Origin of the sequence: Pseudoalteromonas sp. SR41-4, from assembly GCF_014163985.1 — a bacterium.
Lineage (GTDB): Bacteria > Pseudomonadota > Gammaproteobacteria > Enterobacterales > Alteromonadaceae > Pseudoalteromonas > Pseudoalteromonas rhizosphaerae.
In genome coordinates this window covers 1-57671 of the sequence record NZ_JACJEI010000027.1, presented here as the reverse complement: position 1 = coordinate 57671, position 57671 = coordinate 1, and the positions used below count along the sequence as shown (strand labels likewise).

Annotated in this window: 61 protein-coding genes, 2 rRNA genes, 2 pseudogenes and 1 riboswitch (1 of these 66 running past the window's edge); of the genes and pseudogenes, 21 read left to right on the top strand and 44 right to left on the bottom strand. The window is 40.0% G+C overall.

Going from position 1 to position 57671, the window contains the following annotated elements; translation table 11 throughout:
• Together H5180_RS18245 and rpoE are read right to left on the bottom strand one after the other, a co-directional pair.
• Window positions 1-95: the start of a sigma-E factor negative regulatory protein gene (locus H5180_RS18245; protein WP_145237606.1), read on the bottom strand. The gene continues 517 nt to the left of window position 1, outside the view; the window shows 95 of its 612 coding nt (coding positions 1-95); the start codon lies at window positions 93-95; its stop codon lies beyond the left edge, outside the window.
• A 1-nt stretch (window position 96) separates the two neighbouring features.
• Complete coding sequence (gene rpoE, locus H5180_RS18240; protein ID WP_145237609.1) at window positions 97-678, bottom strand: RNA polymerase sigma factor RpoE; 582 nt, start codon at window positions 676-678, stop codon at window positions 97-99.
• Window positions 679-941: 263 nt separating this feature from the next.
• Between rpoE and nadB the strand changes: the two genes are divergently transcribed.
• Window positions 942-2567 (top strand): L-aspartate oxidase, encoded by a 1626-nt coding sequence (nadB, locus tag H5180_RS18235; RefSeq protein ID WP_145237612.1) that lies wholly within the window; start codon window positions 942-944, stop codon window positions 2565-2567.
• On the opposite strand, the gene H5180_RS18230 is transcribed toward nadB, so the two are convergent.
• Window positions 2527-2898: a hypothetical protein gene (locus H5180_RS18230; protein WP_246175499.1), complete on the bottom strand. Its 372-nt coding sequence runs from the start codon at window positions 2896-2898 to the stop codon at window positions 2527-2529. The two genes, nadB and H5180_RS18230, sit on opposite strands and share 41 nt — an antisense overlap.
• Window positions 2899-2938: 40 nt before the next feature.
• On the bottom strand, window positions 2939-3190 hold the full coding sequence (locus H5180_RS18225; protein ID WP_054205400.1) for a succinate dehydrogenase assembly factor 2: 252 nt from the start codon (window positions 3188-3190) through the stop codon (window positions 2939-2941).
• A gap of 130 nt (window positions 3191-3320) precedes the next feature.
• On the opposite strand from H5180_RS18225, the gene ygfZ reads away from it, so the two are divergent.
• Both ygfZ and H5180_RS18215 read left to right on the top strand, forming a co-directional pair.
• The gene (gene ygfZ, locus H5180_RS18220) at window positions 3321-4232 is read left to right on the top strand and encodes a tRNA-modifying protein YgfZ (protein WP_145237616.1); all 912 of its coding nucleotides are present in this window, start codon (window positions 3321-3323) and stop codon (window positions 4230-4232) included.
• 12 nt (window positions 4233-4244) lie between these two features.
• The gene (locus H5180_RS18215; protein WP_145237619.1) at window positions 4245-4730 is read left to right on the top strand and encodes a peptidylprolyl isomerase; all 486 of its coding nucleotides are present in this window, start codon (window positions 4245-4247) and stop codon (window positions 4728-4730) included.
• A 61-nt stretch (window positions 4731-4791) separates the two neighbouring features.
• On the opposite strand, the gene H5180_RS18210 is transcribed toward H5180_RS18215, so the two are convergent.
• The 5 genes from H5180_RS18210 to H5180_RS18190 all read right to left on the bottom strand — a co-directional run bounded on the left by H5180_RS18210 (window position 4792) and on the right by H5180_RS18190 (window position 10860).
• Complete coding sequence (locus tag H5180_RS18210; protein ID WP_145237622.1) at window positions 4792-5244, bottom strand: hypothetical protein; 453 nt, start codon at window positions 5242-5244, stop codon at window positions 4792-4794.
• 16 nt (window positions 5245-5260) lie between these two features.
• Window positions 5261-6076, bottom strand: coding sequence for a DUF481 domain-containing protein (locus H5180_RS18205; protein WP_145237626.1), 816 nt, complete (start codon window positions 6074-6076; stop codon window positions 5261-5263).
• 61 nt (window positions 6077-6137) lie between these two features.
• Window positions 6138-6458 (bottom strand): HI1450 family dsDNA-mimic protein, encoded by a 321-nt coding sequence (locus tag H5180_RS18200; RefSeq protein ID WP_145237630.1) that lies wholly within the window; start codon window positions 6456-6458, stop codon window positions 6138-6140.
• A gap of 113 nt (window positions 6459-6571) precedes the next feature.
• On the bottom strand, window positions 6572-9682 hold the full coding sequence (locus H5180_RS18195; RefSeq protein WP_182758782.1) for an efflux RND transporter permease subunit: 3111 nt from the start codon (window positions 9680-9682) through the stop codon (window positions 6572-6574).
• 11 nt (window positions 9683-9693) lie between these two features.
• Complete coding sequence (locus tag H5180_RS18190; protein ID WP_182731872.1) at window positions 9694-10860, bottom strand: efflux RND transporter periplasmic adaptor subunit; 1167 nt, start codon at window positions 10858-10860, stop codon at window positions 9694-9696.
• A 297-nt stretch (window positions 10861-11157) separates the two neighbouring features.
• Here H5180_RS18190 and H5180_RS18185 point away from each other — a divergent pair, with 297 nt between their 5' ends.
• The 6 genes from H5180_RS18185 (at window position 11158) to H5180_RS18160 (ending at window position 17405) form a co-directional block, all read left to right on the top strand.
• Window positions 11158-11949: a crotonase/enoyl-CoA hydratase family protein gene (locus H5180_RS18185; protein WP_182716997.1), complete on the top strand. Its 792-nt coding sequence runs from the start codon at window positions 11158-11160 to the stop codon at window positions 11947-11949.
• 97 nt (window positions 11950-12046) lie between these two features.
• Complete coding sequence (locus tag H5180_RS18180; protein WP_145237642.1) at window positions 12047-12433, top strand: CidA/LrgA family protein; 387 nt, start codon at window positions 12047-12049, stop codon at window positions 12431-12433.
• A complete protein-coding gene (locus H5180_RS18175; RefSeq protein ID WP_182758781.1) occupies window positions 12426-13133 on the top strand; it encodes an LrgB family protein in 708 nt (235 codons plus the stop codon). The genes H5180_RS18180 and H5180_RS18175 overlap by 8 nt, the downstream gene beginning before the upstream one ends.
• A gap of 35 nt (window positions 13134-13168) precedes the next feature.
• Window positions 13169-14005, top strand: a complete 837-nt coding sequence (locus tag H5180_RS18170) for a mechanosensitive ion channel family protein (RefSeq protein ID WP_182734488.1) — start codon at window positions 13169-13171, stop codon at window positions 14003-14005.
• Window positions 14006-14021: 16 nt separating this feature from the next.
• On the top strand, window positions 14022-15188 hold the full coding sequence (locus H5180_RS18165; RefSeq protein WP_145237652.1) for a hypothetical protein: 1167 nt from the start codon (window positions 14022-14024) through the stop codon (window positions 15186-15188).
• A 240-nt stretch (window positions 15189-15428) separates the two neighbouring features.
• Entirely contained in the window at window positions 15429-17405 is a 1977-nt protein-coding gene (locus tag H5180_RS18160; protein WP_182758780.1) for a phytase, read from the top strand.
• 29 nt (window positions 17406-17434) lie between these two features.
• On the opposite strand, the gene H5180_RS18155 is transcribed toward H5180_RS18160, so the two are convergent.
• From H5180_RS18155 to H5180_RS18140, 4 genes are all read right to left on the bottom strand, one after another.
• A complete protein-coding gene (locus H5180_RS18155) occupies window positions 17435-18019 on the bottom strand; it encodes a YqaA family protein (RefSeq protein WP_145237660.1) in 585 nt (194 codons plus the stop codon).
• A gap of 199 nt (window positions 18020-18218) precedes the next feature.
• Window positions 18219-19112 carry a GGDEF domain-containing protein gene (locus H5180_RS23650; RefSeq protein ID WP_259398275.1) on the bottom strand — a complete coding sequence of 298 codons (894 nt, stop codon included), beginning with the start codon at window positions 19110-19112 and terminating at the stop codon, window positions 18219-18221.
• Between the two features lie 161 nt (window positions 19113-19273).
• The gene (locus H5180_RS18145; protein WP_145237663.1) at window positions 19274-19606 is read right to left on the bottom strand and encodes a PBPRA1643 family SWIM/SEC-C metal-binding motif protein; all 333 of its coding nucleotides are present in this window, start codon (window positions 19604-19606) and stop codon (window positions 19274-19276) included.
• Window positions 19607-19724: 118 nt separating this feature from the next.
• The gene (locus H5180_RS18140) at window positions 19725-20588 is read right to left on the bottom strand and encodes a PA4780 family RIO1-like protein kinase (protein WP_145237666.1); all 864 of its coding nucleotides are present in this window, start codon (window positions 20586-20588) and stop codon (window positions 19725-19727) included.
• Between the two features lie 211 nt (window positions 20589-20799).
• On the opposite strand from H5180_RS18140, the gene H5180_RS18135 reads away from it, so the two are divergent.
• The 6 genes from H5180_RS18135 (at window position 20800) to H5180_RS18110 (ending at window position 25330) form a co-directional block, all read left to right on the top strand.
• Window positions 20800-21018, top strand: a complete 219-nt coding sequence (locus H5180_RS18135) for a hypothetical protein (protein ID WP_182758779.1) — start codon at window positions 20800-20802, stop codon at window positions 21016-21018.
• 84 nt (window positions 21019-21102) lie between these two features.
• A complete protein-coding gene (locus tag H5180_RS18130) occupies window positions 21103-21993 on the top strand; it encodes a dienelactone hydrolase family protein (protein ID WP_182758778.1) in 891 nt (296 codons plus the stop codon).
• Between the two features lie 101 nt (window positions 21994-22094).
• Window positions 22095-22463, top strand: coding sequence for a hypothetical protein (locus H5180_RS18125; protein ID WP_182758777.1), 369 nt, complete (start codon window positions 22095-22097; stop codon window positions 22461-22463).
• A complete protein-coding gene (locus H5180_RS18120) occupies window positions 22460-22840 on the top strand; it encodes a hypothetical protein (protein WP_182758776.1) in 381 nt (126 codons plus the stop codon). Before H5180_RS18125 ends, H5180_RS18120 begins: the two co-directional genes overlap by 4 nt.
• 128 nt (window positions 22841-22968) lie before the next feature.
• Window positions 22969-24603: a hypothetical protein gene (locus tag H5180_RS18115; protein WP_182758775.1), complete on the top strand. Its 1635-nt coding sequence runs from the start codon at window positions 22969-22971 to the stop codon at window positions 24601-24603.
• A gap of 160 nt (window positions 24604-24763) precedes the next feature.
• Complete coding sequence (locus H5180_RS18110; RefSeq protein WP_145237681.1) at window positions 24764-25330, top strand: DUF2799 domain-containing protein; 567 nt, start codon at window positions 24764-24766, stop codon at window positions 25328-25330.
• Between the two features lie 263 nt (window positions 25331-25593).
• Here the strand turns inward: H5180_RS18110 and H5180_RS18105 are convergent.
• Window positions 25594-26349, bottom strand: a pseudogene (locus tag H5180_RS18105) (SDR family NAD(P)-dependent oxidoreductase).
• A 148-nt stretch (window positions 26350-26497) separates the two neighbouring features.
• On the opposite strand from H5180_RS18105, the gene H5180_RS18100 reads away from it, so the two are divergent.
• Window positions 26498-27391 (top strand): LysR family transcriptional regulator, encoded by an 894-nt coding sequence (locus H5180_RS18100; protein WP_145237687.1) that lies wholly within the window; start codon window positions 26498-26500, stop codon window positions 27389-27391.
• 698 nt (window positions 27392-28089) lie between these two features.
• Here H5180_RS18100 and H5180_RS18095 read toward each other — a convergent pair.
• The 8 genes from H5180_RS18095 to H5180_RS18060 all read right to left on the bottom strand — a co-directional run bounded on the left by H5180_RS18095 (window position 28090) and on the right by H5180_RS18060 (window position 34365).
• Window positions 28090-28338, bottom strand: a complete 249-nt coding sequence (locus tag H5180_RS18095) for a hypothetical protein (protein WP_145237690.1) — start codon at window positions 28336-28338, stop codon at window positions 28090-28092.
• Window positions 28339-28348: 10 nt separating this feature from the next.
• Window positions 28349-29176: a CPBP family intramembrane glutamic endopeptidase gene (locus H5180_RS18090; RefSeq protein WP_182758774.1), complete on the bottom strand. Its 828-nt coding sequence runs from the start codon at window positions 29174-29176 to the stop codon at window positions 28349-28351.
• 120 nt (window positions 29177-29296) lie between these two features.
• Window positions 29297-30145, bottom strand: coding sequence for a LytTR family DNA-binding domain-containing protein (locus H5180_RS18085; protein WP_145237698.1), 849 nt, complete (start codon window positions 30143-30145; stop codon window positions 29297-29299).
• Between the two features lie 131 nt (window positions 30146-30276).
• Entirely contained in the window at window positions 30277-31251 is a 975-nt protein-coding gene (locus tag H5180_RS18080; protein WP_182758773.1) for a transposase, read from the bottom strand.
• 318 nt (window positions 31252-31569) lie between these two features.
• On the bottom strand, window positions 31570-32151 hold the full coding sequence (locus H5180_RS18075; RefSeq protein WP_182758772.1) for a hypothetical protein: 582 nt from the start codon (window positions 32149-32151) through the stop codon (window positions 31570-31572).
• 104 nt (window positions 32152-32255) lie between these two features.
• On the bottom strand, window positions 32256-32774 hold the full coding sequence (locus H5180_RS18070) for a hypothetical protein (RefSeq protein WP_182758771.1): 519 nt from the start codon (window positions 32772-32774) through the stop codon (window positions 32256-32258).
• Between the two features lie 128 nt (window positions 32775-32902).
• Window positions 32903-33592 carry a hypothetical protein gene (locus H5180_RS18065; protein ID WP_182758770.1) on the bottom strand — a complete coding sequence of 230 codons (690 nt, stop codon included), beginning with the start codon at window positions 33590-33592 and terminating at the stop codon, window positions 32903-32905.
• 299 nt (window positions 33593-33891) lie between these two features.
• Window positions 33892-34365, bottom strand: a complete 474-nt coding sequence (locus H5180_RS18060) for a VOC family protein (RefSeq protein ID WP_310736508.1) — start codon at window positions 34363-34365, stop codon at window positions 33892-33894.
• Between the two features lie 190 nt (window positions 34366-34555).
• On the opposite strand from H5180_RS18060, the gene H5180_RS18055 reads away from it, so the two are divergent.
• Entirely contained in the window at window positions 34556-35167 is a 612-nt protein-coding gene (locus tag H5180_RS18055; RefSeq protein WP_145237715.1) for an SDR family oxidoreductase, read from the top strand.
• 192 nt (window positions 35168-35359) lie between these two features.
• On the opposite strand, the gene H5180_RS18050 is transcribed toward H5180_RS18055, so the two are convergent.
• Both H5180_RS18050 and H5180_RS18045 read right to left on the bottom strand, forming a co-directional pair.
• Complete coding sequence (locus H5180_RS18050; RefSeq protein WP_145237718.1) at window positions 35360-37096, bottom strand: DUF4153 domain-containing protein; 1737 nt, start codon at window positions 37094-37096, stop codon at window positions 35360-35362.
• A 58-nt stretch (window positions 37097-37154) separates the two neighbouring features.
• The gene (locus tag H5180_RS18045) at window positions 37155-37853 is read right to left on the bottom strand and encodes a tRNA1(Val) (adenine(37)-N6)-methyltransferase (protein ID WP_145237721.1); all 699 of its coding nucleotides are present in this window, start codon (window positions 37851-37853) and stop codon (window positions 37155-37157) included.
• 76 nt (window positions 37854-37929) lie between these two features.
• Between H5180_RS18045 and srmB the strand changes: the two genes are divergently transcribed.
• Both srmB and H5180_RS18035 read left to right on the top strand, forming a co-directional pair.
• Complete coding sequence (gene srmB, locus H5180_RS18040; RefSeq protein WP_145237725.1) at window positions 37930-39162, top strand: ATP-dependent RNA helicase SrmB; 1233 nt, start codon at window positions 37930-37932, stop codon at window positions 39160-39162.
• Window positions 39163-39571: 409 nt separating this feature from the next.
• Window positions 39572-39901 carry a BON domain-containing protein gene (locus H5180_RS18035; protein WP_145237728.1) on the top strand — a complete coding sequence of 110 codons (330 nt, stop codon included), beginning with the start codon at window positions 39572-39574 and terminating at the stop codon, window positions 39899-39901.
• A gap of 241 nt (window positions 39902-40142) precedes the next feature.
• On the opposite strand, the gene H5180_RS18030 is transcribed toward H5180_RS18035, so the two are convergent.
• From H5180_RS18030 to yaaA, 7 genes and pseudogenes are all read right to left on the bottom strand, one after another.
• Window positions 40143-40334 carry a hypothetical protein gene (locus tag H5180_RS18030; protein WP_145237732.1) on the bottom strand — a complete coding sequence of 64 codons (192 nt, stop codon included), beginning with the start codon at window positions 40332-40334 and terminating at the stop codon, window positions 40143-40145.
• A 101-nt stretch (window positions 40335-40435) separates the two neighbouring features.
• A complete protein-coding gene (locus tag H5180_RS18025; RefSeq protein WP_182731847.1) occupies window positions 40436-40828 on the bottom strand; it encodes a hypothetical protein in 393 nt (130 codons plus the stop codon).
• A 423-nt stretch (window positions 40829-41251) separates the two neighbouring features.
• A pseudogene (locus tag H5180_RS18020) lies at window positions 41252-43261 on the bottom strand (alpha-amylase family protein).
• 303 nt (window positions 43262-43564) lie between these two features.
• Window positions 43565-43759: a DUF1289 domain-containing protein gene (locus H5180_RS18015; protein WP_145242920.1), complete on the bottom strand. Its 195-nt coding sequence runs from the start codon at window positions 43757-43759 to the stop codon at window positions 43565-43567.
• 109 nt (window positions 43760-43868) lie between these two features.
• A complete protein-coding gene (locus H5180_RS18010; protein ID WP_182758768.1) occupies window positions 43869-44348 on the bottom strand; it encodes a DUF2059 domain-containing protein in 480 nt (159 codons plus the stop codon).
• Between the two features lie 189 nt (window positions 44349-44537).
• Window positions 44538-45452, bottom strand: a complete 915-nt coding sequence (locus H5180_RS18005) for a mechanosensitive ion channel family protein (RefSeq protein ID WP_145242916.1) — start codon at window positions 45450-45452, stop codon at window positions 44538-44540.
• Window positions 45453-45552: 100 nt separating this feature from the next.
• A complete protein-coding gene (gene yaaA, locus H5180_RS18000) occupies window positions 45553-46332 on the bottom strand; it encodes a peroxide stress protein YaaA (RefSeq protein ID WP_145242914.1) in 780 nt (259 codons plus the stop codon).
• Window positions 46333-46582: 250 nt separating this feature from the next.
• Here yaaA and tal point away from each other — a divergent pair, with 250 nt between their 5' ends.
• Together tal and H5180_RS17990 are read left to right on the top strand one after the other, a co-directional pair.
• A complete protein-coding gene (gene tal, locus H5180_RS17995) occupies window positions 46583-47533 on the top strand; it encodes a transaldolase (RefSeq protein ID WP_145242912.1) in 951 nt (316 codons plus the stop codon).
• 177 nt (window positions 47534-47710) lie between these two features.
• Window positions 47711-47899, top strand: a complete 189-nt coding sequence (locus H5180_RS17990; protein WP_145242910.1) for a DUF3545 family protein — start codon at window positions 47711-47713, stop codon at window positions 47897-47899.
• A 109-nt stretch (window positions 47900-48008) separates the two neighbouring features.
• On the opposite strand, the gene ung is transcribed toward H5180_RS17990, so the two are convergent.
• From ung to rrf (H5180_RS17925), 13 genes are all read right to left on the bottom strand, one after another.
• Window positions 48009-48671: a uracil-DNA glycosylase gene (gene ung, locus H5180_RS17985; RefSeq protein ID WP_145242908.1), complete on the bottom strand. Its 663-nt coding sequence runs from the start codon at window positions 48669-48671 to the stop codon at window positions 48009-48011.
• Entirely contained in the window at window positions 48668-49525 is an 858-nt protein-coding gene (locus H5180_RS17980; protein ID WP_145242907.1) for a cobalamin-binding protein, read from the bottom strand. The genes ung and H5180_RS17980 overlap by 4 nt, the downstream gene beginning before the upstream one ends.
• Entirely contained in the window at window positions 49525-50124 is a 600-nt protein-coding gene (gene cobO, locus H5180_RS17975) for a cob(I)yrinic acid a,c-diamide adenosyltransferase (protein ID WP_145242905.1), read from the bottom strand. Before cobO ends, H5180_RS17980 begins: the two co-directional genes overlap by 1 nt.
• On the bottom strand, window positions 50108-51610 hold the full coding sequence (locus H5180_RS17970; protein WP_182758786.1) for a cobyric acid synthase: 1503 nt from the start codon (window positions 51608-51610) through the stop codon (window positions 50108-50110). Before H5180_RS17970 ends, cobO begins: the two co-directional genes overlap by 17 nt.
• Window positions 51610-52137: a bifunctional adenosylcobinamide kinase/adenosylcobinamide-phosphate guanylyltransferase gene (gene cobU, locus H5180_RS17965; RefSeq protein WP_145242903.1), complete on the bottom strand. Its 528-nt coding sequence runs from the start codon at window positions 52135-52137 to the stop codon at window positions 51610-51612. The genes H5180_RS17970 and cobU overlap by 1 nt, the downstream gene beginning before the upstream one ends.
• The gene (locus tag H5180_RS17960) at window positions 52134-52931 is read right to left on the bottom strand and encodes an adenosylcobinamide-GDP ribazoletransferase (protein ID WP_149983398.1); all 798 of its coding nucleotides are present in this window, start codon (window positions 52929-52931) and stop codon (window positions 52134-52136) included. Before H5180_RS17960 ends, cobU begins: the two co-directional genes overlap by 4 nt.
• Window positions 52931-53995 (bottom strand): nicotinate-nucleotide--dimethylbenzimidazole phosphoribosyltransferase, encoded by a 1065-nt coding sequence (gene cobT, locus H5180_RS17955; RefSeq protein WP_182758767.1) that lies wholly within the window; start codon window positions 53993-53995, stop codon window positions 52931-52933. Before cobT ends, H5180_RS17960 begins: the two co-directional genes overlap by 1 nt.
• A gap of 4 nt (window positions 53996-53999) precedes the next feature.
• Complete coding sequence (locus H5180_RS17950; RefSeq protein WP_182758766.1) at window positions 54000-54995, bottom strand: iron ABC transporter permease; 996 nt, start codon at window positions 54993-54995, stop codon at window positions 54000-54002.
• A complete protein-coding gene (locus tag H5180_RS17945) occupies window positions 54982-55818 on the bottom strand; it encodes an ABC transporter ATP-binding protein (protein ID WP_220493145.1) in 837 nt (278 codons plus the stop codon). Before H5180_RS17945 ends, H5180_RS17950 begins: the two co-directional genes overlap by 14 nt.
• An 85-nt stretch (window positions 55819-55903) precedes the next feature.
• A riboswitch (cobalamin riboswitch) is annotated at window positions 55904-56029 on the bottom strand.
• Window positions 56030-56069: 40 nt separating this feature from the next.
• The gene (locus H5180_RS17940; RefSeq protein WP_182758765.1) at window positions 56070-56684 is read right to left on the bottom strand and encodes a histidine phosphatase family protein; all 615 of its coding nucleotides are present in this window, start codon (window positions 56682-56684) and stop codon (window positions 56070-56072) included.
• A gap of 48 nt (window positions 56685-56732) precedes the next feature.
• Complete coding sequence (locus H5180_RS17935) at window positions 56733-57161, bottom strand: FKBP-type peptidyl-prolyl cis-trans isomerase (protein WP_145242894.1); 429 nt, start codon at window positions 57159-57161, stop codon at window positions 56733-56735.
• Window positions 57162-57377: 216 nt separating this feature from the next.
• A 5S ribosomal RNA gene (gene rrf, locus H5180_RS17930) occupies window positions 57378-57492 on the bottom strand.
• Window positions 57493-57554: 62 nt separating this feature from the next.
• Window positions 57555-57669 (bottom strand): 5S ribosomal RNA (rrf, locus tag H5180_RS17925).
• Window positions 57670-57671: the final 2 nt, after the last annotated feature.

Sequence of the window (57671 nt, the reverse complement as noted above, 5' to 3'; positions counted from 1 at the left end):
TGCTGGGCAATAACCTCATCAGTTAATGATTGTTCGCCGTCAAGTAATGCGGATAGATGCTGATTATCCAACTTGTTAACGTGTGCTTTTGTCATATTAAGACTCGCCTATTAATGGGTTTAATTTGTTATCTATTGCTTCACGGGCACGGAAAATACGCGAACGCACCGTCCCGACTGGGCAATCCATCACCACGGCTATTTCTTCATAGCTCATCCCTTCGATTTCTCGTAGAGTGATCGCGGTTTTAAGATCTTCAGGCAAACTATCAATGGTGTTAAAAATCACTGCGCGAACTTCTTCGCTTAGTAGCAAGTTTTCAGGGGATGCATTTGAACGCATTGCATCAGACCCTTCATAAAACTCTGCATCGTCAGCATCTATATCATTTGCTGGCGGTTTGCGGCCCTGAGCCACTAAGTAATTTTTAGCACAATTAACGGCGATACGGTATAACCAAGTATAAAAGGCACTGTCCCCTCTAAAGTTTGGAAGTGCGCGGTATGCTTTAATAAAAGCTTCTTGAGCAACATCAGCAATATCGCCTTGATTTGATACATAACGTGAAATCAAACCGGCTATTTTGTTCTGATACTTCTTTACTAAAAGATTGAAGGCATTTTTATCGCCCTGCTGGACCCTTTTTACTAGCGCTAAATCCAAATCCTGCTCGCTCATTCGAGCCGGTACTCCTCTGTCTGATTATTGCTTGTCATTCATATCCTGCCATTGTTTACAAATACTCTGACTGCTGCATGAATGAAAAGTTCTGTTTAATATTATTTTTTTATAAAATAGCATATAAATATGTTGGCGAAAGTTGAAAATCACTAATAGTGTCGCGCCAAATATGATACATATACGCCTATCATAATATTATTATTTGCTCATTACTGTTTATACATTAGTATCTGGGCATTGTAACCGCAAAGACCACGGACATGAACCAAAATAAACACCATATCACGGATGTCGCTATTATTGGCAGCGGCGCAGCTGGCCTCTCATTAGCATTATCTTTAGCTAATCACTGTAAAGTTACCGTGATCAGTAAAGGTGAATTGACGGAAGGTTCCACACTTTATGCACAAGGCGGCATTGCTGCCGTGTTTGATAAAAAGAATGACAGCATTGAATCTCACGTACAAGACACCTTAGATGCCGGTGGTGGTTTATGTGACAAAGCCGCCGTGCAATACACCGCTAGTAATGCCCATGATTGCTTGCAATGGCTAATCGAGCAAGGCGTGCCTTTTGATATGGAGTTTGATAGCAAAGGCAAAGAGCGCTTTCATTTAACCCGTGAAGGCGGCCATAGCCATCGTCGAATTTTGCACGCTGCAGATGCTACCGGCCGAGCAGTGCAAACAACGCTAATAAGCCAAGTACAAGCGCACCCAGAAATCACCTTATTAGAACAATACAACGCAATAGATTTAATTGGTGATAAAAAATTAGGCCAAAACGGTAAACATATCCATGGCGTATATATGTGGAACCGAGCGGCAAAGAAAGTCGAAACAATTTCAGCTAAGTTTGTAGCCTTAGCAACCGGTGGTGCCAGTAAAGTATACCTTTACACATCCAACCCTGATGTATCCAGTGGTGATGGTATCGCCATGGCTTGGCGGGCAGGTTGTAGAGTAGCTAATATGGAATTTAACCAATTCCACCCGACCAGTTTATATCACCCAGAGCTACAAAACTTTCTGATCACCGAAGCGATGCGCGGTGAAGGTGCTTATTTAAAGCGCCCTGACGGCACACGATTCATGAAAGACTTTGACGAGCGTGAAGAGCTCGCACCACGCGATATTGTTGCCCGCGCTATCGATTTTGAGATGAAGCGCCTAGGTGCTAACTGTGTGTATTTAGATATCAGTCATAAAGATAAAGACTTTATTATTGAGCATTTCCCGACCATTTATGCAAAATGCTTGAGTGTCGGGCTCGATATCACTAAAGATCCAATTCCAGTGGTTCCTGCGGCACATTATACCTGTGGTGGAGTAATGACTGACTTTAACGGCAAGACCGATCTAGATAACTTATATGCGGTAGGCGAAGTCGCTTATACGGGGCTACATGGCGCTAATCGCATGGCCAGTAATTCATTACTAGAGTGCATTGTGTTCGCGCACGCCGCAGCAAAAGATATTTTAGCAAAAATACAACATAGTCCAGCATTAAAAGTGCTGCCGATGTGGGATGAAAGCCGCGTAACTAACTCAGATGAAGAAGTGGTGATCACCCATAATTGGCATGAACTAAGACTATTTATGTGGGACTATGTTGGCATTGTGCGTTCAACTAAACGCCTAGAACGTGCGTTACACCGAGTTGAATTACTACAGCAAGAAATTCGTGATTATTATGCAAACTTCCGCGTTTCGAATAACTTGCTTGAACTGCGTAATTTAGTACAAGTAGCAGAGCTTATAATTCGCAGTGCAATGGAGCGAAAAGAAAGCAGAGGCTTGCATTATACGATTGACTACCCACAGTTAAATGATAATCCAACGCCCACTATTTTAACTCCGCTTGCTCATGACGAGCAGCCAAAGTAAGACGTTTCAAGCGCACAAAACTCAGTTCATCAACCCCGCTGGCATTAATAATCAGCCAGTGGGAGCTTGCAAAGCCATTAATATATAACCAAACACTGCTTTGATAAACACGGCTTTTGTTACTGATATGGCCATTTATTTTTAGCGTATTATTTTCAAAACGACATTGCGTAGAATCTAATATAAAAACGCCTTGCTGAGGATGGGATTTTTTATACCAGTGCCAACTCACATAGCCAAAAACAGTACTACTGGCGACACAAATAAATTGCGCTAATATGCTAGTTAAAAATAAGCTATAACACACTGCGAACAAGCTAAAGTAGACCACAAAAGGCCTGTGGTCTGGAACATTATTAGTAACCCTAAACCTATACACGAACTCGGTCTAAAATCAGTTGTACCATCTGTTTAAGCTCAGGATCTTTACATTCTTGATGGCCCATAAACCACGCAAATAGATCGGGATCATCCGCTTCTAGCAAACGTTGAAGAACAGCTTGCTGCTGTACAGATAACGAATCAAATGCCTCATCTACAAATGGCATAAATAACACATCTAGTTCTAACATGCCGCGGCGACAAGCCCAGCGGATACGCGCTTTATTGTGAATTTCAGTCATTTTTTACCTCGTACTAAGTTGCTTAGCAGTTTAACAAATTGCACCTGAATAAACAGCTATTTATGCATCTATACCAGCAGCGCTAACTACGGTATTATACGCGCCTACATTTATTGTAAAGCAGGTTTTTATGTCAACAGTACACGCATGCCCTTTATCACATCAGCTGATCCGCATTAGCGGTGTTGATAAACTCGCCTACCTTCATGGCCAAATTACCCAAGATATTAATAAGCTCAACCAAACCAACTTCTTATGGGCTGGGCACTGTAATGCCAAAGGTAAATTATGGAGTGTAGCAAAGTTATTTGCTTATCAGGATAGTTACTATTTAGCAGCATCAGCGGTTGAAACCACTCAATCTTTAACGGAATTAAAAAAGTATGCGGTGTTTTCAAAAGTTGAAATACAAGCTGCTACCAGCAAGTTAATTGGTTTAATCGGTGATGATCTAGCTGCAACCTTAAATGCGTTGAACATTCATTTTAATGAGCAAGATAGCGCTTGCGATTTTAGTCATGGTAAAGCACTAAAATTAGCAAAAAACCGCATTTTACTGATGGTTAATGATGAATTTTCACTGCCTGATGAGGTTATCGCCCTTGAAAACGACGCGCTGTGGCACCAACATAGTATTTTAGCGGGTGAGCCTGAGCTCAATGAAGCGGCACTCGGTGAATACGTACCACAAATGGTTAACCTGCAAGCAATCGGTGGAGTAAGCTTTCGTAAAGGCTGTTACACAGGCCAAGAAACCGTTGCCCGCATGAAATACCTTGGTAAAAATAAACGCGCTATGTATATCGTATCAGGGCACAGCGATGGAGAATTAGCAGAGCCAGAGCTTGAAACCCAAATGGGTGAAAACTGGCGTCGTGCTGGCAAATTAATAAGCCAAGCCTACAATCAACAAAGTAAAACCTTATTTGGCCTTGTTGTGTTGCCAAACGACAGTGAACCTAGTCAGTTACTGCGTGCAAAACATGCCCCAACGGTAGAGCTATCAATCCTTCCTCTACCCTACTCTCTCGAAGACGAATAAATAGGAGTGACTATGATCGTTGCAACAAATAAAGTGGTAAAAATGCATTATTCAGTCATGGATAATGACAAAAACTCTATCGATAACTCATTTGATGGTGAGCCACTAATCTTTATCGTTGGTACCGGTTACTTAATTCAAGGCCTAGAAGATGCCCTACAAGGTAAAAAAGCGGGCGACACACTCAGTGTTACTGTGCCACCAGAGCAAGGTTATGGCGAACGCCATGATGATCTGATGCAAGCAGTACCAAAGTCGATGTTTGAAGGTATGGAAATTGAAGTTGGTATGCAATTTCGTGCCTCAACAGATGACGGCGATCAATCTGTAATGATCATTGATATTCAAGAAGAAGATGTAATTGTTGATGGTAATAACCCACTCGCTGGCATCACTTTAAACTTTGATGTAGAAATACTTGAAGTGCGTGATGCAACAGCAGACGAACTAGAGCATGGCCATGTTCATGGTGATGGCGGCTGTGGTCACGATCACTAATATCGACTTAAACCGACAATAAAAAAAGCGCTACTGCGCTTTTTTTATATCTATAATTTAATCAAACGAGTGTCGGCTCTGCTATTGGCTCGCTTATCTTACCCGCCAACGCTGCCAGTAAACCATCTTGGTCGTTAGTTCCCAAGCGATATTGGCTACCATCTTTTAAAGTTAGCTGTACTGCGCTAAATCCTGACACTGTGTATACCCAACCATCATGGGTAATACGTAAGCCAATACCATGACGAAAAGAATTTTCTACTGCTTTAGCTTCAATAATATCCACTAGCTGCAACTTATCACCAAACACACCAGGACCAAAACCCCAGCTAATTTGGCTGTCATCAACTTTAATGGTTAAACCATGGAACAAAAAACCCACCAGCACTAAAATCGCTGCAAATACCATTAACGGCATATCGGCACCAATTAAATACCAAGCTAAACCAACAAAGCTGGCAATCCAGCTTAGAATAACAAAAATGAACAGTGCAAATTGCTTATGCTGATACATAACACTCTCTAAAATATTAAAAACTATAAACTAATGTCGCACTTAGTTCTGAATCAAACTTTAACTTGTCGTCTTCCGGCTTAGAATTATAACGATATAAATAAGTAAACTTTAATGATATAGCACCCATCACTTGGCTGATCAATGATGTTTCTGACTTTAATCGTGAGTTTAATCCTGACAATGATTGCTCAATACTTAAATCTTGATTGAAACGTGTTCGAGTCGAGACCGTACGCTCCCACTGCAGTGCTAAACGTAATAAATAGCCGGTTTTGGTTTTGTCTTGCTCATCTTCAAGCTCAGCATCATCTTGCGCCACCGAGCGGTATAAACCAGGCCCTATATCAAAATCAACTTGGTTTTTTACCCCTTGATACAAACGGTTACCATAACCTGCCGCAAGCGTACTTTTAAACTCAAGACCACTGAATTCATCTTCTTCATAATCACCATACATAAAGAATGAGGCGTTTTTTACCCCAACTTTATAGTTGCCCTGCGCAGAGAAAAATATACGGTTTGCCGAGACTTCATCATTACCAGTAGCATCGTTACGATCACGTTTATATAAACTATCTATTTTGAATTGATTACGCCATTTATCAAGGTCTTGATATAAGTTACCTTTGAACTTAAAACTGGTCGAGTTAGTATTACCGCGACTAACAATAAGTCCAAATTCAGTATCCCCGTATAATAGTTCGCCTTGATGGATTTTATGGATCTCTTCATCTGAGAGTTGACCATACTCATGAAAGTCTTCAAAAGGATCAACTGCCCAGACTTTAAAGCTAAGCAGGCAGCCCAACAACAGCAGTATCCTAATCACTGTTCGCTCACTGTGTTGATATTTAAAACAAGGCTGTTTTCACTAAGATACTGCATCTAGATTATTCGCTATCTTTCCATAATATATGACAAAACGGCGCATCTTTATCACGGCTAATCAAAATTTTAGCAAATAGAATATCTTGATTATCGAATTCAAGTCCCACTAACACCTGAATAAATAATTCTGGCTCTATTTCTAATGCAACAAAATCTTGCCATTGATCATCAGGCTCGCCTTCTTCAATAAAGCCAAGCTCTTCTCGATGCTGGTTAAAATCATCAACATCTTGCTCACTAAGGTTATCTGGGGCTAACTCTAAAAAGATATCGTAAGCTTGATGCGTTACTTCTTCTTCACTGTATAAACGGGGTCCTGTCATTGCCATAAACCTTTCATGATGCTAATGCCAGATATAGTATCAAACCTCAGCAAATTTTTGACAAAAAAAAGCCAGGTTTCCCTGACTTTTTTTATACAAAGCTTATTTTACGCTTACGAAGTCGCTGTACCCTTTATTTTTTCGCGCATTGACTGCACCAAACTATAAAATAACGGCACCAACAAAGTACCCAATATAGTCGCTGCTAACATGCCGGCTAGCACAGTGACACCCAGCGATACACGGCTTCCCGCTCCAGCGCCAGTTGCAAATACTAACGGTAATACACCTAATACAAATGAAAGAGCCGTCATTAATACCGCACGAAACCTCATTTTAGCTGCACTAAGAGCCGCATCAAAAATACTCTTACCTGCAAGGCGTTCTTCCATCGCAAATTCTACAATCAAAATTGCAGTTTTGGTCGACATACCGATAAGCAGTACTAACCCCACTTGCGCATAAATATTATTTTCTATACCCAAAACGTATAACGCTAACATTGCACCAAACATTGCCAGTGGAATCGCTGCTATAACTGAAAAAGGGATCGTCCAACTTTCATATTGTGCAACCAAGAACAAGTAAACAAATAGAACGGCCAAAGCAAATAGCAACGGTGCCATATTGCCAGCTTCAATTTCTTGTTTAGATTGCCCTGCCCATTCAAATACATAGCCATTAGGTAACTGCTTAGCTAGCTCTTCCATGGCAGCTATTGCATCACCACTTGAGAACCCCGCAGCTGCTTGACCACTAATACTCGCACTACGATATAAATTGAAGTGCTTGAGGGTTGTTGGCCCAAGAATTGGTTCAAGTTTAGCAAGTGTCGTTAATGGCACCATGTCGCCTTCATTGTTACGCACAAAATAATGCTGCAAGTCTGAGGGATTTTTACGGAACTCACTCTCAGCTTGCATGATTACTTTGTAAGTACGGCTAAACTGATTGAAATCGTTAATATATAATGAACCGAGCTGGGCTTGCAGCGTTAAGAATATGTCACTTAATGCAACCCCTTGAGCTTTAGCTTTATTGCGATCTATCTCTAAAAAGTACTGCGGTACATTTGCTCTAAAAGTACTGTACACATTACTCAAGCTTGGATGTTGGTTCGCTTCATATACCAGCCCATTAAGTACTTGTGCCAACTCAATAGGATCTCGGCCTTCACTGTCTTGCAGACGAAACTCAAAACCAGCGCTATTACCCAAACCAGGAATTGGCGGCGGGTTAAATACCATTATCTGCGCATCAGGCATAGCCCACATTTTTCCCATCAAACGACCAATCACTGACTTTAAGCCAAGTTCAGTACTAGTGCGTTCTTCCCAGTCTTTTAAAATAACAATACCTAAAGCATTATTTGAACCCGCCCCGCCAATCAAAGAAAAACCGGATACAGCAATAAAATCGGTTGCAGCTGGTTCTTGTTTAATAATATCACCTATTTTATGCATCACATCAACAGTGCGTCCCGAAGCCGCCGCATCTGGTAATTGCACATCTACAAATACAAAGCCTTGGTCTTCGGCTGGGACAAAGCCTGTTGGAACGCTTTTAGCAAGCCAACCTGCCGCTACAAAAATAACTAAGGCAAAAATAGCCATTCTCGCTGAGCGTTTTAGAATAAAGTGGATAATTTTAGAATAGATGGAGGTTGATTTAACAATGCCTTTTTCAACTGGCGCTAGCCATTTTATCGGTTTCATTGACTTTTCAGTTAACAATAAGGCACATAAAGCTGGGCTTAGGGTTAATGCGTTAACGGACGAAATTAATACCGCAAACGAAATCGTTACAGAAAACTGCTTATAAAGCTCCCCAGTAATACCTGGCATGAAGCCTACTGGCACAAATACAGCTAATAAAACTAGGGTGGTCGCAATTATAGGCCCGGTTACTTGCTCCATCGCTTTAGTGACAGCCTCTTTAATCGGCAGCTTTTCTTCTTTGAGGATCCGCTCAACATTCTCAATTACAATAATTGCATCATCTACCACAATACCGATCGCTAGCACTAAACCAAATAAGGTGATTAAGTTAATTGAGTAACCCATAGCCATCATAAAAGCAAACGTGCCCACCAACGATACTGGAATGGCAATAGTTGGAATAAGTGTCGCGCGCCAATTTTGTAAAAACAAAAACACCACTAAAACAACCAGGCCAACAGCTTGAAATAATGTAACAATCACTTCTTCGATTGAGCGATTGATAAACTCTGTCGTATCGTATGGTATTGAGTATTCAACACCATCTGGTAATTGCTTAGCAAGCTCTACCATGGTGGCTTTAACATCACTTGCCACTTGCGTTGCATTGGCATCTGTTAATTGGTAAATAACTATAAAAGCAGTATCTTGCTGGTTTAACTTAGCTGTAGTGCTGTAATCTGCTGAGCCAAGTTCAATGCGAGCAATATCAGTCAAACGTACAAAGTTACCATCTTGATTAGCACGAATAATTGTTTGGCCAAATTCATCTGGAGTTTTTAAACGCCCTTTAGCCTGAATTGAATATTCAAACTGCTGACTTGGTGAGCTCGGTGCCGCACCTAACTTACCAGCTGCAACTATAGTGTTCTGCTCTTGTAATGCCGCCCTAACTTCGCCTACTGTCAGCCCTAACGCCGCCATTTTATCTGGGCGTAACCACAATCGCATTGAGTAGGTTTTCTCACCCATAACTTCAGCCGATGCCACGCCTTTAATTCGGCCCAGCGGTTCAGTTAAGTAGTTTGTTGCATAGTTACTTAAAAAAATGGCATCAATGTTTGCTTGGCTAGAATACAAGTTAATACCCAATAACATTGAACTGGATTTTTTCTTAACCGATACACCTTGGCGGGTTACTTCGCTGGGTAACCCCGGTTCAGCTAAGGCAACACGGTTTTGCACATTTACTTGAGCAATATCAGTATCCGTGCCCACCTTAAAGTATACCGTAATCGTAGCCGTGCCATTATTACTGGAGCTGGACTCGATATACATCATATCTTTGACACCATTGACTTGCTCTTCAATGGGCCTGACCACTGACTCTTCCACTATTTGCGCACTGGCACCTGGGTAAACTGCGGTGATCTGTATTTGCGGTGGAGTAATCTCGGGATACATATTAACTGGCAGCAAACCCATGGAAATCAAACCCGCTAGCGTAATCACTATCGAAATGACTAGGGCAAATTTAGGCCGCGCGATAAACGTTTTACTTATCATGTGCGTTTCCTTTAGTTTGCAGCGTCTGGTTGGCTAGAAATTGTACCTGTGGTGTGATCGACCTTTTTTTCGACTGGTTTAACTTCGACCCCTTGACGTACTTTTTGTAAACCTTCAACAATCACTTGCTCACCTTCTTCAAGACCCGATTTAACGACCCACATCGCATTGATACGCCGTCCTAATTGCACAATACGCGTTGCAACTTTATTATCTTCACCCACTACTAATACAAATTTACCTTGTTGATTTTCTTGTACTGCAGCTTGAGGAATAAGTGCTTGCAGTTGCTTATCTTTACTTTCAACAATTAAGGTGACAAATAAGCCTGGCATTATAATGTTCTGTGGATTAGCGAATGTAGCTCTTAATTCAACAGTGCCAGTACTGCGATCAATTTTCGTATCGGCAAAATCTAACTGCCCTTTTGATCCTAAGTCCGAGTTATTTGGCAAACGCAGGGATAAATCTATTGGTACATTTTGAGGGTTATTAGCACTATCTTGATGTTTTTGACGATAACTAATGTAATCGCCTTCTTCGACCTGGAAATTAACATAAATTGGATCCACATCAGTCAATTCCGCCAATTCATTTGAGGAAGGGCTAACAATGTTGCCTACGTCATAATTAACCTTACCGATACGCCCTGCAAACGGCGCTTTTATCTCGGTGTAACTTAGATTTAATTTTGCTTTTTCAAGGCTGGCCTTTGCAGAAATAACAGCAGCAGCGGCTTGCTCATATTTAGTGGTTAATTTATCTAAATCAGATTGTGAAATAAACCCTTGTGCAGCAACTTCTTTACCGCGTTTTAAATCACGAGACGCACCATCTTCACCAGCAAGTTTACTTTTTAAGTCTGCTTCAATTTCAGCAACAGAGGATTGGTATTCACTTGGGTCAATTCTTAGTAATAACTGTCCTTTTTCAACAAATGAGCCTTCATCAAAATGACGTTCAATTAATTCCCCCTCAACACGAGCGCGAATTTTTACTTCCTGATGAGCTTCCGTGCGAGCAACAAACTCTCGATAATTCCCCACCTCTTGGGTAACAACATTAAATACTGAAACCGCGGGAGGTGGAGCGACTTGTTTGGTAGCGTTATCATCTGAACAACCAGCTAAAAAAGCGATTAATGTTGTACCAACTACCCCTTTGATCGCTAATGACATGTAAGTTCCTAAAATGCTAGGCGTGAACCTTTTTAGCATGGTTTATCTCCTTGGTAGCTGCGCAACTACCTTTATGTATGTATTTAAATTATCCTTAAACGTCAAGTTACGTTCAGAGGCTATTATTGGCTGATTATATAACAAGCCACTCGATTAAAAATATAGACCAATTTGTAATCATTTGTATCTCAAGTTAATAATAACTGACTCTAAAACAGCTTGTTTTTCAAAAAAGCCACGCTTTACATCAATTCAATTAACTCGTAAGCTAAACTGAAACAGGTCAGAGGAGTTGACATGATTAACTTTGAAACACAACAGGCAATCGCCTTCGTTACATTATCCCGAAAAGATAAACAAAATGCGTTGAATTTTGTCATGTTCAAACAGCTGACAAGTATTATTAAAAAAATTAAAAAAGACCCGACTATCCGCGCTGTCGTTATTCAAGGTGATGGTGAGCATTTTTGTGCTGGACTGGATGTTGCTGCCGTTATGAAAAGTCCCATAAATATTGCCAAGTTGCTATTTAAATGGTTGCCGGGTAACTGTAATTTAGCGCAGCAAGTTGTGCTGGGTTGGCAATCACTAAGTGTGCCGGTATTCGCAGTCGTCCAAGGTAATTGCTTTGGTGGTGGCCTGCAAATAGCTCTTGGGGCTGATTATCGGATTGTGCACCCAGATGCTAAATTAGCCATTATGGAAGCGCGCTGGGGACTATGCCCTGATATGGGTGCAAATGTTGTACTACCTAGCTTACTAAAACGTGACGATGCCATGTGGCTTGCCAGTCATGCAGATCCTATTAGTGCTGATAAAGCGCTGCAATTAGGGTTAATAACCGAAGTAAATGCGGATCCAAAACAACGCTGTTTAGCAATGATCAATACCTTATTAGCTCGCTCACCGGATACTTTAGCGGCAATAAAACGCGTTACTCAACAAAGTTTTAACACTCCAAGAAGACAAATTTTAGCAAAAGAAACCATTAGCCAAATTCGTCTGCTTATTAACAGCAATACAAAAAAGGCCATTGCAAAAGCCAAAGGCGCCGATAACATTGAGTATCAAAATAGTAAACGTTGGTAACAAATTCACTTAATATCAACGCTAAGCAATAAGTCGCATAGTTTTCAACAAGCAAATATGATGAAGTATAATACGACCTGTAGTGAGTAAATAATCAATGGATCCCCGACCCCAAGTGCTTAAAAAAATCTTCCCTTATTTACTCAGCAGCTGTTTGATTTTGGGTTGTTTGGCGATAGCAAAAATAATCATGCACTGGCTGCAAGGCAGCTTTCCAGCCCCCCTCTTAGCGATGCTAATGCTACTTACGTTACTTTTAACAAACGTAGTTAAAGAGCATCACTTAACTCCCTGTGCTAAGCCATTATTAAATGTCATGCCGCTTTTTTTCATCCCTGCTGGAGTTGGTTTTATCGAACACCTTGAGATCATCGCCCTGCAATGGCAATTTCTCAGTGCAGTTTTCATTTTGGTGCCATTGACCAGCTTACTGCTTATCGCAACGGTGATCAGTGTATTTAAAGGCAGGATTGAACATGATTGATCTATGGTGGTTAAGTATTCCTGTAATTATCACGCTGTTTTTAGGATTAAGGAAGCTCAATACAACCATTAACAATCCTTTATTAAAAGCGCTGACTAATCCCGTTTTTATCACTATTACGCTTATAGCCATATTACTAGTGAGTTTTTCACTGCCCTACTCGCAATTTGCCAGCCATAGCCGGTTATTAAGCTATTTACTGGAGCCTGCCATTGTTGCGCTTGCATTACCGCTATATCAACAATTTGTGCATATACGAAGAAATCTCCTGCTGATTGTTGGCTGCTGTAGTTTGGGCATAGTCAATGCCACTGTGGTTGCAACCTTACTCAGTGCCGCATTTAATGTGCCTGCACAATTAGCAGCATCTGTTGCCGCTTTATCGGTCACTACTCCCATTACTCTATTAGTGACTGATTCACTCGGAGGCATTGCTTCGTTGGCAGCTGCGATGGTGATTTTTATCGGCTTATTAGGTGCTTTGTTCGCGCTACTTATTCTTCGTCAGGTGGGCATTTATAACCATCAGGCACAAGGCGTTGCGATTGGTACTGCATTTCATGCAATAGGCACCGCCGCCGCACTTGTTGAGCATCCGCGTATTGGTGCATTTGCTTCAGTGGCAATGGCACTGAGCGCATTACTTACCGCTTTAATCGTACCATTACTTTATCCTTTTTTGAGTCAAGCTCTGCTATGATGAAATAGTTTAACCACTTTATTTATGGATAATAGATGATCAGTACAGAAATCCAACAAGTTGAAAAATACTACACCATGATCAGTGAGTACCTCGTTAAGTACAGCATGCAATTAGTTGGCGCATTGTTGATCTTGATTTTTGGTTTGTGGGTGGCACAAAAAATATCTAAGATGATTGCCGCTTTAATGGCGCGTAATAATATTGATATTACTCTCACTAATTTTGTCAGTAATGTAGTGAAAGTATTGTTTATCGTTATGTTCATTATTATTGCGCTAGGTAAAATTGGCATAAGTGTCACACCTTTTGTCGCTGCAATTGGTGCAGCTTCTCTTGGTGCTGGTTTAGCATTGCAAGGGATGTTATCAAATTATGGCGCAGGCTTGGCTATTATTGCCACCCGCCCCTTTATCGTTGGTGACACGATTGAAGTTAAAAATGTCAGCGGCCAAGTAAAAACCATTGAGCTAGGTTACACCATTTTGATCAATGAAGAAAAAGTCGAAATTACTATTCCTAACAAACACATCGTTGGCGAAATACTGCATAACTCATTTAATTATTCATTGGTCAAAGGTGAAATTGATATTGCCTATAATGCCAGTGCTGAGCATGCTATAGAGCTTATAGAAAACGTATTGAAAGACCATGAGTTAGTCGCAAATGAACCGCTATCACAAGTTGGCATTGAACGGTTTGCTGAAAGTGGAGTAACTATTAGTTACCGCTACTGGGTGCCGACGACGAAAATAATTGAAACCAAGCTGGCCGTAAACGGTGGTGTATATAGTGCGATTCAAGGTGCGGATATTGAAATTCCATTCCCACAACGAATTGTTACCATTAATAAAAATGAACTAAATAGCTAATTTTTAAAGGATAAAAATGCGGAGCCGTTCAGTATGTACAGCTAAATACATTGCTTTAATTATTCTTATTATACTTTGCTGGTCAGAGCAATTTAACAGCTATGTCATGGATTTTCTTGACCAAACCTTAGTGCAGTCATCATTAGTTTATGCTTCTGCGCGCAGTGTTAACGGCATTATTTCTTTATTGCAGTCGGCTGAAGTCGGTATTGGTATAGCCAGCATAGCGCCTGCACAATTGCTTGATCCGGTGAACGATTTAGCCGAATACATTGCCGATGCGATGCGCATATCATTAGGCTCACTGTTTATCCAGCGGATTTTATTTACTATTTCATCAGGGGTATTTTTTAGCACCTTGTTTACCGCCAGCGTCATTAGTTATTTAGTCTGTGATTATTTTGGGTATTTAAAACAGCTTAAAGGTAAGTTACTCGCTAGCCTGATTTTAGTGCGGTTTTTAATTCCATTTGTAGTACTTGCAACTGGGCTTGCCAGCCAAGCCTTTCTAGATGAAGAAATTAATTATCAAAATCAATATGTTGAAAAGACCGTTGACACACTTAGCGTACAGGCTAATGCAACCTCCACACTATCAGCACAACTGAGCGCAAAAATTAACAGTGACAAGCAAACAACTCTCGATGAACTCGAACTTATTGCCGTTCAGCAACAACAATTAAAAGCAATTATTACAGATAACCAACAGCAGCTTGAGCAATTAAATAAGCAAATTGACGCCATTCAAACGACCCGCAGTTTAGCCGAAAAACTCACCTTAACAGAGCTTCCCGAGGCTAAACAATTACTGCAAAAACAACGCGAGTTAAAGCAACAACAAGCATCTATCAACAATCAGTTCGCCGCGTTATATCAACAGAAAGCTCAACTGCAACAACAGCTGCATGATTATAACGACCAACTAGCAGGTAATTCTGGCAATTTAATTAGCAAAGTCGTTGATACCGTTACCACTGGCATTACAGATATGGCTAATTCTTTAGAGGGCTTATTTATTGAATTTTTAAACTTAGTGTCGTTACTAATCATCAAATTATTTATCATGCCTTTGCTCTTCTTATATTTATTTAGTAAGGCATTTAAAGCTATTTGGCAACGTTCCGTGCTGCAAGCATTAGCGCAAATGAAAACAGAAATACACACCACCATCACAGAAAAATAACCGCTATATCATGCTTAGGGTCACATCAGCTCAGCATGAAAGCGATGCCCTAATGGGTCATTTTAAAACTAACAATTAAAAATTAAAACCAATAAAAACAGACAGATAAAATAAAAAGCATTGAATGAAAGGAAACCTAAATAGCTTTACTCTCACTGCAGAAGTCTTTCTTTTGTCACGGTTTTGTCATAAAAGTTATTTAGCTTGCATCGCATACATGGCTAACTTAGGACTTTACTCGTGCCAACACTTAAACCACTTGCTTATGCACTGAGCATATTAACACTCACAGCAACATTAGGCGCTTGCAGCAGCCAAGATGTTAATTCCACTCAACCAAGCCAAACTACACTAAAGCTTAACAGCGCACCATTTTGGCAACAAAATAATGCTCAAGGATCGCAAGCTGCTTGGCTTTTTGATGATGCATGGTTACTAGCCAGTGAAAGCCAAGGCTTAATTGTAGTAGAGCAAAATAAACAACATAGCGAAGTACTTAACGCGGGTAGCTTTGAAACTCTGTCAGTGCGTACTATTGGCGATAATCGCTTTTTAGTGACCAGTATTGATAACGAACGTGATCTGGTTGCCGTTTTCACCCTAACTAAAAGTAGCGGCAACTGGCAGCTAACGGAGCACACATCGATTGTTGCACCACAAGCAAAACCTGAAGCGGTCTGCCTATTTAACAATCACAATACGGGGAGTATTTCTGCTTTTGTTGCTGATGTTCGCGGCTTAATGCGCGAAACCTTAATTTATAACTTTGCCACAGAGCAAACCACTAACATTGCGGTCCGAGAATTTGCCGGTGTAAATGAAGCTGCGGGTTGTGCGGTTAATGATGTAAGCCAACAATTATTTATCAGTGAAGAAGAACTTGGCATTTGGCAAATGAACGCCAATGCAGAATCTTCAGCGAGTAAACAACCTCTTACCATGGTTGCTCCCTTTGGTGAACTGGCCAGCGGTATTGGCGCATTAACCACCAGCACTGATGGCAGCCTCTGGTTTACTAGCAGCAGCAATAACACCCTATACCGATATAATCCAGAGCAAGGTATACAACAAAAGTGGCGTGTCTCTGGAGATCTCAGTATTGGTTCTGTGGTAATTGATAATAACGCCACTACTGCTCAAGCCATTATGTATGACGATGAAAGTGGCGCGTACCGCAGCAGCCAGTTAATTTTAGACCCAATCACCAGTACGACAAAAACCAACACCACCACTGCAAAAACAGCACATGTGTATGCAAAAGTGCAAACGACACCAGTTGCAGCATTTGGTGATGCCGCAGACGATCCAGCCATCTGGGTGCATCCAACCGACGCCGCTAAAAGCTTGATCATTGGCACCGATAAACGTCGCGGACTGATGATCTATAACTTAGCTGGAGAGCAAATTCAAAGCCTTGACGTAGGTAGAGTTAACAATGTTGACGTTCGTCAAAGTAGTAATATCAACAACCCAACTCACACTCTAATTGCAGCCAGTAACCGTAGTGAAAATAGCATTAGTTTGTTCACTGTCGACATACAAAACAGCGTACACCACTTAGGTAGCGTCGCTACCAATTTGAGTGAGATTTATGGCTTATGCATGTATTCATCGAAATCAGGTGACTATGTATTTGTGAATGATAAATCAGGGTTATATCAGCAATATAAAATAACCAGCCAACAGCAACAAGTCTCGGGCAAACTGGTGCGCGAATTTAATCTACCTAGCCAACCAGAAGGCTGTAGTAGTGACGATAAAAATGGGGAACTTTTTGCCGGTGAGGAAGACGCTGGTATTTGGTTTATCCAAGCAGAGCCTGATTCACAGCAAGCGCCTATTTTATTGCAATCCGTGAATGAAATGCTAGTTGATGATGTAGAAGGTATGGAGATTTATCATGGTAAAGACGAGCGCTTATTAGTGGTATCTAGCCAAGGTGACGATAGTTATGTCGTGTATCGCATAAATAAAGGTGAAAAACACCCTACCCTTGAGTTTGTCAGTAAGTTTAATATTCTTGCAAACTTAAATAACGGTATTGATGGCGTGTCAGAAACCGATGGCTTAACCGTTACAGCTAAACCGCTGCCTGGCTACCCTCTTGGCGTATTAATAGTGCAAGATGGCTACAATCGTATGCCACAGCAACCACAAAATTTTAAACTGGTGGATTGGCGCCAAGTACATTCACTTATCCATGGCGATGTTAAGTAAACTAAACAAATATAGCCGTCACTTGGCGGCTATATTACCGTTGTTAACCACCAAATAACTAACACCAAAACAGTCAAACCAAGCATTGCTTTGGTTTTATGTTTTGTAATAATTCGCTCTGCTTGATTGCCAGCATAATACACCACCAGCGCCAGACCAAAATACCGAATTGAACGGGCAATAGTCGTCGCAATTAAAAACATTATTAATGAATATTTGGTCGCACCCGCTGCGAGCATAGCTATTTGAAAAGGGATTGGCACTATCCCCAACATTATTACAAACCAAAAACCTTGCTGCTGCATTTGTTGTTCTACGTGTTCAAACTGCTCTGGATTTGAAAAGGTATTGATCACCCAATCGCCAACCGCATCAAACAAGTAATAGCCAAGCGCGTAACCAAACAAGGCCCCAATAATACAGCCTAAAGTCGCCATTAAGGCTATCAGCCAAAGCTTTTCACGCCGCGCTTGCATCAACGGCACCAATACTGCTTCAAGAGGAATAGGAACTATTGTTGACTCTAAAAATGAAGCCGCCGTTATGCTGGTTAACATATGCTTTGAATCAATAAATTGTCGTGTTTTTTGCTTTAAGCGCTGCATAACAGCCATAGTATCACCTTGGTAGTGCTTATAAGTTATATTTATAAGCATATTGCAAGCTCAATACCAGCCTTGCATAATTAATAAGTACATTGTTTTATAAGCATTTTTTAATAAAATTTAACAGGAACAGGCAAATAAATTTAACTGATAGTGTAAAAACCCCCAATTAAAATTGTAAATTTTACTGTAATCAATCGCTTAGGGATTAAGCAATGTAATATTGGCTACGGCCGCTATTTTTCGCTTTGTACAAGGCTTGATCAGCACGTTTAACTACCTCATTAAACGCTTCTTCTGGGGCCTTAAATGACACACCAATACTTACACTTACCGTTCGATTAGCAGCAAGTTCAATGGTATGTGCAAGTGATAGTAATTGCTCACTTAAATCGCAGGCTTTTGGTCGGTTATCACCGGGCAGGTATATTGCAAACTCTTCACCACCTAAACGTGCAAAGACACTATTATTCGGTAAAGCTTTGGCATATAAAGATGATAATTCGATCAGTACTTGATCCCCCCTATCGTGACCAAACTGATCATTAATCACTTTAAAAAAATCGATATCAATAAGCAAAATTGTATACGGGGCTGATTGATTTTTTTGCATATATTGATAAAAGAATTGGCGGTTCGCTATTTGGGTTAAGTAATCAGTGATCAGCTCTTTTGATAACTGCTGCTGCACACTTGTTAAATCGCCTATAGTTAGCTTTAAACCATAACAAGTAAACAACATGCCTGCAGTACGTAAAACATCCTCAACATAAATACCAATAAACAAAGGCTGGATCAGCACTTCATCAAGTAGATCAAAGGTTAAACCCGCCGACCACAATAATAAACCGATGCTTAAATTAACATAAGCAAAAACTGATAAGTTGGCCCTTTGGACAATGATAAAAATAGCCACCACAATTAATAGGTTAATTGCGTCGGTAAGGACACCATTAAAAAAAATACTGTTATCTAATTCAGGATAGAAATAAATATACGAGGTAACTATTAAAAACAGAGTAACTACAAATACAGCTGAAAACACGTGTTGTAAGGTGTTTTTTGCCGTTTGTTGTTGAAGTTTATTATCACTGTATTTCATACACGTTTCGCTGATTAAGTGAGCGCTATATTAAATAACGCTATCACAAACTAATGAATATATAGCTTTTAAATACAACTGCCGTTTTATATCACTGGAGCTGATTTTTTAAGTTCCTAACACCAGCCCCAACCTGAGTTTACACACCTAAACAAGGTATTTTAACCACAGCATTTTTTGTATTTTTTATTACTGCCACACGAACATGGATCATTACGTTGTGGTGTTTTTTCAAAAACTTGAGTAACAGGTTTATTAAGCACAATATCTAAAGGAGTAATATCTTCAGCAAGCGTACTATCAACACGAATATCTGCAAATAAATCATTAGCTATCAAAATAGCGTTTATTTCAAGCTCACGTGCAGCGCTTTGCACCTGTAAAACGAGCGGATTTTCTTCGCTACCAGGTTTTACTTTCGGTTTAGGCTGATAAGTACCTTGATTATTTTTACCCATAATATCGGGCTTACCACGATAGAAAAATTTTGACACCTGCGTTCCTAACTGTCATTTAAAGCAACTCACCGCGAGTAGCTAAAGGCTGCGCAGTCTAACAGAATTTAATGCTGTTAGCGCGCATCTTTAAAATCGATAATGAAGCTAATAAACTTTAGTCGTCTTCAGGTGCTTGTGCTGCTTTTATTCGCTCTTGGTTTTCTTGCATTTGCTCAAATGCAGCTTTGATTTCATCAAGCACTGAATCAACATCAGCCTCAGCATGGTTATCTGCAACCTCACCGTAAAGAACAGTTTCTGCTGTTAATTCACCCGCTTGATACAAAGCCCACATTTCTTCACCAAAACGCGTATCGAGTATTTCTGGTGCGTACTGCCCGTAATACAAGCGCATGTTGCGTACATCACGTAAAAACATTTCTTGCGCATTGTTATTCGCCGCCGCATTTACTGCCTGCGGTAAATCAATCACCACCGGACCGTAGCTATCTACTAACACATTAAATTCAGACAAATCACCATGCACAATACCCGCACATAGCATTAAGCGAATGTAATGAACCATAGTCGCGTGATCTTCAATTGCCTGCTCAGCAGTTAAACTCACATCATTTAAACGCGGCGCAACATCACCATCATTATCGGTGACTAAATCCATGATCAGTACACCATCGTAACAACCATGAGGTTGTGGTACCTTTACGCCAACCCGAGAAAGCGTGAAAAGCGCATCTACTTCCGCATTTTGCCACACGTTTTCTTGTTCTTTACGACCAAACTTAGAGCCTTTTTCCATCGCACGACCGCGGCGACTATTGCGTACTTTACGTCCTTCTTGGTATTTTACTGCTTGTTTAAAACTTCGGTGTTGTACATCTTTGTACACTTTCGCACAGCGAATATGCTCGCCACAGCGAACCACATAAACCGAGGCTTCTTTTCCACTCATTAATTGGCTGATGACTTCATCAACGATACCGTCTTCTATTAACGGTAAAATCTGTTTTGGCGTTTTCATGACACTCTTATACCGTACTTAGGCATACCTTGTAATCTTCTCGCAAACTATTTTATCTGACAGACCCTTACGTTAAAGCAAAAGCAGACGAAAACCAATGCTAATAAGCGCACAATTGACCTTATCAAGCATGTTAAAGAACAAAAAACTTGACTAAATCGGCTAAATCCACAAACTGCGAAGTTAACAGCCCAAATTATACTTACTTTATATGAATTCAGAAATACGCTATCGCTTTCAATCTGGTCAAATCGCTAATCGTTTTTTAAACGAATTAAAGCATTGGCCTGTCGCCCGGCTAAAAACAAAACTTCTTAATGGTGGTTTTGACGTTAAAGTAAATTATCAATTCGATGGCGCGGGGTTTGATTTCACTTGCGCAGAACTTGATGAATTAGCCGCAAAACATGCCGGTGAAGAAGTTAGCTAGGTATATTAATCATACAGCAATATACATTTTGAGTTCTCTCAGCTATGTTATTAAATCTTAAATCAATAACATATAGGCACTGCAATGAATAACCCACATTCAGATCACATCCCTCAAGAAGCCTTTGATTGGTACGATGAATACGCTCATGGCAAAATGGATAGACGCACGTTTATGAAAAAACTTGGTGGCTTAGTCGCCCTTGGTTATTCAATGACAGTGCTCACGTCAGCGTTATTACCAAATTATGCCTTAGCCGAACAAGTTTCGTTTAATGATGAATCAATTAAAGCAACTTACCAAAGTTTTGATTCTCCCAATGGTCATAACAAAGGACAAGGTTATTTAGTAGTGCCAACGCTATTAAAGGGCAAGCGCCCGGTAGTCTTAGTGGTGCATGAAAACCGAGGCTTAAACCCCTATGTAAAAGATGTGGCCCGTCGTTTAGCCAAAGCGGGTTTTGTCGCTTTTGCACCCGATGCGCTATTTCCGCTAGGTGGTTATCCGGGTAATGATGACGAAGGGCGAGCCATGCAAAGCTCAATGGATAAAGAGAAAATTCAAAATGATTTTGTTGCCGCAGCCCACTATTTAAAATCACACCCACTCAGTAATGGTAAACTTGGTGCCGTTGGATTTTGTTTTGGCGGTTATATTGTCAATTACCTCGCTGCGGTTGATTCATCATTATTAAGCGCCGGAGTACCATTTTACGGCACACCCGCCAACGAAGCTCTGCGCAAAAATATTAAAGCCCCGTTAATGATCCAATTAGCCGAGCTTGATGAGCGCGTAAATGCAACATGGCCTGACTATGAGCGCGATTTAAAAAGTCTCAATGTAGATCATAAAATGTATATGTATAAAGATGCCAATCACGGTTTTCATAATGACTCAACGGGCCGTTACGATAAACCGAATGCAGAACTTGCATGGCAACGAACTTTAGCATTTTTTGAGCAATATCTAGTTTAATTGCACCTTGATTAATTGCATAATGTTAGTGCCAAGCATAATAAGCTAGCACTAACTTCACTCAATATTAAGTACTTCAGTTAAGAAAAATCACCGACTCTATGACTAAATTTTTTCTCCTAAAATACATCGCTTTTTTTAGTGGATGTGTTGCTTGTTTTACCCTTCATACACAATTTGCAGTGCCTGCGGTTATTGCATCTTGCCTAACCGGACTTATTGGCAGCTTTATTCCTTTTCCAAAACAGTATGCAAATCATCCTTACGCAGCTGTTTATGCTGGTAGTTTTGCTGGAATGTGCTCTCAGGGGTTGATTAATACCTATTGGGAATTAGCAATTATTTCATTTATTGGGGCTATTTTATACGTACTGACGACTAAAGTGTTTACTGGCTTTGGTGGTAAATTAGGAAGTATTGCCTTTATTAGTGTTGCTTTGTTTGTATTAGCTAAAGGGCTTGCGGCATGAGTTTATCATCGGTAACACTTGCTTTACTTGGCGCGTTTTTGACCTTTTATTTAGCTAAGCATAACCGTCTAGATGCGATTAGAGCATCAGCAATTTTAGCTATTATCGCTTACCTTATTTTACTTACCACCGAGTTCAACGCAGAGCTATATAGCAGCATTTTTTTTGGTGGCACATTTATAGGCATGAGCGCACCAAAACGCTTTGGTATTTACACGCTGTTTTCTGCCAGTGTTATTTTTTCGATTTTGTTTGATAATTTAGTGCCTTACCTTAGTAATTTTGGCGGAGCTTTGGGCATAAGTGGATTTTTGTCGATATGTGTCTGCCAAATAGCGATTGTACTAGGCGCTCCTCGCAGTAAAAAACCGCTTTAGATTGGCTAATCAAACTTTCAGTTTAAGTTAAGCTTTCCTTAAGTATTGCCTTCTATGCTGAGTTTAAATTACTACCACACTGCGCTGAACAGACTCATGTTCAACGCAGTCATTAAACTCAGGCACTTATGAAACGCATCATCTTAACTAGCTGTTTATTTTACTGCTGCTGTAGCAATGCAGAGACTGCTAACTCACTCGAGTCCATATCGAGTTGTAATGCTATTGAGCCCCAGCCTGCGACCATTGAACCAAATGCACCGCTTGGTGAAATAATTATCAAAAACAATCCAATTTTTGATCCGCATTCACCTGAAACCACAGCCTTACATCGCTTTATTAATTGGTTACATATTGATACTCGTAAAGCAGTTATTCATGAGCAGTTACCATTTCAGATAGGCGAACAAGTCGATGACACGCAATTAAGAGAAGCTGAGCGTATCCTGCGTAAGAAAAAATATATTCGCGACGCAAAGATCAGCACAACGCCAAACTGTAATGACAACAATGACCAAGCCGTAATTGTTGAAACATGGGACACCTGGAGTTTATTACCAACCATTGATTTTGGTCGCAGCAGCGGCAATAACAAGTTCAGCATTGGTTTTAAAGAAGAAAACTTTTTAGGCTATGGCGTACGCGCATCAGTAAAATATAAAACAGATCACGAACGCAGCGGTTATCATACCATGCTGCAAATGCCTGTGCCGTGGCAACCGCATGCGACATTGAGCTTGCAAGCCGATGACTATGACGATGGACAAGTTTTTATGTTTGACTATCAACAACCTTTTTATCAACGAAGTAGTGATGCTCTAAGACGTTATTATGCTAAAACACAACAACAAAAAACCTCTATATATCAAAATGGCGAAACTCGCTCTGAGTTTTTTTCTGATGATACACAAGGGCAGCTTGCAGTAGGTGGCGTATGGTCACAAGACAGCAGCGCAACAACGCATTGGCTTACGGGGATTGATTATCAAGACACCCGCTATGATCAAGTTGCCAACACACCGCTTCCCGCTAACTTAAATAACTTTACCATTGCAACACCTTGGCTTGGTGTTCACTGGATACAAGATGATTTTACCGTACTTCAAGACATCGACCTTATCAATCACAGCGAAGATATTAACCTTGGCTGGGAATTAAACGCCAAATTTGGTGCTGATATGATTAATCCCGGTGAAGGCTTTATTGTTGAAACGGGGATCGACAAAGCCTGGGCGAGCGATTCATCCACCCTGTTTAGATTTAGCGGCGGCTTAAATGCCAAAATTGGTACTGAACTTGAAGATCGTGTCGCTTTATTTTCTAAAGGGCAAGTTAACCTGCGTCTCTCCCCTTTATTTGCCTTATATGGTCATATAAATGCACAGTGGCAAAATACCGAATTCGCTGAACAACCACTTGCTGTAGGTGGTGAAGAAGGTATGCGCGGCTTTCCACAAAGCTACCAACATGGCACACAAAGTATACAAGCTAGCGCAGAGATACGTATATATCCAAACATAAATTTATATCAAATTGCCGATGTAGGTTTTGTGGGCTTTGTCGATGTTGGCCGTGCCTCTGGCAAAGTGCAAACACCTAATATCACTGATAGTACGCTTAGTAGTGTTGGTTTAGGTATTCGTCTGTTCTCATCGCGCTCTAGTAATGACAACGTCGTACATATTGATTTAAGTAAACCCCTTGGTAATTACCAAGCGGTCGACTCATGGCAACTTGGATTATCGGTGGGTACAACGTTTTAATTTGTATCGACTAGATTTGTTACATAAAATTAGTCTATAACATATTTAAATGTGTATTTTTTATAGCGATCGCAAGTAAGATAAGGCATCGGCAAAACAAAAATGTCGATGCTAAAGATCATTTAAAATGTCAGTAAATCCGATACAGAACAGGAAGTTTATGCCAAATCGTTTATTTATATTAAGTTGTATAGCACTACTAAATGGCTGCACAACGTTAAGTCAAGATGAGTGTAAAGTCGCTAATTGGCAAAGTTTAGGTTATGAACACGGCGTAAACGGTGGTGATTATGCCGATGGCATAACAAAGATCGCGACGTGTAACGATTACAATATTACCCCAAACATAGCACAATTTAAAAGTAGCTACGAAAGTGGTTTAGCGGTGTATTGTCAACCTGAAAACGGCTTTACTCTTGCTATGCGCGGAGTCTCGTATAACGGTGTATGTAACAGTCGTGCATTTCGAAAAGCGTGGGAAGAAGGTAACGACCGTTATCAAATTCAACAACGTCGTATAGAAATTGATAACCGTATAACCGAGCTAAAACAACAACTCTCTGAACTTAATCAGCAATTAAACAGCAATAACATCACGCAAACGCAGCGTAAAGAGCTAAATACACAGCAACGCCAATTAGAACGTGAGTTAAAGGACTTAAGACGCGAAAAATCCTTATTACCACTATTGAATAAAGCCTCAACAGTTGAAATTACCTTTCCTTAATTACCTTCTGCCCAGCCTGTAATAATAGGGCTGGGTTAATACAAAAAGCGAAAGCAAAATTCAGATTAAAAAAAAACACTGTAATTTATGTGAATAAGTCTTAACTTGAACTGTCAAAGCAAGTCTGAGCCAGTAAACACTGCTCGAGTTTAACTAATTCTGACAATATATTAAGAGCTTTATAGTAGCGATGAAGCCCTCACGCAGAGAGCTTTGAATCCTTATAAAAAATAATGCGGCAGAGCACTAATATTAGCTGAAAATTAAAGAAACATACCGCCAGACGCTTCAATTCGCTGTCCCGTAATCCAGCCGCTGTCTTCACTAAGCAACATGGCAACGGCTTTACCAATATCGTCAGCCTCCCCAACCCGACCCTAAGCGGTAACAGATGCCACCATTTGGTTCACTTGTTGGTTGTCACGCACATTACCACCGCCAAAGTCTGTCGCAATAGCACCGGGTGCCAAGGTATTTACGCGAATTTGTCGGTTTGCGAACTCTTTTGCCATATAGCGTGTCATGACTTCGACTGCACCTTTGGCCATCGCGTAGGCACTTGAACCTGGCATACTAAAACGTGCCAAACCTGAAGAAATATTGAGAATATGACCGCCGTCTTTAATATGCGGTAATAATGCTTGCGTTAAAAAGAAAGGTCCCTTTACATGGATTGCCAGCATATTTTCTAGCTCTTCATAAGTGGTTTCTTCAACACTTACCCGTAAACCTACGCCAGCGTTATTTAACAAATAATCGAAATCGCTTCGTGCAAATTCATTGGTCAACAATCCGTCAACCTGACTAACAAATTCAGGAATGGCATCAAAATCGCGCGTATCCAATTGAAGGGCAAAGGCTTTTTGGCCTTTTTGTTGAATCTCTTCAATCACATCTTGTGCCGCTTGAACATTATTGTGATAAGTAAAAATAACGTCTATGCCTTTGTCAGCTAACGCTAAAGCACTGTTTCTTCCTAACCCACGGCTAGCACCAGTAATAATTGCTAATTTATTCATCACTCTCTCCAATCTATTCTGTAACAATTTTAAAACCTTAAACCATAGCGGCTCTGACCACGTAGAACAGAGTAGATAATTTATTGTGTTCGATATACATGACAAAAGTGATAACATTGTTCGGATAAAACAAACAAAGGTAGAAGATGTGGACAAATTTGAAGCCATGCAGCGCTTTGTATTGGTTGCTCAATTTGGCAGCTTTACCAAGGCAGCAGACGCGCTTGGCCTGCCAAAGTCAAGCGTATCAAGTGCTATTCAAGGGCTTGAAAGTGAATTAGGCACGCGGCTTTTTCATCGCAGCACGCGCAGCGTCACCTTAACTCAAGACGGCGAGACTTACTTACCACAGTGCCAAGTACTGCTCGCCGAGTTAGACGCTTTGGCAAGCCAGTTCCAACGTAACTCTGATGATGTTCGCGGGGTACTCAGAGTCGACATGCCTAGTCGTTTTGCCACAACGGTTGTCATTCCGCATTTATCCGACTTCCTCGAAAAATACCCCAACATACGCCTAAAGATCAGCAGCGCAGATTATCGAGTTGATATAATTAAAGAAAGCATTGATTGCGTCATTCGAGTGGGTAATCTTGACGATAGCAGCCTTATCGCTCGCCCATTAACGCTGTACCGAAGCGTAAATTGTGTGTCGCCAAGCTATGTTGAAAAATATGGTATTCCACAGAGTCTTGCAGAATTAGCCAATCATAAACTGATCGAATATTCTCATACGCTTGGTAATCTCGATGCCCAATTTGAATACATGGAAGGCGACAAGGTAAAACAACAATCCATGCCAAGTAGCCTAGCGGTTAATGGCACAGATGCTTATTTAGATGCTTGCTTAGCAGGGCTTGGCATTGCCCAACTCCCCGCGATTGGTGCAGAAAACCTCATCAAGAAAGGCCTACTAATTTCTGTCCTACCTCAATTTGAAGCCGAGCCAATGCCGGTGTCTTTACTCTATTCATCACGTAGACAACCAACTAAACGCCTAACTGTATTTATGAATTGGCTGCAATCAATCACCCTAGCAAGGTAATAAAAGTCACAGCGCTTTGGGTCACGTTATTGAACACATCTATTGTGAAAACCGCCTTGTACTTATTCCAAAAAGGTTCACTTGAAAATATTTTAAGAACTAAATTTTTTACGTAGACTCACTCTCAATATAATTCACTGCTTCCCAGTTAAGGGCACTATGAAATATAAACAGCATTTTTGAAATCTTGAGGGTTATCGCTCACAGCCGTAATATCGGCAAAGTGGTAGAAGCGGACATTGATGATTCTTGATGTGTGAAGTCAAGATTTGACCCCTCTGGCTTTTAATTAAAGATTTTGGCTTTAAAAAACACTACAAGCTTAGCGGCAAAGTCCATTATGTTTGTTTTTTCAACGGTCAGGTGATAAATGTTTATGACCGTTTTGGGCGTTAGTTTCCCTTTTAAGATGCGAACTAGACTGACAATTTATCGCAAAATCAGTTTAACTGACGTGACTTCGAATGACGGGCATTGGCACAATGTTCTCGTATGGTTCTGAATGACGTACGGCCGCTCTTGCCGTTTTTGCGACTGTCAGCAAGCAAATCTTGCATGTCTCATTATCTATTAGCCGACCATAAAACTTTGTAACGTGAAACTAAGTTTATTTGTTAGATAGCGCTCCTCCAGGTTACTAAATTATTAAACAAAAAAACGGCTCAACATGAGCCGTTTATTGTTGTCTGTTACATCAATCACAATTGGCTGATTTCCTGCCCCAACTCAAACTTGCTATCGGTGACTATTTTTTCAAGCACTATCACTCTTTTAGCCAGCTGCTCTACCCTTTTCTGCATGTTATTCACCGCTTCGGTATCTGTGTCTTTTTGCAGCGCTAATATCTTCTGATTGACCTCAGATTTGTAATTAAAATAATTACGCACAAAGATGATAATTAAAATCGGTGAGGTAAGGGCTAGCATAACTAAAAATAATTCAAACATAGTGGTTCTCCTAGTAGCTGTTTTGAGTGGTTAGTTCTGATTGAGGTTGTGAATTAACATCGCCATTGTTGCGCCATAGTGTTTTAAAGGCTATTTCCCGTATTTTCCCTTTACGCACCAGTATATGCACATAAATTATACTTAGAATAATGGCAGTGGCCTTGAAAAGGTTGCCTTCTAGGTCACCAGCGGCGCCGCCTGACATGCCAAATATACCGTAAGCTGCATTCATGAAAATATGCATAAACATAGGAAACCAAATGCGGTATCCACATTCACAATATAACCACGCAAACCATGTTCCAGCGATAGTTGTGATGGTTAGCGCCATAACAACAGACATAACATCATGCCCTTGGTAAATATGCCCTAGACCAAAAATAACCGAGCTAATTAATGCGGCAGGAATAAATCCCCAACGACAAAAGTGAAATAACACCCCAAATAACGCTGCCCTAAAGATAATTTCTTCAAACAACCCAGCATATACTGAGCCGGTAATAATGCCAGGCAGTGAGAGGTCTAATTCGGTACTTAAGAATGCATACCCTAAGGTCATAGGCAAACAACAAGCTACAGCTGCCAATAAGTAGTGCTGACTGCCAGACACGTTTACACCTATTACGTCATACCAAGGGTGTTGTTTAAATAATAAGACCGCCACTAAGACAAGTGGCCCGTAGATAAATAGATATTTCGCCAAGGTGTGTAAAAGATAAGTTTGTTGATCTAGGTTAAGTAATACTTCGCTCCAACTCTCGCCCCAAAAATCACGCATAAAATAGTGACAGAACATAAAGGTGGTTAATAATATTAGTGATTTGATTGTGTGATTCATAGTTACCTGCTTAGTAAGAAATTCAAAATTCGAGCTAAGCATGCCAAGCCCAATTCATCATGGCGATGAGTTAGGGCTAAAGCTGATTATTTAGGGTTTAGTGACAAAAATTTGCGGTGATTAACAAGCCTTAGGGGCGAATGACAAGGCCTTTTTTGTTGCTTCTACATAGGTTCTAGAGACGGGCACTACCAAATCGCCAGCCTGCATAGTCAATTGCAAACCACCGGCGTTACCTTGCCATAACTTAACTAAACCAAGATTTACTGCATAAGATCTATGACAACGTACCACCTGAGCGTCAGCTGGAAGCTGTTTTAACAGTTTGGTTAACGAGCCGCGCAATAACTTACGACTGCAATTTTCATCTTCGAGCATACCAAGCTCACAATAATTATCCGCAGATTTGATAAATAAAATCTGCGACAAACTGACTTGTACAATGTCATCTTTATTGTCACCTCTTAAGGTTATTTGTTTTTCTAAGGTTAGCGTAGCGTTTTTCGCTTGGCTTGACTCAAGGGCAATTGGCTGAGACTGAGTAATAGCAACTGAATGTCGATTAACTAAAAACATAAAAATAATCGGAAACAAACCAATGGCTAAAATATAAAAAACAAACAACAATTGATTCTGCCAATGCCAAACACCTAATATGGCCACCACAAAATAACTGTGATTAAATACCGCTACAAAGCCAATATACAAAGTAGCAATAAGGCCTTTTCTAATGTGGCTATTTAACCGTCTACGGCTTAATAATATCTCTATGAACCCAGCCAGCAATAAAGCACAAAAAGTCACTAAACCATAACCAGACAGACGCAGATATTTATAGGAAATAGTATCGCTGTGCGTGCCAAAAGGTTGAAACAAGAATAATATTACTAAGGTGACCACAGAAAATAGCATCGCTCTTTGAATAAGCGTTTTTTTTGAGTCCAAATCATCCTTAAGCCACAACTTCACTATTTATACACCTTCTGAAATTTTCGACCGTTAAAATACCACAGTTCTACTATCTGCTTTTAAGGTTTAGATAAATAAACAATTTACAGACATTCGACCTTATCTAAAAGATGCCAAAAAACCAAAAGGGGTCAAATCTTGACTTCAGACATCAAACAATCCCGAAGTTTTTCTAATTGTAATTCAACCTTCTTATCTTCAATCATTAAGGCATTTAATCTACCGACAGTTTTTGATATCGCCGAATAGTGTTTAACATTAAAAACATCTGCTAATGCCTGCAAATTTAATCCCGTTAAATCTTGGCATAATTTTATAGCAAACCAGCGTGGTAAATTTTTCTCTTTTCGCCCCTTTTTAACCGTTATAATCTCATCAACTTCAACATTAAAGTGTTTAGCTAAGTAAGCTATAACATCATCTGCTGAGCGTTTTTTACTAACAAGCTTTCTTTCGCTATCTGATTTAGCAATATAGTCTTTTATGTTTTCAATAAAGTCCTCACAACCCAAAACCGACAATAACTTTTTAGCACTATAAAAAGCGCTTATTTCTTTATTGTTTTCATATTCAACAAATTGCTTATAAGCAGCATATTTACGCTTTTTGCCTTGCAGCGAAAATATAAAGTCTCGAACGAGCCATTTAGGCGTCGATCCCCTTCTAATGAAAGCTGGATAACTAGACCATTTATACTTAGCAAGCTCTTCTACCAACGGTATGTTCGTTTCAATTGGGTTACGATGAATATACCGACTAACATGCAATAAATAGTTATCAGCATCCACCAGCACCGCTTTGTAGCGCCCTCGAAACAGCGCACCATCGGTGTTATGTACTCTATTAAAGTATTGGGTGTAAAGGCCATTAATATGCTTCATGGCTCGGCCTAAATTTGCATCAGGGGTTTTGATTAGCAGGTGGTAATGATTGGTCATTAAACAATATGAATGCACTTCAATATTAAAGCGAAAACTTGCTTGCTCAATACAATGTAAAAAATACTTAAAGTCGTTATCACTTAAAAAGATATTTTCGCGCCCTCTCCCTCGATTCATTACATGATAAAACGCATTTTCATACTCTATTCGCAGCGGCCTAGACATAGTAATTCACTCAATGAGTAGTAAACTATAAATCTAGACCCTTGATGTCTGAAGTCAAGATTTGACCCCTTTTATTATTATACTCTATTCGCAGCGGCCTAGACATAGTAATTCACTCAATGAGTAGTAAACTATAAATCTAGACCCTTGATGTCTGAAGTCAAGATTTGACCCCTTTTATTTTATTTGAGTGCAAATAACGGTCGGTAAATGTTCGCACAAAATACAGATAACCGCTGGCTAAAATAAGTGTTAGCAAACAACTCGATGTCAATTAGGCTAAGCTTGTTATTCGAATTTTTGATGTTATGATTTTAATTATTCATATTCTGCCCAGATTGATGGAACAGACCCCGCTACTCTTTGTCGAATATTACAGTACTTTATTGCGTTTAAAATTGCTTCTGGGAACTCTGTTGGTAATTGGCTATCATCAAACACCCATACATAATATTCTAATAAAATATTATGTAAAACCCTTATACTAAAATACCAACCTCCTTCAACAGTAACACCAGCTATTTCCTCATGAAATAAATATGAAAACCAACTTGCCTCTAGTCCATCATGCACCTCGCTAATCTTACGCTTATCAGTTGATTTTTGGTCTAATTCAAAGTGTTTACTACCATTTACCAGATCTCTAGTAATATCAAGTACCAAATTCATCTGAACAGGCAACTTACGACGGTTTCGCTTTAATCTACTCATGGAATTTTTTTGGTCGCTTTTCACCCAGTCTTGAAAGAGGTGCCAAGCTGTAGTTAAAAAATTTGTGGCATCACCTACATTCCACTCCTCTTGTAACCTTTTAGCATCCCATAGAAGTTTATTGTAAAAATCTTCACTTGATTCAAAACCGAGTGTGGCACCAGTCCTTCCAGAAATTTTTTTTCCCATTGCCGTAATACACTCCAGAATACTTATTTAAATAATTATAAAATATAAACCACAGCTCAAAGCTGAGCTTCAGCAAAATGCAAATGGACAAACCTGTTATGTTTTTAATGCCCATGCTTTCGCATTAGCCTTTTACATAGGTCATCTAGTTTTTCTCTACTTGTTCTAATATGAGCCTTAGAATCCTCATAGGCCATATGGCCTTTCCCCTCTGGAAGATACTTTTCTTTATGAGCAATTTCTAAAATTGGCATGCGCCATATATAGAAGTCATCTGGTGAAAACTTCTCGGCCCGGAAATAGAGACCGCAAATCATTTGCATTTTGGTAATTGAGTCATTCAGTTTATTAACTGACTCGCTAGGATATTCATAATATCTTTCTGGGTGAACAATATCTTGCTGCGATAGAGCGTCCATCAATTCTCTGCATGCAGAAACATATTCATTGGATGCTGAAAATAGCTCTTCAATTTTTTCAATCAGCAACTCACGCTTAGAACGCCTTGATACAAACCATTGATTAAGTAATACAACAAAAATTGCGACTACCGCGGATATCAGTATGGCAACCAGTCTAGCTTGATCAGACTTATCTACGAATATCTCAATAATCCAATTCAACTCGTAACTCTCCTAGAAACATAACGCTCTCCTAAACAGCGATTAATAATGGGCTAAAATATTGAGCGCAGCAACAATAACCAATTGTTAATTGTCCGAGCGAACTTGAGAGCGAATTGAGGCTCTTTTTAGGCATCGATTTCTGATTCTTTTAGATAAACATTTAAGTTAGACAAATAGTGTTGGTATAGCTCTCGATAAGAGTTAGCTAAAGGTTTCATTAACCCCCAATATTTTTTATTTGCTACATTAGCTTCATTTACTGCAAGATCATAAGGCTCTATACCATCAGTCGAAACGTTTTTATATGCTTGATGCTCTTTGATGCTCGTCATTTTTATTGAGCCAAAATGACTCTTTAGTATTGTTCTAGAATCAATTACGTTATTTGTAATTGCATTCGCTTTTTCAAGTAAAACAGAGTCGTTAGGAAAGTAAATAACCAAACGCTGATAAGATTTAAGTATTTCAGCGACGGCCTTGTAATAGTTAGTTTGATAATCATAAAGAGATTGACCGCCATCCATTGGAAAATCACCAAAATTTACAGCCATAAGTTCATAATGAAATGATGATATTTCATCATAAAATTTTAACAAAGCCGATTTTCTTTCACTTACATAGGATTTGTGTGCATCAGTATTAATTTCAACTTTAGAACGTACTGATTCAATTTTTTCTGTGATATTTTTAATATCCTCTTTTGTCGCTAAATTCTCCGCTTTTTTCTTCATATAATTTGGTAAAAAGGATTTGATTAGCAAGCCAAACAAAAAGGCTATCACAGTATATAGAATTGTTATTTCATTTAACGGCATACTCCAAACTCCTTTTAATGCCTAACAGCTTTATCAGAGGACGCTTTCCGTATTTTAGTGCGAAAACGTCCTTATTTTATGAACTTATACTAATAGCAAATAGTGTAAGTTATTACCAGCTATATACATTATTCTTACTGAAGCTTGTTTAAACATGTGGAAAAGGGGAAAGTTTCCTCTTAGTATCGCTTAGCCAGAGCCAATTCCCCTGACTGACCGGTAATCGCTCATAGCTGTCTTTCAGATGAAATATAAACCTATTTTTCAAAACTATGAGATCAGATATCAGCCACTGTAATTTATGCGTCTTCTTCTTTACTGATCAGATCAACCATGCGTTGACTAATCTCGTCATCGCTGAGGTCTTCTTTATGAGTGCCTATTGTCCATACATGGCCAAATGGGTCTTGTAATGTACCGGCCCTATCACCGTAAAATTGGTCATGTACTGGGCGTATTTCTTTACCACCTAAGGCAACCGCATTAGCAAATACGGCATCTACATCTGCAACGTAAAGCATTAAGCTCACAGGCGTTCCGCCAAGCTCATCAGGGCTTTTAAAATGCGCTTCAGGGCACATATCTGAAAGCATAACATGCGAATCACCAATTTTAATTTCTGCGTGAGCAATCCCACCATCTGGCAGCGGCATTTGCATAATGAGCTGGGCATTAAATACCTTCTCATAATACTCGATTGCTTTTGCTGCGCCGTTAATTATCAAGTAAGGAGTAATTGCATGATACCCCTTTGGTATTGCTGAAACCGTCATTTTACGCTCCAAATGTGTGACCTTATTAAATAAAGGTTAGTCGATATCAGCTGAAAGTCAGCTTTACAAAAATGAAAACTAAATACTCTGGTTTAAGTAATAAAGTGGTTCTAGCCCTTTAAAAATAAATATCTCCCCCAAGGTCTATAAACACAGTGAGCAATTTAGCTATTTTTTGAAGGAGTTAATGATGAGCAAAACATTAATCATAGGCGCAAGTGGCCAGATTGGTAAAATAACGACACAGTTACTACTTAATGATCAGCATCAGGTTGTCGCTCTCGTACGTGATAAAAATAAGTTAAGCGATTTAAATAGTCCCTACCTCAGCGTGACCGAGCAAGATCTCGAGGGTGACTTTAGCCAAGCATTTGCCAGCTGCGAACAGGTAATTTTTGTTGCCGGTTCTGGCGGAAATACCGGCGATGATAAAACATTATTAATTGATTTATGGGCTGCGGTTAAAGCCGTAAATTATGCAAAGCAATATGATATAAAAAACTTTATTATGGTCAGTTCGATTGGCGCAGATGATCCTGATGCAACAGAAAGCGATTTAAAACCTTACTTAGTTGCTAAACATATGGCTGACGAACATCTAATCAATAGCGGCCTAAATTATACTATTGTACGCCCAGGTTCACTTAACAACGACAGTGCTTCATTGCAAATCACCACACAACGGCCAAGTGAACGTAAAGATGCAAAAGTCAGCCGTGAAAACGTGGCAAATGCCTTGTTGCAAGTGGTAAAAACGGCTCCTGGTGACAACCGAATATTTGAGTTATTTGATGCCAATTAAAGCCTGTATCTGGCTGTAATTACAGAAATACCAGGAGCTATAGCAGAATAATTTTCTGTATGCTCCTGCTGTTACTTAGCCTAACAATATTTATTAGTTTGGTGATTCAATGTATTACGCTAAACGTTATAGCGTTGAACTTTATATTGAATTACCAACTAATATTTTGAACACTCTGACCTTAAACCCTGTTTAGTAATCAATATTACTCCTGACTTTAAACAGCACATCGCCAATTTTCAAATCATTATATTTGGGTTGTGCAACCTCAATGTTATCTGCATCAATCAGTGTTTTTAGTAATTTAATTTGCTCGGGATTATCGATAGTCATGTATTTTGATTGCCATTGAGTGCCATCATGCAACCACAGATTAGCTTCAGTAGAGTGATTCGTTTCATCTATAAATACATAATCGAGTTGTTCATCTTGATTTAAATCTATGGCGATAAAATAAAATGAATGACTTTTAAGCGGTGTCCAGCGGTTGAAATGTAAGCTCTCGAATACAGCCTGAATTAACTCATCCGAAAACACCTGCCGCCTAGGCCAAAACATCGAGTGCGTAACAAACTCTGTTATTGATGTTTGCTCGGCTAAAGCCTCAAACTCTGGATTATCTGGGTTGACATACATTCGCTCAATGATCATTGCTTGCTCTGGATGAATACTCTGAATTTGCGCTTGTAACTTTTGCATTGCAAGATAGCCTTGGCGTCCTAAATTACTTGAGAAGTAATAATAATCAAATTCTTCAATACTCACGTCACCTTCATTTAAGCGCGCGATTTGACTCTCGGTAGATAAACGCTGAAAATTCAAAACTGGCGAGTTCACTAGTAGCATAAATATTAAAATCACTACTCCCATCACAATATTAACTTTGCTTTGCACTTGTTGCCATGCATCGCGCTTTTTAACGATCCCGACTAAATACCCAAATGAAAAACACGCAAGTAAAAGACACACTAAAATAGCCCAGCAGCGACCCACCGTGATCCCGTATTGTTCAACTCTAAGCCAAATGCCATAAGCGGCAATCACACTGTAAATTGGTAATAAAGCAATACCAAAAAATACTAACCTATGTATTACAATTTTATAAGGTCGCTGATCAGCAGCGTATTGATAAACCGTATTCACAAAAAATAAAGTGAGTACCTGTAACCATAAAACTAACGAGCTACCACTGCCTGTTTGCCATAATTTATCTAGCCCCGTAAACGGTAGCGTCGCTAAAAAGCCTAAAGAAATAACCGTAAGTACTGGCAGTAAAAACTTAATCAAGGTTTGCAATAAAAATGAGATGTTATCTTCTATATGCATAACCCCTCTAAAGATCACCGTGGCAAAACCGAACGCTAAGGTTAAAGTTGGGATCCAAAACCAGTCTTTTTTGAGTAGCTCAGAGAAAAATGTAATCTCTAACGCATTAAATAGCGCCGCTCCTAACTGCAAAATTCCCCAGAAAATTAAAACGAATAACCAACACTCTGCAAATAAAATAAAGTTACGCCATGAGAGCTTGAATAATTGGCTATAACTAATTGCTTCATTATCAATCAGTTGTTGGATATACATAAGTGCTTTAAAGCTGGCAATTAAGGCTGTGAATATAAAAATGGCCGTTAAAGCATCGTTATTAACCAGCGCAATAGGGTATTGCTGAGCACCAATATAAGCACCAAGGAGTGATAACAACAGACTAAATGGTAACAAGTAACTAAGCAGTTTTTTAATATTAGCTTGCTCTACAGCAAGTAAAGTCAGTAGCACAAAACTAATGGTAAAAGTAACTAAAGAAAACAACCAAACTGGCTCTGTCGCAGGCCATAGCTGATTTTCAACACTACGATATAACAAAGTAAGAACAATGCCTTGCACTAAGGAAAGTACAAAAATAAAAGGTTTAGGTAGTTGATTATCCATATCTATCACTCAGGTTTTTCATCAGTGTGCGATAAATGTACCTTTTATTCAATGATGATTACATTTTCAAGTAAAAGTCTTTACATAAAGCTATATACTCATCGCTATATTGAGCCCCTTGACCATGAATCGTTAAGCTGGTCAGCTCGCATTCTTGCATCTGATAAGCAAAGCACATTAAGCTCCTACTCGGCGCTTTAGTGGCAGTAGTTTGTACTAAACAATGGCGCACTAAATACAAACCTTGTAATTGCGCTTGTGCAATAAACAACTGCGCTTCTGGGCAAGGTAGGATCACATTTAAAAAAGCATTTTGGTGACTAAGGTGTTTGAATGCAGTGATTAACTCACTAAAACTTAAGCTATCTGTATGACGTGCGGTATTACGAGCTAAGTCCTGCCCTTTTAAACTGGCATTAAAATACGGAGGGTTACTGATCACAACATCAAACTCAGTTGTGGTGGTTACTTGCTGAATAGCTTTTTGCATCAGTGTAATATCTGGCCATGGGCTATTTGTAAAATTTTGCTGCGCATCAGCACATGCATTGGCATCAATTTCAACAGCATTAACCTGCATAGTTGGTTTGCGTTGCTTGCACATTAATGCCAACAACCCAGTACCTGTGCCAATATCAAGTAACCGCTGTGAAGTAGTTAAGTCAGCCCATGCACCGAGTAAAATTCCATCCGTCGAGACCTTCATCGCACTGCGCGTTTGCGCTACTTTAAATTGTTTAAACACAAAGCCTGACATTTTTTCACCTTTTCATTCACCAACTGGCGGATAGCGCGTATAATTACCAGCAATTGTCCTCTATTTTTGACACTCTATGCAATTTTCTGATTTTGATATTGATAACAAGATACTACAAGCCGTTGCTAAAATGGGTTACGAAACCCCAACTAGCATTCAACAACAAGCGATCCCTGAAGCGCTGCAAGGCCGTGATATTTTAGCCTCTGCACCAACCGGTACTGGTAAAACAGCGGCATTTTTGATCCCGGCGATTCAATACTTACTTGATTTCCCGCGTCGCGAGCCTGGTTTTGCCCGTGTTTTGATCATGACTCCAACGCGCGAGTTAGCTTATCAAATTCATGAACAGTGTGAACTACTTGCTAAAGGCACTAACCTTAAAATTGGTGTTGTTACTGGCGGTATTAACTACGGTACGCATAAAGAAATTTTTGAAAAAAATAACGATATATTAATCGCCACACCAGGGCGATTAATGGAATATTTAGAAACCGAAAACTTTCATGCCGAAAACGTCGAGATGCTTATTTTAGACGAAGCAGACCGCATGTTAGACATGGGCTTTCGTAAAGAAATGATGCGTATTTGCGAAGAAGCAAAAAATCGTCGTCAGTGCTTTTTATTCTCAGCCACTCTTGAAGGCGATAGCGTTGAACGATTTGCAGAGCAAATTTTAAAAGATCCAGCCCTATTAGAAGCTGAATCTTCACGTAAAGAAAAAGCTAAAATCCACCAATGGGTACACATTGCTGATGATTACAACCATAAATTAGCAATGTTGGTTGAAATACTAAACAGTGAAGACTTAAGCAAAGCTATTGTGTTTGTTAAAACCCGTGATCGCCTAGAAACATTAGTCGGCGAGCTGACCAATGCTGGGGTGCGCGCAGCCTGGTTACGTGGCGAGATGCCACAAGACAAACGCATGAAGGCAATGGAAAATTTCCACAGTGGCCGTACAAGAATATTAGTTGCGACTGATGTTGCCGCCCGCGGTATTGATGTGGCTGATATTAGTCATGTAATCAACTTTGATATGCCACGCACAGCAGACGTGTATGTTCACCGTATTGGCCGCACTGCTCGCGCAGGTAAGAAAGGCATTGCAATTTCGTTAGTAGAAGCCCATGACATTGCAGTATTAGCCAAAATTGAACGCTACATTGAGCTGCGCCTTAAACGCCGTGTTGTTAAAGGATTTGAGCCGCGTCATAAAGAAGCTAAAGCGCCAATCAAAAAACATAAAGATCCGGTAAAAATCAAAGCCCGTAAAAAGGCCAAAGCTAAAGCCAAGAAAAAGAAATAATTCATCTGCTTTAACGCTACACAAAAAGCCGAGATTTATCATAGTCTCGGCTTTTTACATTCAGTTTTACCTACTCGCAGTAAGTTATTAAACCCTCTCATAGCAGTCATGCAAATTAGTTATCTTGTGATCCCCATTTAGCTTGCTCATTACAAACTTGCAGCTACGACCATCACTTAACAAAAAATATATTGCATCGCTATAGCTGAGCTGCGCTAAACAGCAACTACAAATCTAAATTAGTTAGCTAATCGCCGTACTTTTTACTCAGTTGAATGTAAAAAATTCCAAAAACATTACCTAAACTTAAAACATCCCTTAAATTTCAATACGTTAAAGTTGGAATAAATATTGTAACAGTAAGCTTACTATTCACTAAACACATACAATAGATGTTATGAGGGAAATCATGGACCGCTTCAAATTAACTGTATCATTGGTATCACTTTGCTGTGTATTTTTACTCGCCTGCGCAACGCAAGTCAGTGCAGCCACTAGTACAATTATGATCAGCAGCGTTTCTCCTCAACCAACACTACAACAGACTATAATTCATAAACTGCGTAGCAATCCAAACCTAAACCTCTCGCAACTGCGAGTACACGTTGATGGCAACAAAGTAGCCATTTATGGTCTAACCGAAACCGGCTTTGAACGCGCACTGGCACAAAAGTTTTTAGAAAACACCCAAGGTGTGGCAATTATTGAAAATAAAATGCAGGTTAAAGTAGCTAGATAGAAGATTAAAAATTGATTTGCAAGGCTCTACTATTTAAAGACAAGATAAGCATTACTGTGCTTGCTCAACATATAAAAACATCACCAACACACCGCAATGCACAATAAGGTATTTAATAGAAATAGAACTGCTTTGTTGTGTTATCGCTAGTGCAATTAAACTCACTGCTGAGTTTAATTGGCAATTTTATGCGTTTAACACAAATGTGAGAAACACTAATCTACAGATGAATTTTTATGATTTACTCAACTGCTTTAATTTTAACGATACCAAACTTAATGAGGCCAAAATATCCGATCTCGGCAGCTACCACTACAGGCAGAACTATTTTTAACCAATAGTTTGGTGAACCGTAAAACATCGCCAGTATAGTCACTGCAATAGATGAAATAATTAGGGCTGCAATACCGCCACTAACCTTATCAATTCGCACTGGCTCCTTACAATTTGAGCACTTTACTTTCAAGGGATTCATGGTGTTTAAAACTGCCATAAAAGAAATACTGGCACTACAATTATTACACTTACTCATTACTAACTCTCAGTTGGTTTAATAAAGAAATCTTTGGCATCGCTAAAATACAAAGCCCATGCAGCGAACAATGGATATATAGCTTTATTTATAATATTTGAAAATGAAAAAACAGCGTTACTTTCTAATGAAACGATAAGTGAATCACCCGCATATAAAAATACGTAAAGAAAAACTACAGAGAAAAACAAATGTAATCCTTTTGAATTTCTTTTAAATATTTGCCACATAGCAATTATTTGGATCGTAACAGCAATTGACCAAATAACTAAACTGATAATACCTAAAGTTGGGTCATCAGAAATAAACACCAGTAAAGCTGATGCGATAAAAGGCCAAAGACCATAACAAAAGAAACAAAGGATAACTGTTCCATAAACCATGATTTCTTTCATCCAGATACCTTAATTCCCTTTAAAATATATTGCCGCGCGCAACAGCGAACAAATCTACGTAGAGGAGTGATTGTCTAGCCCAAATGACATAGTTAACTAACTCATTGTATACAATTTAATAATGCCTAAGTAAGTTATATTAAACCACTCAACTTATAGCACTTATACATTATTTAAAAGCTAACGAGTATTTAGAATTACTCTTTCTATTCAAACATCAAAAAAGAACTAACTTTATTTACATTCAATCACTTAATCAAGCATTAATAGTAAATCGTAATTAGATAACTGTTTATCTAATTTGCAGATACGCAAAGTTACTAATGACCATAAAGCTCAAAATTCATTTTGGCAATAATAGCGACTTACAAATCCCAGCTAAACGCATACTTATGGTTTAGCTGGGATTTATCTGTAATAAAATTAGAAATTGCGTATTTCTACCGTTGAATTATTAAACTCAAATTTATTAATTTTGCCGCATTGAGCAACATGATTAGTACTAGCATAAGGGGGGTTTGCTTGCGCGATATTGCCCTCCCAGCCCTGACCATTTTTAATAAACGCTTTTACCTCAAACCATCCATTAACCGCTTTGCTGCAATCCATATCAACATCAAGCAGCCAATAATGTTCACCCCAAATATTCAGTGGTGTAACACCAAATCCATCATTAGCAACGGTTTTTTCTGCTCCCCAAGTTGCTGGCCAAATATTAGTTGTCCAATCGGTTGCGGTCCCTTGCGCCTCAATACTTTGGCCCGTTTCAATACCATACCAATCTAGGTAATTATCGTTTGCTTTCCAAGGACTGGTAGTGGCACTTTGCAAATTATTATGGCGAATTGGCATAGCACATTCAAAGTTGCTTGTTTGGCAGTTACGCCCAAGGTTTGTGTTTGCATAAACATGGTCAATCCCGCCGCGAATAAACATATCTTGGCCAGTTTGCGTTTGTGCGTTAATAAATATCACAGTTCGCTGCCAATCACTCTGAGGATCAGGGGTTGAGTTAGTGTTTAACTTGGCATTTTTATGAATAGCCATTGCATCCCACGCGGCTACATTTAAGTTTATAGTGCCATTTGCATTAACAGTAATAACTTCACCAGTACAACTTGTTGCATCATTAGTCAGCGCTCCTTTTAGCACGTTACAGTATTGCCCTGGAGCCATATCTGTTTGCACGGTAGTATTGAGTGTTGAGCCTTCTTTATTAATGGCAACATGACCTGAACTTCCTCTACCAAAGGCTATTTGATTGTTAGTATTATCCCACCAATTGGTTGTTGCCCAGTTATCAGCCGTATTATTTCTAAAATCTACGCCACCTGCAATGTATGCCCAACGATGCTCACATTGCCAATTACTCGCAAAGCATTCTAAATTACCGTTATTATGCACAGGTACGCTTGGACCACCAGCATCTGTGTCACCATGATAGTCGTAACTAGACATTACTTTTGGATAACCATACGGGTAAGCCAACATAAATACGTTTGCTAAGTCGTACAAGCGGCCATCTTCAAAGGTAATTACATTACCGGCACCACCATGACCGCGTTGATTATCATGATTATCTACAAATACTACAGCTGATGCACTTGGCATAAACCCCCACCCTTCACCAAAATTACTTAACCATGCGAGCGAGCCATTTCTAAAGGTATTGCCAAGTTCAGTGCTGTATTTAAACTCCGTAACTAAACCTGACGCTAAATACTCAGAGGCACCAACAGCCTCGCCACCTTGATCAATTACTTCTTGAAAGACCACTGGCGAGCCATTCACTTTCGCCATTAAACTTTGAATATCACTGGCTGCAACATGTTTAGAGGCATCAAACCGAAACCCCTTAACACCAATGGCTTGTAATTCATTAATGTAAGCCGCTAATGTGTTTTGGACATACGTTGCAGCGGTATCTAAATCTGCTAGTCCAACTAACTCACAGTTTTGTACTCGGTAACGATCGTTGCCGTAGTCAGAGCCATTAATGGTGCAACTGGTGTGAAAGTCTTGTGGGCTATAAATTGGGTATTATTTATTACCATAGGTATTACCAGCGGTACCTGTACCACTGCCTGCAGCCATATGATTGATTAAAGTATCTACATAAATATCAACGCCAGCGGCATTACAGCGATTAACCATATCAATAAACTGCTCGCGGTTACCGCCTCGGCTTTGCAATAGGTAACTGACAGGTTGATAACGCGTCCACCATTGGCTGCCTTGTATATGTTCATTAGGCGGCGATACCTGTACCGCTGCATAGCCTTTAGGTCCTAGGTATTGTTCACATTCGAGGGCTACATCTTGCCAGTTCCATTCAAATAGATGGACGAATGTTGTTGGTGTTGCATTTGCAATCGACGTAGCACTTAGGGCAATGCTTAGCCCAATAGTGGTTACTATTTTTTTAATTTTCATTGTGTGTTCCGTTGTGTTGTCAAGTAATAGGCATTCTGAATTTACAAAAAATTAACAATGGAGAGGTTCTCACAAAATGGAAATTGAATACGTATGCAATCAAAAATTCAAAAACACCATCGATTATGGATGCTTAGCCAAATGCAGTGGCACGAGTGTATCGCTAACTTATTCTTTGTGTGTTGGAGTGTTTATTAACGGGCAGTACAGAGCGGTAAAAACTAGTATACGGTTTTATCTTTATTACGAAATCTTGAAGTTTGGGGTTAGCTTTTTCAGACTGCAGTTTGCTCTACAAAGTGATTATTTATGTTGCGCGTTTTTGCGATTTTGGCATTCATTAAGAACCTGCAGCTTTTGTGCAGGGCTTGCACTGTGCCACGCGAGAATTTCATCAAGGGTTCTAAAGCAACCGATACAGGTATCGTTTTTATCCAAACAACAATGCCGAATACATGGGCTACTTGGTTCTTCATTGCTCACTTTAATGTTATTCATTAATTTTACCTTCGACTTTACTTATTAGACACTAGCCTTAGTTTTAGCTCGTGTCTAATAAGTGCAGTAGATAATCGGCTAGCGATAACTAAACTATGACCACTGCCTTTTACTTGTTTTGATGCTTCGCCATAAATGGTTGCAGTCTTTCAAGCAGTAGGCCTTGTTTTAACTGCCCTTCTTGCATACCTAACTGCGCACCTATTTGCATCAATTCTGGTGATTTAGCTAGAAATTTTTGCCCTGTGGGTGTTTCATAAAAGGCGGTTAACTCATTGATTTCTTTGTCAGTGAAATTCTCTGAGTAGACTTCAACCAATTCAGCTAAAATTGCTTGCTGATCAAAATCATACTTAAACCAATCTCGGTAAATATTTTTCAGCTCTTCTTTCGCCGCTGCATCCAATTTTAACTGTGCCGCCATTTGCTCAATAACCGGCAACATAGCTTCAAAACCACCGGTCATCTGCTTATCCATGTCCATTACTGAGAACATTCTTTCAACTGGACTGGTTGCTTGCTCTTCTGCATAACTGAGGTTGGTTAATATTAATAGTGAAAACGCACATATTGATAGGAGTTTTTTCATTGTAATTTCCTTATACAGGGATAAATAAACATGCACTTATCTTACTCTTATTGTTGCTGTCTATCAGTAGAAAACTTAATACTGGTAAATATGCGCAAATCAACAACTGTATTACCAGCTGTAAATTTGTGTAAATTAGCACTATCAACAGGTAAATATTACCTGTTGATATAATAAGCCTAGAACCATTTATTGTTCTGAGTGCTGGCGCTTTTCAGTGATCATCGCATCGAGTTTTTCACCGCCTTTAATACCAAAATCAAGGGTGCGAATTGGGAATGGAATACTAATATCAGCGTCACTTAGCGCTTGTTTGACTGCCACAATTGCTTTATGGCGTACGGTCATAAAGTCTGCCTCGCCGGGGTATTTTATCCAAAACCACACCAGTAAGTTGACACTACTGTCGCCAAACCCTTCAGCATAAACAGCGGTTTCGTCTTGTTTAATTACAAAATCAAATTCATTGATTTTTTTAACTATCACCTCAGCTGCCAGCTCTGGGTCATCACCATATGAAATGCCCACCGGCACTTCAATGCGGCGTACACCTAAGGTACTGTAATTACGTAATACATTACGAAAAAGTATTTTGTTAGGCACTAAAATCAATTGCCCATAAAAGTTTTCGATGAGCGTGTTGCGCAAATTTATTGAGCGCACATTGCCAAACACATCATCGGTTTTTATAACATCGCCTGTTTTAAACGGTTTGCGAATACCCATAGCAATACCAGCGATTAGGTTCTCTGTCATATCTTGAAAGGCAAAACCAATTGCTAGACCAACAATCCCAGCACCAGCCAGTAATGACGTTACAGTGCCTTTTAGCCCTATAAAATCGAGGGCAACAAATAACCCAACACACAGTACTATCATCTTGAATATCGATGCCATTAAGTCTGCAATTTGTTGGGAGTCTAACGAGCGGCGTAAAACATTGCGCATCATCGAACCTAAAAAACGCGCGAGAATTGAGAAAACAATGGCGATGATCACCGCCACTATAAAATTAGGTATATGACTTATTACGACATCAAACCAGCCACCGAGTTTTTCTTCAATAAGTTTTTCGGCATCGCTGATAGAAGGTATTTTTAGCATTGCTTAACCTTGATTATTTTATAAATAGTGTCAGGTTATTGCAAAATAAGCGCCAAAACTAAAAAGCCATGCATTGCATGGCTTTTAAACAGATTAATAACTAGTTTTGTTCATCTCTTAGAAATACTGGCTCCAGCTCTTTTTGGGTCGCTTCGCTACTGTAGTAGTAACCATCAACAGTAAACTTTTTTAAATCGCTTAACTGGGTAACTTGATTCTCAATAATGTAGCGAGCCATCAAGCCGCGCGCTTTTTTTGCATAAAAGCTGATAATTTTATATTGGCCGTTTTTACAGTCTTTAAAGTGTGGAGTAATGATTTGCGCGTTTAAGGCTTTTTTATCAACCGCTTTAAAATACTCGTTTGATGCTAAATTTACTAGATATTGGCTATCTTGCTCAGCGAGTACGCTATTTAGTTTATCAGCAATAATACTGCCCCAAAATTCATAGAGGTTTTTACCACGGCTGTTATCAAGCTTAGTGCCCATTTCTAAGCGATACGCTTGCATTAAATCAAGTGGTTTTAATAATCCGTAAAGGCCTGACAAAATACGTAGGTGACTTTGCGCGTAATCAAGTTGCCCGGCAGTTAAGCTGTTTGCATCTAAACCACCATATACATCGCCATTAAAAGCCATCACAGCTTGTTTAGCGTTGTCGGTAGTAAACGGTTGCGACCATTCACTAAAGCGCGCAGCATTAAGGCCTGCAAGCTTATCGCTAATTTTCATTAAACTGCCAATTTGTGCCGGCGTTAATTCGCGGCACACCGTCATCAACTCTTCGCTGTGCTCAAGTAACTCAGGTTGCGTGAATTTATCAGTGCTTGCTTGGCTCTCGAAATCTAAATTTTTTGCAGGTGAAATAACAGTGATCATAGTTAGCTATTGACTTGGAAATTATTTAATGTCAATTTCAACATTAAATGAAACGAAAAGCACGTTTTGTTTATATCAATTAGTTAGAATTGATTGGTATGATACCTACCTTATTAGCACAGCAAATTATGCTATGCACCTTCGTTCTTCACTGATACGGACATAAGACCTATTAAGCGCTGTCACAGTGCTGCAGTATAAGGTAGTTACAGTAGATTTTCTTTTAACTTGCTTGGAATGAGGAAAGCAAATGACTTCAGCTCTACAAAGGCTCAAACAACATTCATCTATCGTGGCCGACACTGGTGATATTGAAGCGATTAAAAAACACCAACCGGAAGATGCAACAACTAACCCTTCATTGCTATTAAAAGCCAGTGAAATTGAAGCCTATAAGCCGTATTTAGATAAAGCGTGGAGTTATGCTAAAGAAACCGAGCAAGACGCTGCTAAACAATTAGAACTAGCCTGTGACTACTTTGCTGTATTACTAGGTAAAGAGATCAGTGACATTGTGCCGGGTTATATTTCAACAGAAGTTGATGCGCGTTTATCATTTGATACTCAAGCAACAATTGCTAAAGCACACACATTACTAAGCCTTTATGAAAAAGAAGGTGTGAGCAAAGATAAAATCTTAATCAAAGTTGCCTCAACGTGGGAAGGTATTAAAGCCGCAGAGCAACTTGAAAAAGAAGGTACTAAGTGTAACTTAACGCTGCTATTTAGTGATGCTCAAGCCCGTGCTTGTGCAGATGCTAACGTATTTTTGATTTCACCATTTGTTGGCCGTATTTTAGATTGGCACGTTGCTAACGGCTTAGAAAAACCAACCGATCCATTACAAGATCCAGGCGTGCAATCAGTACGCAGTATTTTTGAATTTTATAAGCGCCATGATTATAAAACGGTTGTTATGGGCGCAAGTTTCCGTAACACCGGTGAAATCATCGCACTAACTGGTTGCGATAAACTAACCATCAGTCCTAACCTTTTAGAAGAGCTAGGCAACCTTGAAGGTGCACAGGAGTATTTACTTGAAAGTGATATTGCTAAAGAGCCTAAACCGGCACCACTAACTGAAGCTCAGTTCCGTTGGTTACATAATCAAGATGCCATGGCGACAGAAAAACTAGCTGAAGGTATTCGTTCTTTTGCTGATGCACAAGAGCAACTAGAAGCACGTTTTAAAGCAATGTAATCGCTTTTATCGTTTAAATTAAACGTCGCATTTGCGGCGTTTTTTTATGCCTGAAAATAATCTCTATTCATTAATTTATCACTTACCTGTAACATAAATGTCACTTTTTTATTCTATTTTAGTGTGGCCTGTGGTATAGGTATTTTCGAGGTTCAAAAAATTCAATAGGAGAAGTTCATGGATAGCCTAGACGATATTTTAGAGATATTAGAAGGTCCTGATACAACAAGAAAGACCTCTCAAAAAAATAAAAAGAGAAAATGGCGCGAAATCGAAGCTTTAAAAGACAAGCAACGTTTACGTAAAGAACTACAGGAACTAGACTTTTTTACAGACAATATTGCGATTGATGAATTAGATTTTTAATTTCGCAATAGCTACTAACCAACTAAAAGGCCCTTACCGATAAAGTAAGGGCCTTTGTTTATATCAGTTAACGTATATTCTGCGCAGGATAACCTAGCATCTACAATTCCTAAACTTGCCAATCGATCGCTGTTTGCCCTTGCTGTGTTAATAACTGATTGGTTGCGGAAAAATGCTGGCAACCAAAGAAGCCACGATGCGCAGACAACGGCGATGGGTGCGGGCCATTTAAAATATGGTGACGCGTACTATCAATGCCTTTACCTTTCTTTTGTGCGTGAGCACCCCATAAAATAAATACCACACCTTCACAGTGTTGATTAATATGGGCAATAACCTTATCGGTAAACTGCTCCCAACCTAAGTGTTTATGGGAATGGGCTTGGCCTTGCTCAACAGTCAGTACGGTATTAAGTAAAAACACCCCTTGCTCTGCCCAGCGTTGTAAATAACCGTGCGTAGGCACGCGAAAACCATCGATATCTGTAGCCAGCTCTTTATAGATATTTTTTAATGAGGGGGGAAGTTTACCAACCTCTGGTAATACCGAAAAACACAAACCATGTGCTTGTCCTTCGCCGTGGTAAGGATCTTGTCCTAAAATAACCACTTTTATATTACTTAACGGTGTTGCATCAAATGCACTAAATACATACTGCTCTGGCGGATATACAGCAATACCTTCGCTGCGCTTTTGAGCAACTGTATCCAACGTCTGCTGCATATAAGTTTTTGCACATTCGGTTTTTAAAAAGTCTTGCCAATCACTCATTGTGCCTCCTTAATTGCAACGCGTGAATCATCTATTTTAGTACACATATCAGCAAGACCATCCAACATACGCGTGGTAAAACGGTGTAGTAAATCAGCATTGACGCTAATAAACTGGTGGTGCTTTACCGCGGGTACTTCGGGCCATTGTGTCCAATCAATCACAGTTTGCTGCGCTTGTGACTTCTCATTAGGCAATATAATTATCTCTGGTTTTGCCACGATCACATTTTCAATACTTATCAGAGGGTAATCAGTTCGGCTGCTAGCAAATACATTACGACCTTGGCAAATTTCGATTAACTGATTGATCCAGGTATTTTTACCCACCGTCATCATCGGTTCTGCCCATAGCTGGTAAAATACCGCGACCTTACTTTTACCTTGCTGCTTGGCTTTGATTACAGCAATTTTTTGCTCAAATTCAAGTGCGGCTTGCTCGGCTGATTGCTCACGTCCAGTAAGCTCACCTAAACGGCGCAGTTCATTGGGTACTTTATCTACTTCACTGGCGTCACTGTAAATTATATCAATACCAAAACTTTTAATACGTGCTAAATCCTCAGCTTTGCTACCCGTTTTCCATGCTAAAACTAAATCAGGTTTGAGGGCCAGTAGCTTTTCTATTTGAATACCTTGGTGACCACCGATACGTGGGATATCATTGGCCGCAGCAGGGAAATCAGCATATTCCACGGTTCCCACGATTTGCTCACCAGCGCCGATGGTATACAGGTTTTCAACAATATGCGGGGCCAAGGCGATAATTCTTAATTGCTGCTTGTTAGGATCAGCCACGAGCTTAAAGCAGCACAGAGCCAGCGATAAAACGAGTACAAGCCTAAGCGTAGCCATTAATAATCAAATCCTATTTGCGCTTTAACACCAGCATCAAATGCATGCTTAACATTGCGCACTTCACTAACAGTATCAGCTAAGTCAGTTAACTTGCGATGCGCACCACGGCCAGTAATAATTAAAGATTGCATTGGCGGACGATTAGCGATCACTTCGAGTGCTTCGTCTAAATCAATGTAGCCGTAGGTGATCATATAAGTAATTTCATCAAGTAATACTAAATTAATTGATTCGTCAGCCAACATACGTTTTGCTTCTTGCCAAGTCGCTTGCGCCGCTGCGGTATCTGATTCTTTATTTTGCGTCTCCCAGGTAAAACCTGTGTTCATAATGGCAAATTCAACCCCTGCGCCTTGCAATACATTACGCTCACCACACGGCCAAGTACCTTTAATAAACTGGCACACAGCAGCTTTCATGCCATGGCCTACACAACGTGTTACCGTGCCAAACCCTGAGGTTGATTTACCTTTACCGTTACCGGTGATCACCTGAAAAACACCTTTCTCAGTTTGTGCTGCGGCTATACGCTCATCAACTTTATCTTTTACTTTTTGTTGGCGTTGTTGGTGCTTGTCGTTATGCGTGTCGCTCATGATTAACTCCTTCCCAGTTTTGGTAAATTTGCGTTATTTTGTCTAAATCTAAATGTTCTTTACACATCGTGGCTAAGCGCGTTAATTGCTGCTCGCGATGTGTGTCTATATCTATTAATTGGGTAATACCACTATTTGGCAATACCCAATCCAGTATTAGTTGCGTAGCTGCACTGCTATCAAATAAGCCATGTAAGTAAGTACCTGCTATACAATCATCATCTGATATAAAGCCATCTTGCCTAACATGCTGTGGATGCTGAGTAAATTGTAAAAAAGGCTTTTTAAATGCTGGGCCAGCGCTGCAACCAGCGTGTATTTCATAGCCTGCGACTTTTGCTTGTTGACCGCCAAGATGGATCACACCAGCAGCTTGAGTTAGTACTTTATGCTGCCCTAAGTGAGTGGCAAAATCAGCAAGCCCTAAAGCTTTACAGTGTGTTTTACTTGATTCCACACCCTCAGGGTCATAAATATCTGTGCCGAGCATTTGCAAACCTCCGCAAATACCTAATAACTTACCGCCATAACGCAAGTGACGCTGAATCTGCTCGCCCCAGCCTTCATTGTTTAAAAAGGCTAAATCATTAATAACATTTTTACTGCCAGGAATGATGATCAGATCAACGTGTGGAATTGCTTGAGTATGGCGAATGTAATTAATGTCAATTTGCGGGTTTAAACGCAGCGCATCAAAATCAGTGTGGTTACTAATATGAGGAAGTAGCAATACTGCGATTTTTATTTTTGCTTGGCTTACTTGATTATCTATCGCTACCGCGTCTTCAGCATCGAGGGCGAGATCATGTAAATACGGCAACACCCCTAAAACTGGTTTACCGGTGTACTCTTCAAGCCAATCAAGGCCACCTTGCAATAAGCCTATATCGCCACGAAAACGGTTGATCACAAAGCCTTTTACTCGGGCTTGTTCTGACTCGCTTAATAGCGCAAGAGTACCGACCAAATGCGCAAACACACCGCCTTTATCTATATCTGCAATAATGATCACGGGGCAATCAACCGCTTCGGCGTAACCCATATTAGCAATATCACCCGCACGTAGATTAATTTCAGCCGGACTGCCCGCACCTTCAACTACCAGTAGCTCAAACTCTTCGCTTAAACGCTGTTGCGAAGCCAGTACCGCATCCATCGCGACTTTTTTATAATCATGATAAGCACCTGCTTCCATATTACTAATGGCTTTACCGTGAATTATCACTTGAGCGCCAGTATCACTATTGGGCTTGAGTAAAATGGGGTTAAAATCAACCCGTGGCACCACTTTAGCTGCAATCGCCTGAAGTGCTTGCGCACGACCTATTTCGCCGCCATCTTCTGTTACAGCGCTGTTTAAGGCCATATTTTGCGGTTTGAATGGAGCAACTTTGATCCCGCGTTCAACAAATACCCGGCACAATGCTGCAACTAAAGTACTTTTCCCTGCATCAGAAGTCGTACCTTGTACCATTAATGTTTTCATCATGACTGCCCTTTCAGTGTTAAGGCAAGACCTGCCATTATAAATTCAACTCGCGCAGCTTTTGCGGCAATGGCTTGATGTAACCAGCCTGATTCATCTACAAACCGGCGGCTTAGCTCGCCCAGAGGCACAATACCGTGGCCAACTTCGTTACTGACAAAAATCACTTGCCCCGGTAAATTTTCAAGGGTATTTAGTAGTGCTGATTTCTGTTCATCCCAACAATCACTTGTGGCGTGACATAAACAGTTACTTAACCATAAGGTTAAGCAATCAACTAAAATACAGTTATCTTTGCTGCTGTGTGTTTGTAACGCCTCAGCCAATGCAATTGGCTCCTCAACTAACGGCCAATCTACAGGGCGCTGTTGTTGATGATGGACTATACGATCTTGCATTTCAGTATCGTGGGCTTGCGCCGTTGCGAGGTAAATAACGCTTTTATTGCTTTGCTGTGCAAGCTGTTCAGCAAAGCGGCTTTTTCCACTGCGTGCGCCGCCTAAAATAAATGTGTGGTTAGCGTTCATAATACACTCACGAAAGTTAAGTAAATGGCAATTTCACTTAGCTGCTGCGCCGCACCTAAACAATCGCCAGTGTAACCACCTAACTGCTGTTTAAACCAGCGGATCAAAATGACTCTTAGGATCAGTAATACTGCTACAAGAATGAATACGGTTTGCCATAACAATACACCAACAGCAATCAAGCTAACCAGTAAAGTAGCGGCGGTTACAAGTAACGTAACTAAACTAGTGACCGATAGGTGCATAGCAAGCGGCTTTACTTTTGAAGTCGCATCCTCACTTACATACTCCATCCCCATAATTAAACTGGTTGCCACAACTCGGCTTACACATTGCCCGATAACAATTGCACTCAATACAGTAATCAATGACTCACTAAGAAAGAGTAGGCTTTGAAATTTAACCAGCAGCATAATAAATAATGCCGCTGCACCATAAGTACCAAGACGACTATCTTTCATAATGGCAAGCTTTTGCGACACCTGCCAACCACCGCCAAAACCATCCCATACATCGGCCCAGCCATCTTCATGAAATGCGCCTGTTAATAACAACCCGACCGCCATCATTAGTAATACACTTATTGATGCTGGTAACAGTAATTGAAAAACGCCGTAGCTGAGTGCTAATAATCCACCAAGCAGTAAACCCACTAAAGCAAAATAGCGACTTGCTTGATTTAAATGAGCACCGCTTACATTAAAGCGCAACTGCACCGGTAGCCGGGTTAAAAAGCTAATTGCTAATAACAGTAACTGCCATTGCGTTACTTTATTTGCCTCTGGGTTAGGCATTAACTGACAACCTGCTTAACACCAGCATCAGCAAAACTAGCCATCTGATTATAAAAACCAAGTGCGGCTTGCAATAATGGTAAACTTAACGCAGCGCCAGTGCCTTCACCCAAGCGTAAATCAAGTTGCAGCAGTGGCTTAACATCGAGTGCGTTTAACATCAGTCGATGGCCTTGCTCATTTGAGCAATGTGCAAAAATTAAATAATCTTTCACTGCTGGGTTAATATTAATTGCGGCCATTGCCGCAGCACTACAAATAAAGCCATCAACTACTACAGCCATGCCTTGCTCAGCCGCAGCCAACATAGCTCCCGTAATATGCACAATTTCAAAGCCACCTAACGCTGCAAGTAGTGAAATAGGATCTGCTAAATGTAACTGATGCAATACCAGCGCTTGCTCTACAACTGTTATTTTACGCGTAACAATATCATCACTAACACCCGTGCCTTTGCCAACACACTGCTGTGCAGGTAAATTCAGCATAGCTGCCATAATCGCTGCTGCACTGGTGGTATTACCTATGCCCATTTCGCCAAAGGCAATTGTATTACAACCACTATGACTGAGCTGTTGCACCAGCAGTTTAGCATTATTAAAGCCTTGCTGTACCTGCGCGGTATTCATTGCCATGTCTGTATTAAGTGGCTTTGTTATACTTCCTAGACGGCAATTATGGACACTTGGCGCTGTGACTGGATGCAAAATACCACAATCAATCACTTCTAATTGCCAACCTAACTGTTGGCAAAAGACATTAATAGCGGCACCACCGCTGACAAAATTAGCTACCATTTGTGAGGTGACATCACTGGGCGCTATCGATACCCCTTGTGCAGCAACACCATGATCTCCTGCAAATACCAGCAAAGTAGGCTTATTGATTGCAGGTGCAAAGGTTTTAAAAGCATCTTCGCTTGCCACTTTTTGGCTAAACAAAGTAACCAGTTGTATTGCACATTGTTCTAACTGTCCAAGTGCACCAAGCGGTTTAGTTTTTTGGTTAATCTTATCAATGATGAGGTGACCAAATTGATTAGTTACTGTGGGTATATTAAACATCTGACTAACTCTCTCGCTTGCGAAAATAAAGTAACGATAAAAAGAAAATACTGCCTATTGCAGAAGTAATAACACCGATTGGCAATTCTTGATTTGCAAGTAAAACACGCGATAGCACATCAACCCACACCATAAATATACCGCCAACTAAAGCCGTCATGATCAAACCAGTAATAGTGCCTTGCGACACAAAAAACCGTACTATATGCGGGATCATCAAACCAACAAAACCAATACCACCACACATCGCAACTAACACTGCAGTGATCAATGAGCTCAATACCAACATTAATAACCGAAACCGCTGTACCGGTATTCCTAAAGTTGCAGCACTTTCATCACCTAGTAACATTGCATTTAGTTGCCGACGAAAACCCATCATCAGCCCGGTGCAACTAATAATAACTAAAGCGGGTAACCATAACGTTGACCATTGTGCGCGAGCAAAGCTGCCTAGCGTCCAAAATAAAATAGCCGTGATCGCCTGTGGATCACTAAAATACAAAAGTAAGCTGGTAAAGGCACTGAATAAAAAGGATAAAGCGACCCCAGCCAAGAGCATGCTTTCAACCTGTCCGCGACCTGCTCGTCCGGCAATAAAAACCAGTAATAACATAGTCAATAAACTACCAAAAAATGCCGCGGCCGACATTGTTATTCCCGCGCTGACTCCTGTTAGTGTCATAAAACATACCACACCAAATGAGGCTCCCGATGAAATACCAAATAAGTAAGGATCGGCTAACGGGTTACGGGTTACGGTTTGTAAAATTAAACCAGCAATAGCTAGACCAGAGCCAGCTAAAAACGCCAACAATGTTCGTGGCATTCGCAGTTGCCATATGATCCGCGCTATAAAGGAGTCATCTCCCTGACCTATAATACTGTGGTATACATCAATAAATTTACTGGCCGCAGCACCAAAGCTAAGTGCTATAAAAATGCTCGACAAGGCAAAAAATAGCGCCACGCTGACTGCAAAATAATTATTTTTTTGCATCAACGCCACCACCTTGATAGCCGTAAAAATAGGTAATACGCGGAATGACCTTATTTAATTGTTTACTCTGTGGATGCGCCGAGACTTCGGCACAGACACCAAATACTTCGCTAAGCATTTCTTCCGTGATGACGTATTCTGGGCTACCCGTTGCAACTAACTTACCTTGCTTTATCACCAGTAGTTCATCACACATACTGGCTGCAAGATTAAGATCATGGAACGACGCTAATACCGTTACATTTAGCGATTTAGCCAACTCCATTAATTGAATTTGATATTTAATATCTAAGTGGCTGGTAGGCTCGTCCATAATTAATAATTGAGGGCTTTGTACAATTGAACGTGCTATCAATGCGCGTTGCTTCTCGCCACCGGAAAGGGAATCAAACGATTGCTGTAAATGATGGCTCAAGCCAACTTGCTCAATCGCCTGAAAAATAATTTGTTGATCATTTTTAGTTGTCGAACTAAATAAGCTTTTATGCGGCGTAAGGCCAAGACTCACTACATCATAAAGCGATAGATTAAATTGCGAAGGTGTTTCTTGCAGCACCACAGCAACCTGCTTGGCATATTCATCCGCACTTAGCTGCCAAATATTTTTCCCTGCAAATATAACCTCACCGCACACTGGTTTAGTGTAACGGTATAAACAACGCAATAAACTTGATTTACCTGCGCCATTAGGCCCTAACAAACCGATAAACTGGCCTGGTTTTATTGCAAAATTAATATCGTGCAAAATGGCGGTATTTGCCACCGACCACGATAAATTAGCTACTTCAAGTAAAGGGGGATCAATTACTGCTGGTATTTGCAATGTGTTATCTCTCTAGCAATAGCTAAACCCAATACACTACAAACCATTATGATCATGGTGATAATAGAAGAGTTAGCCCGCTCAATAGGTAATAAATTAACGTATTTTGTATCTGACTTATCGCGCTTGCGACTTACAGTTGCGGGAACAGTTGAGGAGTTACACCCCATTCCAAAATACATAAGGCTCTATTATGGGCGGGTGAGTAAATATTTCAATTAATATCTTTCTAGACGGCTAAAAATAGTCTTTTAAAACACAATTCTGGGCCATGCTTTATCGCTATCATCTATGTAAATATCAATACAAATAAGCTTCCCATAACCGATTGAAAATATGTTTTGCTGATTCGACTCTTTTGGTAACTGACAAATAATACCTAATAGTTGCTTGATCACTCCGGCATGCGTTAAAACTAATTGTGCTTGAGTGTGATTACTTGCAATATCAATTAGTAACGTTTGCCACCACGTTGCTATTCGCTGATAAAAATCTCTCATACTTTCGCCATGAGGAGGAGTTACTTGCCAAGGGCTTTGCCAAAAATCGCCAAGACTAGGAGGATCCGTCTGTTGCCACAAATCATCATATTTACAGCCATCCCAATCACCAAAATTAAACTCTCGGAGCTGATCGGTCAGAAAAAGTGGTATTTGCTGGGCATGGCTAAAAGATCTGGCAAATTCGCTACAACGTTTCAAAGTCGAACTTTGTACAAGCTCAATATTAGTTAGCTCATTGCACGCTTGATGTAATTGCGCACGGCCAAGTTCACTGAGTAAAAAATCTGTCTGTCCGGCCAAGACTCCTTGCTCAATCAATTCGCCATGGCGTAATAAATAAACGCGACTAGAAAATGGCGGCATAAAACCCTCTTACATTAAAGAAAAGTACTTTTAACAATAGCATAATGGTCATCCTAAACGGATTAAGCGCACATCAAAATGTAGAACGGCATTAGCTCCTATTTTTCCACCATTCCCCTTGCGTCCCCACGCCAGCTCTGCAGGAATTACAAATTCATAGCGAGAACCAACCGACATCAATAAAATACCTTCTCGTAATCCTTCGATTGCCTCATCTAAGGTAAATACTTCAGGCATTCCAGCTTTATAACTATCAGCTATTACGCTGCCATCAGCAAGCATAATACGCTGATTGATGACCACGGTATCTGTGTCAGTTACTCGCACACCAGAGATCTCATCTATTACTTTATACATCAAACCAGAAGCACACAGTTGAGTATCAGCATGATTACTAAATTTAACTATGAAGCTTTCACTGTTTTTACGATTGAGTCCTGATGAACCTTTTGATTTAGTTGTTTTTTTACGTGCCATGAAGCCCCACTATTTGTATGATAAATATAATAATCTTATCGCATAGGTAGAGGCCTAAACGCAAGTTTTATAGTGAGTTTGCGAGTTTTTCAAAACAATAAAATGATCTTAATGATTGGCGCTGTCTTTGCCCGCCAGCATAATCTCACTGCTAAATCACTTTCCTGCAAACGTAAAAAAGCCCGACTATTTCTAGTCGGGCTTTCTTTAATTAGATCCTGGCAATGTCCTACTTTCACATAGCAAATGCTACACTATCATCGGCGCTGTTTCGTTTCACTACTGAGTTCGGCATGGGGTCAGGTGGGTCCAAAACGCTATTGTTACCAAGAAAATTCTTTTCAATTTTCTTATTTTAATTATTAAGTTTTAAGTCCTTCGACTAAATTTGGAGCCTGGCAATGTCCTACTTTCACATAGCAAATGCTACACTATCATCGGCGCTGTTTCGTTTCACTACTGAGTTCGGCATGGGGTCAGGTGGGTCCAAAACGCTATTGTTACCAAGCA

Bases quoted from the DNA above. Each gene is read 5' to 3' on its own strand.
- H5180_RS18050 (WP_145237718.1), bottom strand. From the start codon at position 37,096: ATGGATAATCAACTACCTAAACCTTTTATTTTTGTACTTTCCTTAGTG.
- H5180_RS18025 (WP_182731847.1), bottom strand. From the start codon at position 40,828: ATGAAAGAAATCATGGTTTATGGAACAGTTATCCTTTGTTTCTTTTGT.
- H5180_RS18010 (WP_182758768.1), bottom strand. From the start codon at position 44,348: ATGAAAAAACTCCTATCAATATGTGCGTTTTCACTATTAATATTAACC.
- H5180_RS18130 (WP_182758778.1), top strand. From the start codon at position 21,103: ATGAATAACCCACATTCAGATCACATCCCTCAAGAAGCCTTTGATTGG.
- H5180_RS17935 (WP_145242894.1), bottom strand. From the start codon at position 57,161: ATGGCACGTAAAAAAACAACTAAATCAAAAGGTTCATCAGGACTCAAT.
- H5180_RS18125 (WP_182758777.1), top strand. From the start codon at position 22,095: ATGACTAAATTTTTTCTCCTAAAATACATCGCTTTTTTTAGTGGATGT.
- H5180_RS18140 (WP_145237666.1), bottom strand. From the start codon at position 20,588: ATGAAAACGCCAAAACAGATTTTACCGTTAATAGAAGACGGTATCGTT.
- H5180_RS18195 (WP_182758782.1), bottom strand. From the start codon at position 9,682: ATGATAAGTAAAACGTTTATCGCGCGGCCTAAATTTGCCCTAGTCATT.
- H5180_RS18210 (WP_145237622.1), bottom strand. From the start codon at position 5,244: ATGTATCAGCATAAGCAATTTGCACTGTTCATTTTTGTTATTCTAAGC.
- H5180_RS18055 (WP_145237715.1), top strand. From the start codon at position 34,556: ATGAGCAAAACATTAATCATAGGCGCAAGTGGCCAGATTGGTAAAATA.
- H5180_RS18155 (WP_145237660.1), bottom strand. From the start codon at position 18,019: ATGGCTGTTATGCAGCGCTTAAAGCAAAAAACACGACAATTTATTGAT.
- H5180_RS18005 (WP_145242916.1), bottom strand. From the start codon at position 45,452: ATGCTAAAAATACCTTCTATCAGCGATGCCGAAAAACTTATTGAAGAA.
- H5180_RS17950 (WP_182758766.1), bottom strand. From the start codon at position 54,995: ATGCAAAAAAATAATTATTTTGCAGTCAGCGTGGCGCTATTTTTTGCC.
- H5180_RS18215 (WP_145237619.1), top strand. From the start codon at position 4,245: ATGATCGTTGCAACAAATAAAGTGGTAAAAATGCATTATTCAGTCATG.
- H5180_RS17970 (WP_182758786.1), bottom strand. From the start codon at position 51,610: ATGAAAACATTAATGGTACAAGGTACGACTTCTGATGCAGGGAAAAGT.
- yaaA (WP_145242914.1), bottom strand. From the start codon at position 46,332: ATGATCACTGTTATTTCACCTGCAAAAAATTTAGATTTCGAGAGCCAA.
- rpoE (WP_145237609.1), bottom strand. From the start codon at position 678: ATGAGCGAGCAGGATTTGGATTTAGCGCTAGTAAAAAGGGTCCAGCAG.
- ygfZ (WP_145237616.1), top strand. From the start codon at position 3,321: ATGTCAACAGTACACGCATGCCCTTTATCACATCAGCTGATCCGCATT.
- H5180_RS18035 (WP_145237728.1), top strand. From the start codon at position 39,572: ATGGACCGCTTCAAATTAACTGTATCATTGGTATCACTTTGCTGTGTA.
- nadB (WP_145237612.1), top strand. From the start codon at position 942: ATGAACCAAAATAAACACCATATCACGGATGTCGCTATTATTGGCAGC.
- H5180_RS18045 (WP_145237721.1), bottom strand. From the start codon at position 37,853: ATGTCAGGCTTTGTGTTTAAACAATTTAAAGTAGCGCAAACGCGCAGT.
- H5180_RS17940 (WP_182758765.1), bottom strand. From the start codon at position 56,684: ATGCCGCCATTTTCTAGTCGCGTTTATTTATTACGCCATGGCGAATTG.
- H5180_RS18135 (WP_182758779.1), top strand. From the start codon at position 20,800: ATGAATTCAGAAATACGCTATCGCTTTCAATCTGGTCAAATCGCTAAT.
- cobU (WP_145242903.1), bottom strand. From the start codon at position 52,137: ATGAACGCTAACCACACATTTATTTTAGGCGGCGCACGCAGTGGAAAA.
- H5180_RS18170 (WP_182734488.1), top strand. From the start codon at position 13,169: ATGATCAGTACAGAAATCCAACAAGTTGAAAAATACTACACCATGATC.
- H5180_RS23650 (WP_259398275.1), bottom strand. From the start codon at position 19,112: ATGAAATACAGTGATAATAAACTTCAACAACAAACGGCAAAAAACACC.
- cobT (WP_182758767.1), bottom strand. From the start codon at position 53,995: ATGTTTAATATACCCACAGTAACTAATCAATTTGGTCACCTCATCATT.
- srmB (WP_145237725.1), top strand. From the start codon at position 37,930: ATGCAATTTTCTGATTTTGATATTGATAACAAGATACTACAAGCCGTT.
- H5180_RS18165 (WP_145237652.1), top strand. From the start codon at position 14,022: ATGCGGAGCCGTTCAGTATGTACAGCTAAATACATTGCTTTAATTATT.
- H5180_RS18065 (WP_182758770.1), bottom strand. From the start codon at position 33,592: ATGCCGTTAAATGAAATAACAATTCTATATACTGTGATAGCCTTTTTG.
- H5180_RS18090 (WP_182758774.1), bottom strand. From the start codon at position 29,176: ATGAATCACACAATCAAATCACTAATATTATTAACCACCTTTATGTTC.
- H5180_RS18110 (WP_145237681.1), top strand. From the start codon at position 24,764: ATGCCAAATCGTTTATTTATATTAAGTTGTATAGCACTACTAAATGGC.
- H5180_RS17990 (WP_145242910.1), top strand. From the start codon at position 47,711: ATGGATAGCCTAGACGATATTTTAGAGATATTAGAAGGTCCTGATACA.
- H5180_RS18190 (WP_182731872.1), bottom strand. From the start codon at position 10,860: ATGTCATTAGCGATCAAAGGGGTAGTTGGTACAACATTAATCGCTTTT.
- H5180_RS18060 (WP_310736508.1), bottom strand. From the start codon at position 34,365: ATGACGGTTTCAGCAATACCAAAGGGGTATCATGCAATTACTCCTTAC.
- H5180_RS18115 (WP_182758775.1), top strand. From the start codon at position 22,969: ATGAAACGCATCATCTTAACTAGCTGTTTATTTTACTGCTGCTGTAGC.
- H5180_RS18225 (WP_054205400.1), bottom strand. From the start codon at position 3,190: ATGACTGAAATTCACAATAAAGCGCGTATCCGCTGGGCTTGTCGCCGC.
- H5180_RS17980 (WP_145242907.1), bottom strand. From the start codon at position 49,525: ATGGCTACGCTTAGGCTTGTACTCGTTTTATCGCTGGCTCTGTGCTGC.
- H5180_RS18095 (WP_145237690.1), bottom strand. From the start codon at position 28,338: ATGTTTGAATTATTTTTAGTTATGCTAGCCCTTACCTCACCGATTTTA.
- H5180_RS18015 (WP_145242920.1), bottom strand. From the start codon at position 43,759: ATGAATAACATTAAAGTGAGCAATGAAGAACCAAGTAGCCCATGTATT.
- tal (WP_145242912.1), top strand. From the start codon at position 46,583: ATGACTTCAGCTCTACAAAGGCTCAAACAACATTCATCTATCGTGGCC.
- H5180_RS18185 (WP_182716997.1), top strand. From the start codon at position 11,158: ATGATTAACTTTGAAACACAACAGGCAATCGCCTTCGTTACATTATCC.
- H5180_RS18175 (WP_182758781.1), top strand. From the start codon at position 12,426: ATGATTGATCTATGGTGGTTAAGTATTCCTGTAATTATCACGCTGTTT.
- H5180_RS18200 (WP_145237630.1), bottom strand. From the start codon at position 6,458: ATGACAGGACCCCGTTTATACAGTGAAGAAGAAGTAACGCATCAAGCT.
- H5180_RS18120 (WP_182758776.1), top strand. From the start codon at position 22,460: ATGAGTTTATCATCGGTAACACTTGCTTTACTTGGCGCGTTTTTGACC.
- cobO (WP_145242905.1), bottom strand. From the start codon at position 50,124: ATGAGCGACACGCATAACGACAAGCACCAACAACGCCAACAAAAAGTA.
- H5180_RS18080 (WP_182758773.1), bottom strand. From the start codon at position 31,251: ATGTCTAGGCCGCTGCGAATAGAGTATGAAAATGCGTTTTATCATGTA.
- H5180_RS17960 (WP_149983398.1), bottom strand. From the start codon at position 52,931: ATGCCTAACCCAGAGGCAAATAAAGTAACGCAATGGCAGTTACTGTTA.
- H5180_RS18075 (WP_182758772.1), bottom strand. From the start codon at position 32,151: ATGGGAAAAAAAATTTCTGGAAGGACTGGTGCCACACTCGGTTTTGAA.
- ung (WP_145242908.1), bottom strand. From the start codon at position 48,671: ATGAGTGATTGGCAAGACTTTTTAAAAACCGAATGTGCAAAAACTTAT.
- H5180_RS18180 (WP_145237642.1), top strand. From the start codon at position 12,047: ATGGATCCCCGACCCCAAGTGCTTAAAAAAATCTTCCCTTATTTACTC.